Genomic DNA, 54,931 nt, shown 5'->3' on the forward strand with positions numbered 1-54,931 from the left:
TTTTTGTGACAGCGGTAACAGGTAACCGATGAAAGTACGTGCAACCGTCATTTGCGAACAGGATCGACATATCCTCCTGGTGCGCAAACCCAGGTGCCGCTGGAATTTGCCTGGCGGCAAAGTTGAATCTGGAGAAACCCGGGCGGACGCTGCCGTGCGCGAATTGCAGGAAGAAACCGGACTGAATGCCGATGAAGTGCTTTACCTGATGGAACTGCAATACGGCGGAACCCGACATCATGTCTATGAGGCTTCGGTGCTAAACATTGAACAGCTGCGCCCGCAGAACGAAATTACCGATTGCATCTGGTTTCCGTTAGACGCGGTGCACAATCTGAATACCAGCGAGGCTACGTTGCACATCGTTCGGGCGTTTCAACGGCGTTTATAAACATCAACCGGCGAAGGCCCTGCGGCCGGCACTCATTTCTGTACGCAATTCGCCGATAAAGTTGGAAATGTCGCGGATCGTGACGAGATGTTCCGGGGAGACACCGTTGAGCAGTAACTCGACGCGTCCGCTGCCGGGTTCATAGACTTTGATTTGCAGCAGCCCCTGAGTCGTTGAAATGCAGTCGCATTTAAACGTGGGAAAGCCGGATTCGACAATGCGGCAAATGTCGGCAATGGCAAGCATGGCTGGGCGCCTCGCAGGCGTTGAATCGATCGATCCGTAGAGCATAGATGGGCGATGACTGCCCCGCCCCCCGATAAACGCCAACCCGATCACACTTTTCATGCGTCCCGTCAGTTGGCGTCGTGATCCCAGATCCAGTTCCATATGCCCGGCAACTGCACCGACTCAGAACTCTGCTGGACTGTGCGTGCCAGCGCAGCCTTCTCCAATTGAGCGTGATCGTCATAAAACGGCTTTTGCGCCATTCTCACGCCGGCGGCGGCGGCGCTGTCCAGCAGGATTTTCAGGTATTCGCGCATATGCCGCGCGGTATAACGGTTGAGATCATGAAAGGTCACCACTACCGGAATCACCCCATCCACAGCGGGAAACTCACCGAGGGCGATGCGCTCACGCACCTGCGATAGCTGCTGCACCATATTCGCCCTTCGGCGCGGGCTGGCATTGAAGCCCCAGATCTTGCCGTCATTGGCACTCAGATCCGTGAGCAACACGCGCAAGTCATGCTGCTGATAAGCGGCGAAGGTGCGTTTGTCGTAATTCCAGAACGGCGGTCGCAGCAACTTCGGCGGCGCTCCGGTGATGGCGGCAATGTCAGCAGAGCCGTTGATCAGCGATTCGTTGAGTTCCTGCGGGTCGAGCAAGCGATGGTTGGTGTGCCAATGGGTCGCTGTATGAAAAGCGAGGACATGCCCCTCTTCAAACTCGCGCCGCATGATGCCGCGACCGATTTCGCTGTTGCCAGCCCTGGGCGCTCGCGTCTGGACGAAAAATAGCGCCTTGATGCCCGGCTGCACCGGGTTGTCCTTGAGGCTGTCGAGCACCGTCGCTGATGGATTCCAGAAACTCGAGGCGCTGGGGCCGTCATCGAACGTCAGCAGAAAACGCACCGGCGCTTGAGCCTTCAGCCGGGATTCGGTTTGCGCGGTCATTTCAATGGGCGCGGCAATGCAGCCAGTCAGCATCAGGGCGATGACCGCTGCACAAAAAAGTTTAAATCCGGATGTCATGTTTTGCCTTGCGCCCGACCACTGCGTTCATGTTGTCGATTGGCAAAACTCCCTCGCCCTTATCCATCCCTGCGCTCGGCTTTGCGAGCCGAGGTTGGATAAGGTACACAGGGTTTGGTTCCGGCGCTCGCTCAGTGCGCCAGTGCCTGCTTAAACGAGGTCAACTAAGCTGATATTTCCTACAGGAGATTCAGCCGATGTGCGGAAGACTCTCGCAGTACCGGGGCATTCACGATTTCGTCGCAGTGCTGAGCATTCCCGATGCGCTGATCAATCATGTCGGCGATGCGCCGCTGGCTCGCTACAACGCCGCGCCGACCACCGCGCTGGCGGTCCTGCATCAATACGAACAACGCGTGTACGCGGACAACCTGCGCTGGGGCTGGCGTCCGCACAGGGCAAAGGATCGCGCCCCACCGATCAATGCGCGGGTGGAGAAAGTCGCGCACGGGCCGTTTTTCCGCGCGATCTGGCGTCACCGCTTGATCGTGCCGGTCGATAACTGGTTCGAATGGGTCGATGCCGAGGACAAAACCCGACAACCATGGCTGATTCGTCGGGTGGATCAGGGGCCAGTTTTCTGCGCCGCCATTGGGCAATTTCCGACACCGGGTGCGGACGCTCGGGACGACGATGGCTTCGTCATCATCACGGCCGACAGCAAGGGCGGCATGCTCGATATTCACGACCGTCGGCCGGTGGTGCTCAACGCTGAAATGGCGCGCGAATGGCTCGACCCCGCGACGCCCGTGGAACGTGCCGAGCAGATGCTGCTGTTCGAGGGTGAAGACGCGGCGGCGTTTGAGTGGCACAAAGTCGACAAAGCCGTCGGCAACTCACGCAACCAAGGCCCCAAACTGATCGCTGAAGTGGCCTGAAAATTTGCCAGCGCCACACGTTCTCTCTTATGTAGGAGTTGCCAAAGGCTGAGATCTTTTGCTTTTCCAGATCAAAAGACCGCAGCCTTCGAAAGCTCCTACAGGTGGCGCACAGGCTTTACAAATGGTGTATCAATCTTGAGACAAACGTAAATAAAACAGTCGTTTGAGCGAACTAACCGCTTGTCTGACATTTCAATCGTCATACATACATTTACATTCGCTACGGTTAGCATGCGCGCCGCATTTCCGTTTGGTATACCAGTTGACCAAAGAGTCAAGAAACCAGGATTCCCCATAACTTTTACAAGCCTTGCAGAGAAATAAGTTGCGCGACGATTTTGCAATCAAACAGGTCAGTGGCCTGGAGTGTATTCATCTGTCCACGACAGAACGCTTTCAACTCGAATGTTTTATCGGCCATTACATCAAGACCCGAAACCTGAGTTCAGTCCCTGACATTGAACGTATCCTGCGCACCACCCTTGAGGGTTATCCCGGCCATGCTCCGGTGATGGTCAACGAGCTCAGCGCCTGGATCGACCGAACCCTGGGTTATCGGGCGGCACACCCCGATTTCAAGCAGTTGGAAGACCTTTGAAACGTCAAAGCCCCGTTGATTCGGGGCTTTTGCTATTCATCGTTCAAGGTTTTAGCGGGCGTTCCTGATCCCGATCCGACAGCTCTCTGCTGTCGTCATGTTTCCAGGTCTGCTCCTCTCTCCTCTTCTGTTGTTCGACCTCTTCTTCTGATGGCTCATCTTCATCATCCAGATGCGTTTTATCAGTTGCCATGTCCGCCTCGCTTTCAGAAGTAATTGATCACCGATAGAGCATAGCAATTGCGATAAATCGCGCCGTCCGTGAAGCGCCACTGGCGTACCATGGAACCCATCACAAATGCGTCAGGGAGACGACATGCTGTACCGAATCGCAGCCGACGGGCTGGTGCTGTTTCATTTGCTGTTCATTCTATTCGTGCTGTTCGGCGGATTGCTGGTGCTCAAGTGGCCGCGGCTGATGTGGCTGCACTTGCCGGCCGCCGCGTGGGGCTTCGCGGTCGAGGTGTTGCACCTGACCTGCCCCCTGACCTACTGGGAAAACCTGATGCGCCACGCCGCCGGGCAAACCGAGTACGCCGGCGGTTTCATCGAACATTACATCTGGCCGATCATCTACCCGGCCGGGCTCACACCGCAGATCCAACTAGTGCTGGGCAGTGTGGTGCTGCTGATCAACCTGCTGGTGTACGGGCGATTGATCCGCTCGTGGAAACTGCGCCGAGCGAGCCGTATTCCGTTTTAACGCGACGCAGGTTTCAGGGCCTCCAGCCACGCCGGATCAAGGCGTGGCTGGTCGACATCGAGACCCAGCGCTTGCATCCGCTCCTTGTGCTGCTCGACTTCGCGATGCAACTGCGCATGATCGCTAGAGTTGCCATCCAGTTCATGCATTTGCGTCAGCCCCTGGTGATAGAAGCGCAACACTTTCATCGCGATCGGGTCATTATTTTCCACTGCCGCCGTCACCTGATGCATCACGTTGGTAACGCTCATCAAATTGCGCTTGAGCCGCCAGCCATACACCGCCGGCGCCATCCAGCTCTGATTCCAGAAACGCCCGCGCAACAACGCCCCCGTCAGCAAGAACGCCAGAAACACCCCGCCGACATTGAATCGCAGGTTATCGCCGTCAGGCTCGCCGAACAGCGCCACCGCCGCCGTCGAAAACAACATCGCCAGCACCAGGAACAGCACGGCGATGATCAGCGTGCTGCGGCGGGTCTGCTGGCGAAAAGTGGCGGCGTCCATCGGCTGAATCTCGAACATCACAAATGACTTCCTTGAGCGAGAAAAAAAGGTGCAACAGAAAAACGGGCCCGCGCATTATCGCCTCTGCGATGGATTTAGCTATGCTGGGGGCCCTTTTCATCTTTTCATCGTCCAACGGGGACATGGCGGTATAGCGCAGATCGTGCCATCTTCATTCATGGATACACACTATTCGGATGCCATCCGCCTGGTTTTGGGATGACATCGTTTTAAGGATCATTGCATGACCCAACGACACGTAATCAATGCTTCGGTCAGCCCCAAAGGCAGCCTGGAAACCCTTTCTCAACGTGAAGTGCAGCAACTGAGCGAAGCCGGATCCGGCAGCACCTACACCCTGTTCCGCCAGTGCGCCCTGGCCATCCTCAACACCGGCGCTCATGTCGATAATGCCAAGACCATTCTTGAAGCCTACAAGGACTTCGAAATACGCATTCACCAGCAGGATCGCGGTGTGCGCCTCGAGCTGCTGAACGCTCCGGCCGATGCCTTCGTCGATGGCGAAATGATCGCCAGCACCCGGGAAATGCTGTTCAGCGCCCTGCGTGACATCGTCTACACCGAAAACGAACTCGACAGCCAACGCATCGATCTCAGCACTTCCCAAGGCATCAGCGACTACGTCTTTCATCTGCTGCGCAACGCCCGCACCCTGCGCCCGGGTGTCGAGCCGAAAATCGTCGTGTGCTGGGGCGGTCACTCGATCAACACCGAAGAATACAAATACACCAAGAAAGTCGGCCACGAACTGGGCCTGCGCAGCCTCGACATCTGCACCGGCTGCGGCCCCGGCGTGATGAAGGGCCCGATGAAAGGCGCGACCATCGCCCACGCCAAACAGCGTATTCACGGCGGTCGCTACCTCGGTCTGACCGAGCCGGGCATCATCGCTGCCGAAGCGCCAAACCCGATCGTCAATGAGCTGGTGATCCTGCCGGACATCGAAAAACGTCTGGAAGCGTTCGTGCGTGTCGGCCACGGCATCATCATCTTCCCGGGCGGTGCCGGTACGGCGGAAGAGTTCCTCTATCTGCTGGGCATCCTCATGCATCCGGACAACGAAGGCCTGCCGTTCCCGGTCATCCTGACCGGGCCGAAACATGCTGCGCCGTATCTGGAGCAGCTCGACGCGTTCGTCATCGCGACCCTCGGTGAAGCGGCCAAGCAGCACTACGAAATCATCATCGACGACCCGACTGAAGTCGCGCGCCAGATGACCCAGGGCCTGAAAGCCGTGAAGCAGTTCCGCCGCGAGCGTAACGACGCGTTCCACTTCAACTGGCTGCTGAAGATCGATGAGGGTTTCCAGCGTCCGTTCGATCCGACCCACGAAAACATGGCCAACCTGAAACTGCACCGCGACCAGCCACCGCATGAACTCGCGGCCAACCTGCGCCGGGCGTTCTCAGGGATCGTGGCGGGTAACGTCAAAGACAAGGGCATTCGCCTGATCGAGGAACACGGCCCTTACCAGATCCGCGGTGACGCCGCGATCATGCAACCGCTCGACGCACTGCTCAAAGCCTTCGTCGCCCAGCACCGGATGAAACTGCCGGGCGGCGCGGCGTATGTGCCGTGCTATCGAGTGGTGGCGTAAGGTTCAGCCACACAAGCCCCCTGTAGGAGCTGCGGCACGCTGCGATCTTTTGATCTTGTTTTCAAAGGTCAAAATCAAAAGATCGCAGCGTGCCGCAGCTCCTACAGGAATTTGTGTTGGGCAAAGATCTTGTGCTCAACGCAAGACCCTGTGGGAGCTGGCTTGCCAGCGATGACGGCCGAACGTACACCCTCAACCCCGCAGGCCCTCTCAATCCGTCAACCGCGCCGCCAGCGCCTTCGCCTGCAGCGCCACATCCGTCACCGCCGTACTCTCCCACCACATCCCGCGCAACGGCGGGCCCATTGCGAACAAGCGACTCGCTGCTTGCCCGTGTTCGTCCACAACACCTCCGTCAGTCGCTGCCGCTATCCCTAACGCCAACGGCCCCGGTAGTATCAATCCCCGCGCCAACAATTGCTGTGGCAACGGTCGCGCCACTCGACGCCAGTCATATTCGATACCGCTGGAGTTGATCAGCGCGGCGCCATGTAGCACGCAGGTTTGCGCTTCACCCCGCGGACGAATGCGAATACTCACACCACTCTGCGCGCAAGGTTCAAGCCCTTTGAACGAAGCCGCGTGAATCCGCAACCGCCCTTCGCTTTGCAGACGCTCGACCAACTGCGCACTCAGCGGTGGCGAACGGTGGTGATGGCTTTCCCACCAAGGCCGCACATGACGTACGAATTGTCGACGCTGCACATCAGTTGCCTGGCTCCACAGTCGGCCGATGTGTGCTCGCACCGTGTCCAGCGGCGCTTGCCAGTCGATGCCTTGTGCGATGGCGTCGCGGCAATGCCGTCGCAGCTCGCGCAATAACTGTCGGGGGGAACGAATGCCATGGTCTTCAGCAAGGAAATCCACCCACGCCGGCGGTTGCCGACGCACATGGGGCAGCAAGCCGTGACGGGAAAACACTTCGATAGGCCCACGATGCCCGGCCTGTTCCAGCGAAACCACCGCATCGACCATGGTCAGGCCGGAACCAATGATCAGCACGCTCGATTGCGCATCGAGCTGACGCATGGCCGCGACATCCCACGGATCCAGCGCGGCAGCGTTTAGACCGCTGGATTGCTTCTGCGGCGTGCGTGCGGCGGGGAACATGCCGGTTGCGAGCACTGCGTACGCGCCGTGCAATTGCTGGCCATTGTTCAAGGTGAGCTGCACCGAATCCTTATTGATTTGCAGGTCGACGGCTTCTGCGCAGATGTGCTCGACGGTCGATCCCATCTGCGCACCAACATTGCGTGCTTCGGCTAAACGCTGCTGCACATAAACGCCGAACAATCCGCGGGGCGGGAACAGTTCACTGACCGGCACCTGCTGTTCGGCAGACTCGGGCCAGCCACCCGCAGCAATGTGCTCGGCCAACCATTGCGTCAAATCATCCGGGTTATCCGGATCGACGCTCATCCGCGCCGCGTTGCCATTGAGCGTGTGGCCCAACTCGACTGCACTGTAGGCCTCGCCACGGCCGAGTTCCGCGCGCGGCTCGATGACCAGAATCCTGCGCTGGCCTGGCCGACGCAACAACTGCACCGCCAGCATCGTGCCGCTGAGGCCACCGCCAATGATCAGAATGTCTGCGTGCTGGTTCATTCAAATCACCACATTGCGCACAAACCGCGCCGCCACATCCCCATCATTGCGATAAGCGTGGGGCTGATTACTGGCAAACATGAAGAACTCCCCCGTGCTGATCTGCTGCGCATGATCGCCGAGCATCAAGGTCAGGCAACCCTCGAACACATAAATCTGTTCACTCCAGCCATCGGCGTCCGGTTGCGACGGATAGACCTCGCCCGGTTGCAGGCACCATTCCCATTGCTCGACTTCGCGGGTTGCGGTGGCTTTCGACAGCAACACGGCTTTGCTGCCGGGGATGCTCCCGGCCCACGCCACTTCGTTGATACGGCTCGGATCGCGCGCGTCGGGGGCCTGGATCAAATCGCTGAAGGCAACGTCGAGTGCTTCGGCGACGCGGTCGAGGGTGGTCAGGCTGACGTTCTTTTCGCCCGCCTCGATCGCCACCAACATCCGCCGACTCACTCCGGATTTTTCCGCCAGCGCGGTCTGGCTCATGTCGGCAGCGTGCCGCAAGCGCCGAACGTTCTGGCTGACGTGTTGCAGGACGGAGGCGCGTTGGCTGGAATCTTTGTGCACTATATTGCTCACTCGGTGGGGTTGGGCAGTATACTGCGCAACATTTGGCGCATTGTGCGTCGCTCTTTCTCCCGCGCGCAAGGACATGACGTCAGTGAATCGCCCCGACACCTCCCCTCGTTTCTCCCGCTTCAGCAAGGCCGAGTGCGTGCTGGTGCTGATCACCATGATCTGGGGCGGCACCTTTTTGCTGGTGCAGCATGCGATGACCGTCAGCGGCCCGATGTTCTTCGTCGGCCTGCGCTTTGCCGCCGCAGCTGCCATCGTCGCGCTTTTTTCGTGGCGGCACCTGAGTGAGCTGACTCTGTTCGAACTCAAGGCAGGCGCCTTCATTGGCGTCGCAATCATGCTCGGTTACGGCTTGCAGACGGTCGGGTTGCAGACGATTGCGAGCAGTCAGTCGGCGTTTATTACCGCGCTGTATGTGCCATTCGTGCCGCTGCTGCAATGGCTGGTGCTGGGGCGACGACCGGGGTTGATGCCGAGCATTGGCATCATGCTGGCGTTTACCGGATTGATGCTGTTGTCGGGGCCGTCCGGAGCCTCGCTGAATTTCAGCCCCGGTGAAATCGCCACACTGATCAGCGCCGTAGCCATTGCCGCCGAAATCATTCTGATCAGCACCTACGCCGGCCAGGTGGATGTGCGCCGGGTGACCGTGGTGCAACTGGCAACCACATCGGTGTTGTCATTTTTGATGGTGGTGCCGACTGGCGAAGCGCTTCCGGACTTTTCCTGGCTGCTGCTCGCAACGGCTTTGGGCCTGGGCGCGGCGAGTGCGGCCATTCAGGTGGCAATGAACTGGGCGCAGAAGAGTGTTTCACCGACTCGGGCGACACTGATCTATGCCGGTGAGCCGGTATGGGCCGGGATTGTCGGGCGGCTAGCTGGCGAGCGCTTGCCGGCGATTGCTCTGGTGGGCGCAGGGTTGATCGTGGCGGCGGTGATCGTCAGTGAGTTGAAGACCAAGGCTAAGCATTCGGAGGAAGTGCTGGAGGATTTTGACCGCGAGACTGAGCGCTGAGGATCTTGAAGATCAAAAGATCGCAGCCTTCGGCAGCTCCTACGTTGGAATGCGTTTTCCTGTAGGAGCTGCCGCAGGCTGCGATCTTTTTTCGCCCATGAAACAACGCCAAACACAAATATCCAGACTACTTTGTAGGATTCTGAGACATCCTGGCGTTTGGTGATCGGGGAGCTGGCACGTATGATGCTTCACAAACTTCCGCAGATTAGAAGCCTATGTCCCTGATAGTTCTACTGCTTCTGCCATTCATTGGCAGCTGTCTGGCAGCGGTGCTGCCACACAATGCGCGTAATACCGAATCCCTGTTGGCAGGCCTGGTCGCTTTGATCGGCGTCGTCCAGGTGGCGTTGTTGTACCCGCAGATTGCCCATGGCGGCGTCATTCGCGAAGAATTCATGTGGTTACCCAGTCTCGGGCTGAACTTCGTTCTGCGCATGGACGGTTTCGCCTGGCTGTTCTCGATACTGGTCCTCGGGATCGGCTCACTCGTCTCTTTATATGCCCGCTACTACATGTCGCCAAACGACCCGGTGCCGCGATTCTTCGCATTTTTCCTGGCGTTCATGGGCGCCATGCTTGGCCTGGTGATCTCCGGCAACCTCATCCAGATCGTGTTTTTCTGGGAGCTGACCAGCCTCTTCTCTTTCCTGCTGATCGGTTACTGGCACCACCGCTCCGATGCCCGCCGTGGCGCCTACATGGCGCTGATGGTCACCGGGGCCGGCGGACTATGCCTGCTGGCGGGGGTCATGATCCTCGGCCATGTCGTCGGCAGCTACGACCTTGACAAGGTCCTGGCCGCCGGCGATCTGATTCGTGCACATGCCCTCTACCCAATCCTGTTACCCCTCATTCTCATCGGCGCCTTGAGCAAAAGCGCGCAATTCCCCTTCCACTTCTGGCTGCCCCACGCAATGGCGGCGCCCACGCCCGTCTCGGCGTATCTGCACTCGGCGACCATGGTCAAGGCCGGGGTTTTCCTGCTCGCACGCCTGTGGCCATCGCTGTCTGGCAGTGAGGAATGGTTCTACATCGTCAGCGGCGCTGGCGCGTGTACGCTGTTGCTCGGCGCGTACTGCGCAATGTTCCAGAACGACCTCAAAGGTCTGCTCGCCTACTCGACCATCAGCCATCTGGGCTTGATCACGTTGCTGCTGGGCCTGAACAGTCCGCTGGCCGCCGTCGCAGCGGTATTCCATATCCTCAACCACGCCACGTTCAAGGCCTCATTGTTCATGGCTGCGGGAATCATCGACCACGAAAGCGGCACCCGCGACATCCGCAAGCTCAGCGGTCTGATCAAGCTGATTCCGTTTACCGCAACGCTGGCGATGGTTGCCAGCGCCTCGATGGCCGGCGTGCCACTGCTAAACGGCTTCCTGTCGAAAGAGATGTTCTTCGCCGAAACCGTGTTCATCAATGCCACGGCGTGGGTCGAAGCCGCGCTGCCGATTGTCGCAACCATTGCCGGTACATTCAGCGTCGCCTATTCCCTGCGTTTTACCGTCGATGTGTTCTTCGGCCCACCCGCCACCGACCTGCCCCACACCCCGCACGAGCCGCCGCGCTGGATGCGTGCACCGGTCGAGTTGCTGGTGTTTACCTGCCTGATCGTAGGGATTTTCCCGGCACAAGTGGTCGGCCCGCTGCTCGCCGCTGCCGCGCAACCCGTAGTGGGTGGCACCTTGCCGGAATACAGCCTGGCAATCTGGCACGGTCTGAACGCTCCGATGATCATGAGCCTGATCGCCATGTCCGGCGGCATCGTGCTTTACCTGTTGCTGCGTAATCAGTTCAGACACGGCCGCTTCAAATACCCGCCACTGGTGGGACGCTTCAACGGCAAGCGCCTGTTCGAGCGCAGCCTTGTGGTGATGATGCGGATGGCCCGGCGCGTGGAACGCCGACTCGGCACCCGACGCCTGCAAATGCAATTGTTCCTGGTGGTGTTGGCGGCGGTGCTCGCCGGGTTGATCCCGATGCTGCACAGCAGCCTGAGCTGGGGTGACCGGCCGAAGATTCCGGGCTCGATCGTTTTCGTGACCCTGTGGCTGCTGGCGATTGCCTGTGCCCTCGGCGCCGCGTGGCAGGCCAAGTATCACCGTCTCGCTGCCCTGACCATGGTCAGCGTCTGCGGCTTGATGACCTGCGTGACCTTCGTCTGGTTCTCCGCACCGGATCTGGCATTGACGCAGTTGGCTGTGGAAGTGGTCACCACCGTGCTGATACTGCTCGGTCTGCGCTGGCTGCCACGACGGATCGAAGAGGTCTCGCCACTGCCGAGCACCCTGCGCAAGGCACGTATCCGCCGTCTGCGCGACTTGATGCTGTCGATTGCGGTCGGCGCCGGCATGGCGCTGCTTTCCTACGCAATGCTCACGCGGCAGACGCCGAATGACATTTCCTCGTTCTACCTCAGTCGCGCCCTGCCTGAGGGCGGTGGCAGCAATGTGGTCAACGTGATGCTGGTGGACTTCCGTGGTTTCGACACCCTGGGTGAAATCACCGTGCTGGTCGCTGTAGCGCTGACTGTGTTCGCCCTGCTACGCCGCTTCCGCCCACCGAAAGAAAGCCTGCAACTGCCGGCCCAGCAGCGCTTGCTGGCACCGGACGTGGTCACCGACCTGGTCAACCCGCGCTCGGCCAGCGACACCGCGCTCGGCTTCATGATGGTGCCGGCGGTGCTGGTGCGTCTGCTGTTGCCGATTGCGCTGGTGGTGTCGTTCTACCTGTTCATGCGCGGACACAATCAGCCGGGCGGCGGGTTTGTCGCCGGGCTGGTGATGTCGGTGGCGTTCATCCTGCAATACATGGTCGCCGGTACGCAGTGGGTAGAGGCACAAATGAGTCTGCGGCCACTGCGCTGGATGGGCACGGGGTTGCTCTTCGCCACCGCCACCGGGCTTGGTGCGATGGTGGCCGGGTATCCGTTCCTCACCACTCACACCTGGCATTTCTCCTTGCCGCTACTGGGTGACATCCATATCGCCAGCGCGTTGTTCTTCGACATTGGCGTGTACGGCGTGGTGGTTGGCTCGACGCTATTGATCCTCACCGCTCTCGCCCACCAATCGGTGCGTGGTCACAAGAACGCGTCCCTGCCCAAGGCCGTCGCCAGCAAAGGAGCCGTCTGATGGAAGAAGTCATCGCAATCGCCATTGGCATTCTCGCCGCTTCCGGCGTCTGGCTGATCCTGCGCCCACGTACATTCCAGGTGGTCATGGGCCTGTGCCTGCTGTCCTACGCAGTCAACCTGTTCATCTTCAGCATGGGCAGCCTGTTCATCGGCAAGGAGCCGGTGATCAAGGACGGCGTGACCCAGGACTTGCTGCACTACACCGACCCGCTGCCGCAGGCGCTGGTACTGACCGCGATCGTCATCAGCTTCGCCATGACCGCGTTGTTCCTCGTCGTTCTGCTCGCCTCGCGTGGCCTGACCGGCACCGACCACGTCGACGGCCGGGAGCCTAAAGAATGATGGCAATGACTCACCTGATCGCCGCACCGATTCTGCTACCCCTGCTGACCGCCGCGATCATGCTGATGCTCGGCGAGCGGCACCGGCCGCTGAAGGCGAAAATCAACCTGTTCTCCAGCCTCCTCGGCCTGTTCATTTCGGTGATGCTGCTGCAATGGACGCAAACCACCGGCGTGCCGGGCTCGATCGGCGTATACCTGCCGGGCAACTGGCAGGCGCCGTTCGGCATCGTGCTGGTGGTTGATCGCCTGTCGGCGCTGATGCTGGTGCTGACCGGAGTCATCGGCGTGAGCGCCCTGCTCTTCGCGATGGCGCGTTGGGACGGCGCGGGATCGAGCTTCCACGCGTTGTTCCAGATCCAGTTGATGGGTTTGTATGGCGCGTTCCTGACCGCTGACCTGTTCAACCTGTTCGTGTTCTTTGAAGTGCTGCTGGCCGCCTCTTATGGCCTGTTGCTGCATGGCTCGGGCCGGGCACGGGTTTCGTCGGGGCTGCATTACATTTCGATCAATCTGCTCGCCTCGTCGCTGTTTCTGATCGGCGCGGCGTTGATCTACGGCGTCACCGGCACCCTGAACATGGCCGATCTGGCGCTGAAAATTCCGCTGGTTCCGGAAGCCGACCAAGGCTTGCTGCACGCCGGCGCAGGCATTCTCGCGGTAGCGTTCCTGGCCAAGGCCGGCATGTGGCCGCTGAACTTCTGGCTGGTGCCGGCCTACTCTTCGGCCAGCGCACCGGTAGCGGCGATGTTCGCGATCATGACCAAGGTCGGCGTCTACACCCTGCTGCGCCTGTGGACGCTGCTGTTCTCGGCTCAGGCCGGAGCCTCGGCGTTCTTCGGTGGTGACTGGCTGATTTACGGCGGCATGGTGACCATGGCCTGCGCAGCGCTGGCGATTCTTGCCGCGCAACGCCTTGAGCGCATGGCCAGCCTGAGCATTCTGGTGTCGGCGGGGATTCTGCTGTCGGCCGTCGGCTTCGCGCAGCCGAACCTGATCGGTGCGGCGTTGTTTTATCTGGTCAGTTCGACGCTGGCGTTGAGTGCGCTGTTCCTGCTCGCCGAGTTGATTGAGCGTTCGCGCTCGGCCAACGAAATCCCACTGGAAGACGAAAGCGAATTGCTGCCGCGACCACAGGAATCCCTGCAACCGCCCAAAGGCATCAACCTCGACGACGAACAGAAAGCCGTGGTCGGTCAGGTCATCCCGTGGACCATGGCGTTTCTCGGCTTGAGCTTTATCGCCTGCGCCCTGTTGATCATCGGCATGCCACCGCTGTCCGGTTTCATCGGCAAACTCAACCTGATCAGCGCGTTACTCAATCCGCTGGGATTGGGCACCGCCGCGCCGATTTCCAACGCGGCGTGGGCGTTGCTGGCGCTGTTGATCCTGTCCGGGCTGGCAGCATTGATGGCGTTCTCGCGTCTTGGCATCCAGCGCTTCTGGACGCCAGAAGAGCGCCCGTCACCGCTGCTGCGCAAACTCGAATGCGCGCCGATTTTCCTGCTGCTGGGGCTGAGCATCGTCCTGACCTTCAAGGCCGAGCCGCTGCTGCGTTACACCCAGGCCACGGCTGATGCTTTGAATAATCCGCAGCAGTACGTCAATGCCGTGCTCGGCACTCGCGCCGTACCGAGCCCGGAAAGCAAGGCAGCCCTGCTGGAGGTGCAGCCATGAAGCGCGTATTTCCGGCACCGTTGCTGTCCATTGCTCTGTGCGTCCTGTGGTTGACGCTGAACCTGTCGATCAGTCCGGGCAACCTGCTACTCGGCGCGATACTCGGATTCGCTGCGCCGTTGATGATGCGCAAATTGCGTCCCAAGCAAGTGCGTATCCGCCGTCCATGGACAATCGTGCGGCTGTTCCTCCTGGTTGGTCGTGATGTGGTGACGTCCAACTTGATCGTGGCATGGGGCGTACTCAACGCTGGTCGCCGCCCGCCTCGTTCGCGCTTTATCAAAGTGCCGCTGGATCTGCGTGACGCTCACGGCCTCGCGGCACTGTCGATGATCTGCACGGTAGTGCCCGGCACGGTGTGGTCAGAACTGGCGCTGGATCGCAGCATTCTGCTGATACACGTTTGGGATCTGGATGACGAAGCGCAATTCATCGAGCACTTCAAGAGCACTTACGAGCGGCCGCTGATGGAGATTTTCGAATGAGCCCATTACTGTCGAACGCGATCCTGCTGACGCTGTTTCTATTCTGTCTGGCCATGGTGCTGACCCTGATCCGCCTGTTCAAAGGGCCATCGGCGCAAGACCGGGTACTGGCGCTGGACTATCTGTACATCGTTGCGATGCTGATGATGCTGACCCTGGGCATTCGCTATTCCAGTGACACTTACTTTGAGGCGGCGCTGCTGATCGCGCTGTTCGGCTTCGTCGGTTCGTTTGCCCTGGCGAAATTCCTGCTGCGTGGCGAGGTCATCGAATGAACGCGGAACTGTCTCTTTGGGTTGAGATTCCAGTGGCGATCCTGCTGGTGCTCAGCGGCGTGTTTGCCTTGATCGGCGCAATCGGGTTGTTGCGGATGAAGGACTACTTCCAGCGCATGCACCCTCCGGCCCTCGCGTCGACACTGGGAGCGTGGTGTGTGGCGCTGGCCTCGATCATTTGCTTTTCAGCGCTGAAGTCCGGGCCGGTGCTGCATGCCTGGCTGATCCCGATTTTATTGGCGATCACGGTACCGGTGACCACGTTACTACTGGCGCGCGCGGCGTTGTTCCGCAAACGCATGGCCGGGGATGATGTGCCGGCCGAAGTCAGCAGCCGACGAACAGAAAGCGGTAGCTAATCCGTTAAAAGACACAGTCCGCGGCAAACGCATTCCCCTGTAGGAGCTGCCGCAGGCTGCGATCTTTTGATCTGGCCTTCACCTCAAACCCAAGCCACCGCCAGCAACCCGCCCCCCAACACCGCACACAACGGCGAATAAACCCACGTATCCAGCCGCGCAAAACGTGAACCCTTCACTTCCTTGAAAAACCCCACCAGATGCGAATCACCAATCGCCCGGGCAAACATCAGCAGCGCAATCACACTGATCACCCACTGCAACGCCTTGTGATGTACCGGCGCCACGCCCCACCCGACCCGCAGACACACCAGCGCGGCAATCGCCAATAAAACAACCGCCACCACCAAGGTAATCCAGCCCGACGGTTTGAATGCCGGTCGCAACGTCGCGACCAAGCCTTCCTCCGGAACTTGCGGAACGGCCGCCACCGCCGCCCATTGCCCACCCAACGCCCAATACACATGCACCAGGCTGATCACCGCAAACACTGTCACCAGCCATTGAGCCAACACAAAGGTCATGGTTGAAATCCTTGAAAGGGATTTGAACAAATCATCCTAGTCGCATTTTTTTCAAGTGCACGACCGATCAGCGGTACGGTAAAGTGCCGCCCCATGAAATTCTCCCGTTCCGATCGATCACTGCTGGCCTGGATGCTCTATTGCTGCGTCCTGTTCAACGTGTTCGCCTGCAGCATCGGTCACGGGCAAATGGTCGGCATGCAGCTCAACGGCATCGGCGGCCAGTTCTGTACAGTCGACCCGGCGACTCAAGCGCCGCAGGCCTCCAATCCCGGCGAAGAACAACTGCCGACGCTGTCCAAAGCCTTCGGCTGTCCGCTGTGCTCTGTCGGTGGCGGCATGGGCCCGGCGTTCAACTCCAGCCTGACCCTGGCGATCCTTCCAGAACAACACAGCCCGCCGCTGGCGCCCATCGCCAGCGCCGACCTCCCTGCCCGCCTTACCTGGCCATCGGCCAACCCACGCGCCCCACCGCTCGCCTGAGTGTTCCTGCCTTTTTGATTTGTCAGCCCACTGCGCCAACGCGCGGCGTTTGCCTGTGCGCTGACTCCTAGACATGCATTCAGGATTCAATGATGAAACAACTCACTTTGCTGGCGAGCCTGTGCGGCTGCCTGTCCGTTAACGTCTGGGCGCAATCCACCGTGGAACTGGCGCCAATCACCATTGATGGCGAATCCGGCAGCGAACCGGGCCTGAGCCTCGACCAGTCCAGCGGCATGGCTTCGCGGCTCGGCTTGAGCCTGCGCGAGACACCCGCCTCGGTGGCCATCGCCAATCGCAACGACATCGAGCGCCACGGCGCGCAGAACTTCCAGGACGCCGCCAACACCCTGCCCGGCGTCAATGCCAGCGCACCGCCAGGCTTCGGCGGATTCGTCTCCTACCGCGGCTTCACCAGCAGCCAGATCACCCAGATGTTCAACGGCATCAACGTTTCCGGCGGCCTCGCCCGCCCTGTCGATGCGTGGATCTATGACCGGGTGGAGTTGGTCGGCGGCCCGTCGTCGCTGATCAATGGCGCAGGCTCGGTCGGCGGCTCGTTGAACTACGTGACCAAACTGGCGACCCGCGATGAACAGGCTGTTGAAGGCCGGGTCAGTTACGGCACCTACGACACCAGCGAAACCGCGTTCGGCCTCAACCATGCGCTGACCGATCCAGGCAGCGAGGTGCAGCACTACGCGCGCCTGGACGTCAGCCACAACACCAGCAATGGCTACATCGACCGACAGGAGCGCGATGCCTGGAGCGTGGCGTTTTCGTTACTCAGCGATCTCACACCAAACCTGTCGCATACCCTGGCCCTGGAGTATCAGGACGAGCATGAAGACAGTCCCTACTGGGGCACGCCGGTACTCAACCCCAAGGCCGGCGAGTTGAAGATCGATAAACACAACCGCTTCAACAACTACAACGTCGAGGACGGCCGCTACGAACAGCGGACAATCTGGGTGCGGTCGATCATCGACTACCGGATCAACGACACCACCACCCTGCGCAACACGCTGTATCACCTCGACAGCCAACGCGATTACCGCAATCTCGAAACCTACCAATACAACGCCGACAACTCGGCAGTGAATCGTTCGACGGCGTATCAGGTGCGGCACCAAGGCGAGCAGAACGGCAACCAGTTCGAACTGCGCCACGACAACACTTTGTTGGGACTTGATACGACGTGGTCCGGCGGTTTCGAGTACAAGGTCAACCAAACCACCAACTCGCCGCTCAACATAAAAGGCGCGAGCACGGTAAACCCGAACCACTATCGTCCTGGGTATTTCTACGACATTCCCGGCACCAACCCCGAGCTGATCAGTGACAAGACCAACGAGGTCACCACCAAAGCGCTGTTCTTGGAAAACCGCTTGGCGTTGACCGACAAACTGTCGCTGCTCACCGGTCTGCGTTATGACGACATCGATCTCGACGTGACCAACCACCGCGTCGTGACCGCCGCCAATCCCAGGCACCTCAAGCGCAGTTGGGAGCCTGTCACGGGGCGTGCGGGCCTGACTTACCAGTTCACCCCTTCGGCCAACGTCTACGCGCAATACAGCACCGCGGCCGAGCAACCCAATGGCACGCAGGACTTCGACGTATCGACCGGCAAGCAATGGGAAATCGGCAGCAAGTTCGACTACCTGAACGGGCGAGGCTCAGCGACTGTGGCGGCTTACACGATTGAGCGAAAAGACTTCGCCGTCACCGATCCACTCGACCCGACCAGCAGTATTCCTGTGGGTCAGCAGACGTCAAAAGGCATCGGGATTGCCAGCTCCTTGCGCATTACAGACAGACTGCTGGCCGAGGGCAATTTCGCCTGGGTTGACGCGCGGTACGATGACTTCACCGAAAAAAACGCCGCGGGTGCCGTGGTATCGCGCAAGGGCAACACGCCCACCAATGTCCCGGACCGGGTTGGCAATCTCTGGCTGACTTATGATTTTTCGCCGCAATGGCAAGGTGGGGTCGATGCGCGATACGTCGCATCGGTGTTTGCCGACAGCGCCAACACGATGACCGTGCCGTCGTACACGCTGTTCGGCAGCTTCCTCAGTTACAAGGTCGATTCGCACACCACTGTCACCGGTCGGGTGCGTAACTTGACGAATGAAGTGTATGCCGAGTTTGCGCATGTATCGCCGGCGTATTACCTGGGTACACCGCGTACCTTCGAGTTGGCCGTACAAACCAGGTTCTAACCGAAAACGCTACTCACTGTAGGAGCTGCCGCAGGCTGCGATCTTTTGACTGTGTCCTTTCAAAGGCCAGATCAAAAGATCGCAGCCTGCGGCAGCTCCTACAGAATCAGCATCAGCATCAGCATCAGCATCAGCATCAGCATCAGATCAGGATCAGGATCAGGATCAGGATCAGGATCAGGATCAGGATCAGGATCAGGATCAGGATCAGGATCAGGATTTATTGCAGGCTGGCCGAAACCTTATCCGACACATCCTTCGGCAACCACGCCTGCCACACATCCGGATGGGCCTTCATGAACGCTTCAGCCGCCTGACGCGGGGCGGTGTGCTTCTCGCTCATGTCGGCCAACGCCTTGTTCAGCGCATCAATCGGGAAATCGACTTTGCTGAAGAATTCGGCAATCTGCGGATACTGCTTCTGGAACGGCGTAGAAACCCCAATCGACAGTTTCGACGCCAGCGAACGGGTCGGTTTCGGGTTGGGATTATCGGCGTCAGTCAACGTCTTCCAGGCCTCGGCATCAAACGGCGGCTCTTCCAGCTGCACCAGTTTGAACTTGCCCAGCAACGGCGTCGGCGACCAGTAATAGAACAGCACCGGCTTACCCCGACGAATGGAAGAACTGATCTCGGCGTCGAGCGCAGCACCCGAGCCGCTGCGGAAATTGGTGAAGTCGTCCTGCAAACCGTAAGCCGTGAGTTTCTGCTTGTTGACCACTTCTGAAGTCCAGCCAATCGGGCTGTTGAGGAAACGCCCCTTGCTCGGATTTTCCGGGTCCTTGAACACGTCCTTGTATTTTTTCAGATCACTGACACTGCGCAAGTCCGGTGCCAGCGGCTTGATGCCCTTGGCCGGGTCACCCTTGATCACGTATTCCGGCACCCACCAGCCTTCGGTGGCGCCCTTGACCGTATCGCCCAGGCTCACGACCTTGCCTTCAGCCTCGGCCTTGACCCACACCGGGCTACGCCCGGCCCACTCTTCGCCTATGACCTGAATGTCATTGTTGGCCAGCGCGGTTTCCAGCGTAATGGTAGTGCCGGGCAAGGTGTCGGTTGGCAATCCGTAGCCCTTCTCGACGATGATCCGCAAGACATCGGTGATAAGGCTGCCGCTTTCCCAATTCAGGTCGGCGAAATGGATCGGCGCCTGTGCCGCCATCGTCGATTGAGCTGACGTCAGCAAGCCGAATGTCGCCACGCTGGCGGCCAATAACCGTCGAAATCCGTTCATGCATTGCACCTCGTGCTGTTCACAGCAATGGCAGGATGGCCTGACAGAAGACCGCAAGCCTCTGAATACTCAGTCAACTGACTGTAGACGAGGTTCCTGCTTTTTCAGGGCTTGGCCCCAGACGAGGTTAGCTTTCAGACTTTTCCTGCAAGCTTTGCAGCTCGCGTCTGACCATGCTGGCGTACTCCGCTGGACGCAACGCATAGATCTGCGAGGCCACCCATCCCAGCCACGCGCCTTGCAGCTCGGCCTTCAGCGCGAACAATCGCCCGGCCTCATCTCGCGCCTTGTCGATGTTCTGCGAATGAAAATCGGCACGACTCAAACCGCCAATCACTCGCTGGCCTTGAAGGTCACCAGTTCGCCCTTGCGCCATTTCGCGGCTTTGCCAGTGACGGCTTTCAGGGTCTTGGTCAGGCCTTCCTGCAATTGCTCATTGGCGGCGAACACGGTCACCACGCTGTGACCTTCCTTGAACAGGATCGCATGGCCATCAGCGCTATCAACGAAGGCGTAATCGCCAAGCCCATAAACCGTGAGTTTAATTTCACGAAAGCGGATATCCAGCTTGCCACCTTCACGGCTGGGCAAGACTGCTGCACTGAAGTGATCGCCGACCTTGAGCTTGAGCCCCGGCTTGTCATCGACCACCAAGGCACTTTCAGTGTCGATCTCGGCAACGTAAATGCCTTCTGCGCCTTGCTCGGTGATGTAAACAAAACGCGATTGGAACAGCTTGACCAGCTTTGCACGCAAATCACCCAGCACGAACAAAGCATGCATATCGAGATTACTGACTGCCAAAGAAACATCCCCACATCTGAAAAACCGCACACGGGAAACGCGCACGGCAAAAAACGGCCAGGCCGATGGCACTGCCAATTGACTCAAATAAAAACCCGAACCGAGCAGAGCGCTCGTTCAACGCGAGGTTTGTAAGACTACTGGATTGTCACTCGCGAAACCCACTCCAATGTCGCCAAAGCCTGAAGGAAAAATCCTCGCCCGCCATGAGAGAAAGTTGACTACGAACTTTAGGGAAAATTCTCACGAAAAAAAGCTCTTTTCCGACATATCGCTTGCGAAAAATTGCTTTAGATAAGCGCTGTCGTCAACAGGTACTGGCGATTCTAGAGCAGCGATGCTCATTAAGACTACCCACAACGGCCTGTAAATATCGGCCAACTGATGAAAAGGACTTCATATGTGCACTCTGACTCATTTCGCCATGACCGCTGACGCCCGACTCAAATCGCCTGTGATCCTGCATATCACCGGTATGGAAGATCTGCCGGAATCCGTATCAAACGGCCAGACACCACGCTTTCAGGTGGTACCTGCAGGTAACGCCTTCTTTCACATCAAAGAAAAGTCGACAGGCCGTGTAAGAGGTTTCCGCGAGAATCATAACGAGGCTTGCGCACTCGCCCGCTCACTGGAATTACAAATCGAACTCCTGGCCAGCGGCTGCCTCAGATAGAGAGAGTGTCGACTACGCCATCCCGGCGGGCGCAAAAGGAGCACACGATGGATCTGGAAACATACAATCTGAAAACCCTGTTCGATCAGTTGGGTCTGCCTTCAGAGGACACGCAAATCGACGACTTCATCGAACAGCATCCGCTGGACGCCAACACCAAATTGGTTGACGCGCATTTCTGGACGGAAGCTCAAAAACAGACACTTGAAGAGTGGATTGGCAAAGACGACGACAGGGCAATTGTCTTCGATGAACTGAACGTACGCCTGCACGACGGCAAGTGACCCGATCAGTGCAGGCTGTCGCCAACCTCCGCCTTCAACTGCGCGAGCCACGCAGCCCTGCACTCCTCGGCCTCATCGCGACTGGCAAACGCGGTGCCTCGGCGCTCACCGTTGAGCAAAACCACCCAGCAAACGCTTTGCCCCATCGCGCGCAAACCGGGGGGCACGCCACTGCCGATCATCACGGCAACATCAACCCTGCATTGCATGCGGACCTCCGAAATTCATTAGCTACCTAACTAAGCGGGCATGTTAATGATTTCGCCACAGCGGAAACAGCAACCCTCGTGCACAGATTCATTGCACCAAACGTAACAATCGATCAGCGCGGACTTTCCGGTTTATAGCCCAAACGCAGACCGCCCCAGTGTCGGCCCTTTATCGTGATCGGCACTGACAGGTCGTGCATCAGTTCGCCGGTGTCACGCGTGTAGGTCTGCAACAACACCGGTTGCTGATGGCTGCCACAGCGAATCCCGGTGCGGTCGGCGAACTTGCGTTTAGTCCGGTTGTTGACCGCATCGACCTGCGCATCGCCAGTCAGTGCCAGGCTGAACACCTGATTGTGCGTCGGCACATACCCCTGCTGCGTGCAGGCAATGGCGAACACCAGACCTTCGTGACGCGGCAACAACGGTTCCTGAATTGCCGGCAGAACCTGATCGGTATAACGGTCGAATCGGGTTTGATACTTGGTCGGTTGAGTATTCGCGATTGCCTGATACTGGCGGTCGAACAGATCTTCGAGACTGATCCGTCCTTGCTCGACATCCGCCTCGAAACGCGCCGCAATCTGACTCGCCCCTTCGCGCGCCAGATCATAGATGCGCTGGTGATAGTCATCCAGACCGACTTCGGCCAGACGTTCGCTGATGGTTTCTGCCTGACCTTCCATCTGCACCGCCGCTTCGGCGAGGCGGCGGGTCTGTTGATCGCTGATCGCCAGATCGCTGCGCATCTGCTCGATGGCCTTGAACAGACTGTCGAGCTGCTCGCGATTGGTCTCGGCACCACGGGCGATTTCACCGACCTGGGTTTCTACCCCGGCCGCCAGCCGCGCGATGTTCTCCAGGTGCTGGCCGGTGTGCTCGACCTGTTCGACGCCGGTGTGCAAGTCGCTGGACAACTCACGAATCTGCTCCACCACTTGTGCGGTGCGCCGCTGAATGTCGGCGACCATCTCGCCCACTTCGCCAGTCGCCGACGCCGTCCGCGCCGCCAATCCGCGCACCTCATCAGCCACGACCGCAAACCCGCGACCATGCTCGCCAGCCCGCGCCGCTTCAATCGCCGCGTTCAACGCCAACAGATTGGTCTGGCTGGCTATCGACTGGATCACCAAAGTCACACGCTGAATGTCATCGCTGCGCAGGCTCAAGGCTTCGATCAATTCACGACTGGCATTGGCGCGCTGACTGAGCTGATGCATGCGCGAAATCGAATCGATCAATTCAGTACGCCCCGCCGCACTGCTGTGATGTGCCTCGCTGGCAGCTGCGAGTGCATCGCGGCTGAGCTGCGAAGTCGCGTGTTCGGTGGCGATCATCACCTCGGCGTTGCTGACAATCCGTGCCGCGGCATCGAGTTGCGATTCGAGTTTGCTCGCCAGCTCCTTGACCGAAAACGCTACGCCGGCCGCCGACAAGGCGTTATGGCTGGTGGTGTAGGAAAGGTCGCGAGTCAGTTCGGACATGGCGCTGCCAGTGTCGGCAGGCTGTGCATCGGGGACGGTTCGGGAGCGCAGGCGCGGCAGCCAGACAATCAGCACCGCCAAGGGCATGCCAACGTAAAGCGACCACTCACCCAGCGTCATGCCGGCCAACAACAGCATCAGGGCGATGCTTTGCAGGGTCGGTGCGATCCAGCGGTTTTTCGGCAAAAGCACTGGTGCAGGCAAAGCCCCAACCAGAGATCCATCTCTCGTCATATCAACACCCCACGCTTGTTCTCATTATTGTGACTGCATTAAACGCCACTACAACGCCATTATCCATGGTCCGTTAGTCGTGGTGTCTTGCAGCAGGTCAATGGAACAGCCCGGAATATCGCGGACGAGCAAAAACAAAGATCGCAGCCCCTGCAACCCCATGTAGGAGCTGCCGAAGGCTGCGATCTTTTCAGAACGACCCGCAATCGGCGGGTCGCCTCAGGAATCAGGCCTGACGCTGGTGCTTATCGATCTGCTCGTGACGCTCTTGAGCTTCGATGCAGTACTTGGTGGTCGGGCTGATCAGCAGGCGCTTCAGGCCAATGGCCTCGCCGCTGTCATCGCACCAGCCAAAACTGTCTTCCTTGATGCGCTCAAGGGCTTGTTCCAGTTGCGGCAGCATGCGCTGGTCGCGATCGATCGCGTTGACCAGCCAGGTGCGCTCTTCTTCAACCGAAGCCGCGTCCGCCGGATCAGCCGGGGTGTCCAGGCTCTCGATGGCGATACGGTTTTGCTCAATGCGCTCGTGGGTTTCGACTTTCATGTTCTGCAACAGCTCTGCGAAGAAAGCGTGTTGCTCAGCATTCATGTAGTCATCTGCCGGCATGGCCAGCAACTTGTCCTTTGTCATTGATATCTCTATAAAAAAACGTGCATTAAGGCGAAATAGGGAGCGTTCCGGCGAACCGTGTCCGGTCGACGAAAAGGCATCGTTTATTGCAAATGCCACCCGGCACTCAATTTACGAGGGGCGGCAGTCTAAGGCCCGTTTCGGGCATCAGCAACTCTAAATACTGGGAATTTGTCCGACAAGGCCCGGAAAAGGCTCTGACACAGGCTTCATTGCGGTTATCGGAGTGCGTTTATAGCAAGAAATTCAGTCGAGCGGCTGTATATAGAAGACAAACGGCTAACCAAGCTGCGTTTGATCGCGATTTTTTCGCCTGCCAGTGCATCGTTTCAGCCAAGCAGACCCGGTAAACCACCACTAACATCAGCCAAACCTCGCCACAGCGTTATCGATCAGCCAGAAGGATGACTTATGCCCCGCCCCGATCTGCCGGCCACCGACGAGCCTACCCTCGCCAGCCCCCCGATCACTGCCGAGCGTCTGCTGCAACTGATCACCGAAGAATACGAAACCCTGCCGCGCCAGCTTAAGCGCATTGCCAGCTACATGAGCCAGCAGAGCGACCGGATCATGGTCGACCGCATCAGCGACATCGCCCGCGAATGCGAAGTCCACCCGTCCGCCATCGTGCGCTTCTCCCAGCGTTTCGGCTTCAGCGGCTTCAGCGAAATGCAGGCGCTGTTCCGCACCGCCTACACCCACAAAGCCTCGCCGGTGCAGAACTACCAGCAACGCATCCGCAACATGATCGCCAACCAGTCGCAGAAAGCCAGCGACGGCGACCTTGCCCGCGAATGCATCGACGCGACCCTCAGCGGCATCGAACGCCTGGGTCGCGAACTCGACGACATTGCCTTCGAAAAAGCCGTCGACCTGATCGTCAACGCCGACAACATCTATGTCGTCGGCGTGCGCCGCTCCTTCGCCGTTGCCGACTATCTCGTTTACAACTTGCAACACACTCAGAAACGCATCCACCTCGTCTCCGGCCTCGGTGGCAGCTACCGCGAACAAATGCGCAGCGTCCGCGAAGGCGATCTGGTCATCGCCATCAGCTTCACCCCCTACGCCAAGGAAACCCGACACTGCCTGCGCCACGCCCGCGAACAACAGGCCAACACCCTGATCCTCACTGACAGCCACCTCTCGCCACTGGCCAAACGCGCGAACAGCGTGTTGTTGGTCAATGAAGGAAGTGCGCTGGCCTTTCGTTCGTTGAGTGCGACGTTGTGTTTGTGCCAGGCATTGTTCGTGGCCGTAGCCTATCGACTGGAATTGAATGTCGATGAGATTCACGAACAAGCCGGATTCGACGACTGACAATTCCTTCAACCTCGGCTAGGTTATGCCTACCCCACCGGTTTGACTTGAAGGAACGCGTCATGAAACTGATCGGCATGCTGGACTCCCCTTACGTGCGCCGCGTGGCGATCTCCGCCAAACGCCTGGGGATCGACCTCGAACACGAGTCAGTCTCGGTGTTCCGCCACTTCGAGCAATTCCAGCAGATCAACCCGGTGGTCAAGGCGCCCACCCTGATCCTCGACGACGGCGTCGTCCTCATGGACTCGACCCTCATCCTCGACTACCTCGAAACCGTCGCCGGCAACAGCCTGCTGCCGAAAGACCTGAGCCAACGCGCCCACGCCCTGCGCCTGATCGGCCTCAGCCTCGCCGCCTGCGAAAAAGCCGTGCAGCTCTACTACGAACGCAACCTGCGCCCGGCTGACATCCAATATCAACCGTGGATCGAACGCGTCGAAGGCCAACTCGCCGCCGCCTTCACTGCCCTAGAACACGAACTCGAAAAAACCGGCTTACCCACCGACGGCACGCTCACCCAGGCCGGCATCAGCCTCGCCGTCGCCTGGAGCTTCACCGACCTCGTCGTCCCCGACCAGATCGATGTGGCGCGCTACCCGCGTATCGCCCAATACACTGCCTACGCTGAAACGCTTGAAGCGTTCATCAGCACGCCGATGTCTTGATCATGAGCGCACCTGAAACCGCTGCACCGGCACTGAAAGAGATCTTTAACACTGAGCGTTTGCAACACATCGCCACAGAAATGAGCGCCGTGTATCCGGCGTTCAAGGCCAAGGCTTTTTTGAAACACGCCAATGACGGACTCGCCGACCTGTCCGTCATGCAACGCATGGCCCGCGTCAGCGAAAGCCTGCACGCTGTGCTGCCGCTGGACTACGAAGATTCCCTCGATGTGCTGCGCGAACTCGCACCACGACTTAACAGTGGATTCGTCAGCATGTGCCTGCCGCACTACGTCGCCAGCTACGGCGGGCACTCATTCCATACCTCAATGGAAGCCCTCAAGTACTTCACCACCTTCGGCTCCTCCGAATTCGCCATCCGCCACTTCCTGCGCAGCGACCTGGAACGCTCCCTCGAACAAATGCACGACTGGACCCAAGACGAAAACCACCACGTCCGCCGCCTCGCCAGCGAAGGCAGCCGCCCTCGCCTGCCGTGGTCGTTTCGGCTGGAAGCGGTGCAGGCTGATCCGCAGTTGGCCGCAGGGATACTGGATCGGTTGAAAGCGGATGAGAGTCTGTACGTGCGCAAGTCCGTGGCGAATCACTTGAATGACGTGACGAAGGTGCATCCCGAGTGGGTGCTCGACACGATTGAAGGCTGGTCGCTGGAGAATAAACACACGGCCTGGATTGCTAAACATGCGTTGCGGAGTTTGATCAAGCAGGGGGATTTGCGTGCGTTGACGGTGATTGGGGCCGGGCGGAAACCTGAGGTCGAGTTGCTGGATGTGAAGGTTGAGCCGGCGGTGGTGAGACTTGGGGAAGCGATTACATTGTCGTTTACGGTGAAGTCTACGGTGGCTGAAGAGCAGCGGTTGGTGATTGATTATGCGATTGACTATGTGAAGGCAAATGGCGGGGTTTCGGGGAAGGTTTTCAAGTTGAAGACGGTGGTGTTGCCGGGGTTTGGTACTGTGGTAGTGGGACGGCGCCAGGTGATTCAGGATTTTACGACGCGCAAGCATTTTGTTGGGGGGCATGGGGTGAGAGTGATGGTTAATGGGGAGGTGTTGGCAGCTACCGCGTTTAACATCATTGGGGGATGACGCCATAAATAGATTGCGTGGGTCTGGAAAGGGTTGAACAGGTGCGAGATCGAGGGTGGGCCAGTTTTAGCCCATATTAAGCCGTCACTCACGAAGGACTGCTTTCGGCCAAAAGCAGTCATTTGAGCGAGTTTAGAAAACGACACCATTCAAAGTAACTCTATTGCTTGTGTTTCATGCAGAATATTTTTTGATTTAATGCAAATATCGCAATGAGTATGGTGAGGATATTCATGGTAGCTAGAAAGCCAGAAAACCTCTCAGGACTATCAGGCTTTATCGTGACAGAGTTGCAAATATTCTGATTAGAAACCGCGTTCCAGATTGCTAAATACGTCAAGATTGTGACAGTCGCAAAAAACAGCATCGCGTAGCTGTTACGTTTCATCCAACGACGCTTTTTCTCAAAAAGTGATTTGATGTAAGAATCTCTATCGAGCTTACATTCAGACTGATCAAGTATATTGGGGAGGGCGAAAGCAATAATTCCAGTGTTCACAAGCATAATAATAGTGCGCAGACCAAACTGTTCGTAAAAGCACCAGATTCGGTGGGGCGTTGCTAGGCTCGAAAGTTGATTAGACATAAAGCTAAGGTATGAGGTGATTAATTCAAGCATATACGCGACCTCTAAATAAACTCGAAATTATCTGCGGTCCAGTAGTTCCAATTCGCCTCCGTGAAATTACTGAGCTTATTAGTAGTCATAAACTCTCTAGGAATTATGTATTCTGAATCAGTTTCATCTTTTATTTGCTTGACCGTTCTGGCATCCAAAAGAGGGAGATCCATGAGGGTTTTGTACATGGCTTTGTTTTTTTTGTTGGACAATTTTTGGTTATGTGAGGCGAGTTTTTTTCTACACCCGATAGCGTAATCTAACACTTTCATACAAAGTTCAGCACCCGCTTCCACTCCATTTTTGTTCGTCGCAACTGCACCGCCAAGAAAGAGGCTGACTTTCGGCCCATAAAGCTCGTAGTACAAATGCAGAAGCCCCGTGGATATACCACCAGAGATGGTGGGTATGAAGTGTGACTTATGAATGTGGCTAGTATAGCGATTTATAGATTCTGCTAGCAGTGTTATATCCTCTGTTGCATTGTAATGTCTCTTATTCCCCGGTAGGGCAACAAAGCCACCAGGGTACATTATGTCAATGCCACAGTGGGACAGGTACTTATCAAAAAAAACATCCGGTATGCGTTGGGAGAGTGCTTTTTTGATTAGCGGATAGGATGTGATAATTATTTGTGCGTTAACCTCTTTTACTTTTTTTATTTTGGATATTGCGTCAAGCCCGGCATCTATTTTTACAGTTATAGGATGATTTGATACAGCCTTTGACAACTTCTCTATCGCCCGCTCCAGATTGCCTGAGTAATTACTCAGGTTTACTGAATATGAAGAAATATTGCCTCTCGGCTTGTGAAATTCTGCGACCTGACTAGCGAGGTCGATATGCCAATCGAGGTCGTGCTCATTTAGAAGCATTTTTCTTGTATCAGGTTCAATTATATTGAAACCAAGTCTAGCTGCGTCTATGCATTGATTTTTGAAGTCCTCATTAGATAACCCAAGCCTGGGTTTTACTGAAAACCCTAGAAGTGGAGTGAAATGATCTAATTTGAACCTGTTTCGAATAGAGTATGGCTGGGTACGTTTTAGCGCTAAGCCATGTTCAAGCTCTTGCCATTGAACGTCATTAATAAAAATTCGCTTAATTGATGAATTTGACAGACTGAACATATCTCCCACGATGGAGTCAACGAGGTGTGTGTCTCCACCAGAGTCAATAGGAAAGTAGCGCGAAGGAATGCTTAGTTCAAAAAAATACTCTTTGTCTCTGATGTGAGTAAATTTGTTTTCTAGACGGCGCGGATCTAAAGTATTTTGGATGTCGATGCTTAAACGGTCGATGATTTTTTTTGAGTAACTGTCAAAACTACCAGCGAGAATGTTTTGTCGAATTGACAAAAATATGCTCTCAATTGTATTGTTTGATTCATCGGAGAGTTCAATTAATCCATTGATTGTTATGCGTGACATGTCAGATCGTCCGGGTTAAATAAAGCTGTGACTTCAAATGCAATGTACGAATTACTAGGGGTTTTCAATATGCTGTTCGCTTTCTCTGTAGCGTCCACCAAAGAAGAGGCTGTAGGTATAACGCTTTGGAAGTTGCCGATTTTTGTAAGTACGGATTCAATCGAGGTTCCTGTAATTACTTTGTTAATGATACCCCAAAGCTTTTTATTTGTATTATAGCCCAGCCTCAGCTCTACTGGCCTGCCTGAGTATATATGGCGCTCTGTGAATTGCCCCCTTGCACGTCGCAACTCCCAAGTTTTTTATTATTGGCAAACCATAAAAAAGGGTCTTGGGATAGAGGCACGAACAGGCGAGCGTTTTCGACGCATGATGTGTTTGTGATTTTATTCCAGTAGTAAAGTTTTACGCAGGGCTTACGTTTAGGGAAGAGGTCACCATCAGAAATATAATGTGCTGTGCTCTGATTCCTAAGCTTGATCTTTGTGAAGCCTGCGTAATCTAGAAAGTCACTTGACAGTGACTCTTGAACTCCACATGTTCGAATGACTTCTACATGCTGCACTGGAAAGGGCATCACTGCTGGAATTGCTTTCAGTGTCTCCAGCATCAAATGGGTTCCAATGTGATGCCCGCTATACTTTTGCACTTTTGCTATTCGACTAACCCAAATCAATTTTAACTGTTTCTGTAGAGCATTATGCGTTTCGTAAGGCGTGCTCCCCCAGTTCTCCGGGTTTATATCTAAATCGTCGCATAGTGACGTATTAATATAATATCGGCCCTTGGGGTTGCCAAATTTTAGAGTGTCGAGAATACAGCATGCGATAATTTCGTCGCGTTCCTTAAGAGCAAAAAAAATCCCCCTATTAGGTGGTGATAGATAGTGAACTTGTGATATTAGGGCAGAGCACGCCTTCTTATCCTTTTCAGATACAACAATTGAAAATGTGAGGGGTGGGAGTTTTGGAATGCTGATTGCTTTGCAGTAGTATGGATATACCTGAACTAGCGATTCATTAACTTTAATGCATAAAACCTTGTCTGCATCCAAAGTAAAAACGGCATCGGAATAGGATAGCGCGGACTTGTAAAATTTTGACAAGCCGAAAGGTATATGGATTTCGGCTTTGTTGGGAAGTCGCAAAATGCGCTGACTGCATATGATTTTCATCCTCCGAATCCTTTTTGAGAACTAATTTTTATAGGTGGTGAATTGATATTTTAATGTCTGACACTGATCTGCTTCTCTGCGAAATTAAAGACTAAAATCGCTAATTTGAATCATGCGACTTCAACGATTTTAGCGATTCGCTGAGTTAGTTCGAGAATCTCTACAGATAGAAGGAAATATTCATCTGTAACCTGCTCTTGGCTTTTGTTGGCTAAGAAGAATAGCTTATCGGCCGATTCACAGATCGCACATGGCAGATCGGCTTTGGGATCAATTCCGTTGACACTAATCCAGCGGTCGATTGCACCACGAGATAGACCATAAAGCTCCTCATTCCAAAAAACGCTATTAACATGGTTAAGGATTACACGCTGGGCATCAATTCGGTTGTTGAGTTCAGTCATGGCGAATGCGTGCTCCGTAGTGCTTCCATCCAGCGTGGAACAATTGCGACTGCTTTGGTCGCAGTAAAAATTTCTTCACTCGAGAGGTTTGTTCCATATCCCCGTGTTGATAGTAATCGTGCACGTGTCAAGATGGAGAATGATTTAGGATCAATATCGAGGCTTGGATGAACCATCAGAGGAGAATTTCTAGAAAATATGGGGTGCCCAAGCGAAAGCGAATGACAGGTAGCGAAATTTCGAATGGCTAAGAAAATGCAAGAGAGGTGAAAGGTCGCACTGTTCGAAGACTGGCTCAGTTCTTGGTAAGAGCGGTCGAAAAGCTTTCGGAATTTGGCGCAGTCTTCGTCACCACCGATATAGCGGGTAGGCTTCCCGAGATCGCTCAGAAAATCTGTACCGTCCGGAGAGAAAAGCAGTCTCGACTCTAAATGAAGGTGCCAGGCGAATGGATTACCTTCTGTCCACAAAGCCTGAATTCGCTCATATTGATACACCGAATATTTTTCGTGATCAATCTGCTTTGCTGATCCGTCGACGCAGGCCAGCAGGTCGATATCCGACCCCAGGTCAATCTCGCCTCGGCAGATGGAGCCGAAAGCGTAAATGTGCATATTCATCGCCGTCCAAACCGTTTTACGAGGATAGCGGTGAGAAAGGCGAATCCAACCAAGCGCGTTGCAGCAACAATTGAGGAGAACCAGATCGGGTAAGGGTGCGGGGTAGCTATCCCAAAGAACACTCCCGGAGACGCCACGAGGCTTTTTAGATAGTCTGTCAGATCCCAGGGGTTGCCGAACTGATAAGTATCATAGAACGCTATTAGAAGATGAATCATTACAATTGACCGCAACAGCTTAAGTGTATTTTCGCCATTACCCCAAATTGCATCTAGCAACCGAAACTCAAGCCATTTGATGAGCTGTGGCACCTTCTTCCAGCCTGGATACTTATCTCGATAATATGTTTCCCTGGATGCCCACGATTTTTTGAGATAACTCGCTGTAGCCTCCAACTCCAGCAAAATTGCCTTATTTACAGCTTTTGCATCGCCGATTTGTTGGAAATTCATTCGAAGCGACCTGGCAAAGCGCATTTTCAGGTTTTCCTTACGCGGCGCCTCGCATTCGAGGATGTCGTCGTCGATTTGACAACGCTCGAAGAGCGCGTACTCAAAATTGCATCCCGAAAATGAAGACTGATGAAAGTTACAGCCAACAAACCTGCAGCCCGTAAAGTCGCATGAATCGAAGTTACATTTATTAAAATAGCAAGCGTCGAAGACGCTGTGCTGGAATGACACCTTCCGTAGCGTCTGCTTCTTAGCGTTTAGCCTCACATACACTTTGAATGCGTAGTCTTTAGGCTCATTCTCGACATTTCTGCTGACATATAGATCAGCTATAACCTCCCGGTTACCGGGTAGTAGTGCATCTCGAGGCTTCCTCTGCACGATATCGGCCACCGCGCTTGCAGTTGGCTCCTCAACGCATGGGATGTCTTCGGGTGGGATCTCGTCCATCATGCTCAGCTTGTGCTGCCCTTAGCGCTCCATTGTTGAAAGTATAGTGACCTAAATGGTCGACGCTTCAAAGCTCCTTAGAAATCCTGTAAGCATCAACGTTCGTGGCAAACCAAATTCCTGATGGCGCAGCTTTGATTAGCAAAAAAACTCGTTGCGTGATGGTGACGTTCAATAGAACGCTTTTGGCGGATTACAGCCATTCGTAACAGGCCACAATCGGCCAAGCACTCATGACGTCGTCCGGTAAACATCAAAACCCAGCTTGCTCTCGATAGTGAGCGGACAGGACTGAACGCCCCCTAACCTCTTATCAGTGCTCACCCGCGTTTACATTCGAGGCTTTCACCCAAGCCACGGATCATTTCCATCAATGCCTTCACCCGCAGTGGCAAATTTCCGGCCGGGTATACCGCGTGCATCTGTGGGCTCTCGCCGCTGCTGGAGGTGAGTTTGTACTCCGGACAAACCCGGCACAGGCGCCCTGCTTCCACTTCGGTCTCCGCCATCCAGTCCGCCAAGCGGGCGATCCCGACGCCTGCCAGGGCTGCCTGGAATACCGCAAGGCCGGAGCTGAAACGAAATTTGGGGTGAACCCGAAAGCTGATGGCTTGCTCCTCACTGCGAAAATTCCACTCCTTGAGAATCCGTGGCGCCGTATGCAGGATCAGCGAGTGCGACTCCAGTGCTTCGATGGAGTCGGGCATGCCGTTGCGCTCCAGGTAGTCGGGGCTGGCATACAGATAACGTGAGTAACTCCAGAGCGCAAAGCCGATCAATTCGCTGGATTGTGGAAACGCGCCGCGAATCGAGAAGTCCAGCTTGCTCTTGGCCGGATCGATGATCTCATCGGTGAAAATCACATCGATGTTTACGTCTGGATAACGCTCGCAGTATTGCGCGATCAACCGGGGCAATACCCCGTTTGCGAGATACTCGGGGGCGGAAAAACGGATCCAGCCGGAGGCCAGGCCGCTGAGACCGGCCAGGTCTTCATCCACCTCACGTTGCAGATCGAGCATTTTGTACGCGTGAGGCAATAAGCATTCACCCGCTTCGGTCAAGCTCACGGCATTGGACGAGCGATTGAACAACTTGAGCCCGACACTTTCCTCCAGGGCTTGAACGGCGCGGGTCAGTGCGCTAGGGGAGCGCCCCAGAGTCCGTGCCGCGGCGACGAAGCTGCGCTTGCGAGCCACGGTCGCGAAGGCTTCAAGTTCCCCCAACATATTCAGTGCCACTCTCCACCTCATTGCATTTTTCACAACGCGGCATTGCAACACAAAAAAGTCCCTTCCGTTAACCTTCCCGTTCAACCCACAAGGATTGGGCAAACAGGAGCGCACGGACGTGTCGAAGCTGGATAAAGAAATCGGGAAAGCCGCAGCTTGTGTTGATGAAGTCATTCATGAATGGCTGGAAAAGAAATCAGTGACTTCGATCCGACGGGAGATACCGCAAATTCATCTGTCGCTCGAAGAACAACATACACTTCAGGCCGGTCTGGCATCGCTGGACGTGACCGATAGCGCCTCGGGTATCCGCCACATGCCGGTCCTGGGGCAGTTGCTGGAAAGTGTCCTGTGCGCCGAGAAAATCCAGCAGCTACGCAATTTTCCACAGTCCCGTGAAGTGGCGATGATCGTCAGGGGGCTGCCGCTGGACCCGCAACTGCCCGCCACGCCCTATGACCTGGAGCCGGGTATCGAGAACTTGTCGACTCTGGCCGGAGCTATTTTGTCCGTGCTGCAAACGCTGCAAACCCGTCCGCTGGCGTACGAGGGTGAAAGCAGCGATACCGTGTTCCGTCACGTTTCGCCCAAGCAAAAGCGAGAGACCGAAAAGAGCTCCTATGGCTCGCGCGCGGATCTGGACATGCATGTCGATAACCCTCACCTGCCTTTGACCTGCGAACCCGTCTCGCAGTTGTCGGCCTGTCCGGAGTACCTGTCCCTGACCGGCCTGCGCTGCGAGCTCGACGTACCGACGCGCATCGTCGCCATTGACGAGGTGCTGGCCATTCTGCCGGCCTGGGTCGAAGAAGAATTGGCACGGCCGAAATTCACCGTTCGCCGACCGGCCTCCTTCGGCAAACAGGGCAATGTGCTGGAAAACGTCCCCTTGCTGTACAGATGCGCAACCGATGGCCTGTATTGCCGCTACAACAAAGCGAGTGTCGAAACGACCTGCGCCAGTGCGCAGTTTGCCCTCCAACTGTTCGCCGCCGCCGCCAATCATCCCGATGTCGTGCACCACATACTGCTGCAACCAGGCGACATGCTGATCTTCAAGAACCAGCAAACCCTGCATGCCCGGGATGGTTTTACACCCCGCTACGACGGCCGTGATCGCTGGATGTTGCGCGTCTTCGGGGTCAATGATCCGGCACGCGTGATGCCGCTGGACCCTCATCAACCCTTTATAGTCAGAGCCTGATTCATGGTCGATATTGTCATCCTTTGCGTGTTCGCCTTCGCCGCCGGCCTGATCGATGCGGCGGTGGGCGGCGGCGGACTGATCCAGATTCCCGCGCTGTTCAACGTGCTGCCCACCGCTCAACCCGCGGCGCTGCTGGGTACCAATAAGGTCGCGGCCGCCTGCGGCACCGCATTCGCGGCCCGGTCCTTCGTGCGCAAGGTGGTGATCGACTGGGGTCTTGTGATCCCCGCCGCCTGCGCGGCTTTTGTCATGGCCTTCTTCGGAGCCGCCACGGTGTCGTTCGTACCCCAGTCGATGATCCGGCCGGCGGTGCTGGTGTTGATTGTATTGATGGCGATCTACACCTTCTGGAAAAAGGATTTCGGTACCCTGCACAAACCCATGCACATCGGTACCAAGGAAAAACTGCTGGCGATCGTCATCGGCGGTGCCATCGGTTTCTACGATGGTCTGTTCGGTCCTGGCACTGGCAGCTTCCTGATCTTCCTGTTTATCCGCTGCTTCGCCTTCGACTTTCTTCATGCCTCGGCATCGGCCAAGCTAGTGAACATCGCGACCAACGTAGCGGCACTGATGTTCTTCATTCCGACGGGTAACGTGCTCTACCTGATCGCAATCCCCATGGCGGCATTCAACATCCTGGGCGCGCTCACCGGCACCTGGCTGGCGGTTCATAAAGGCGTGCCCTTTGTCCGGGCTCTGTTCCTGGTGTTGCTGGTGATTCTGATCAGCAAACTGTCCTACGACCTGTTCCTGTAAACCAGAGGAAAACTACATGCATCCCATGTTCGATCGCCTCGTGGCACTACTCGATGCCCGCTCAGCCTCCTACCGGGTGTTGATGCACGATGCCGAGGGCCAGTCGGCGCGCGTCGCCGAAATCCGTGGCACCGAGCCCGGCCAAGGCGCGAAGGCCATGCTTTGCTCCCTCAAGGGTCAGGCCGAACCCTATGCACTGGTGATACTGCCGGGCGACCAGAAGCTGGACATGAAGAAAGTCGGAGCGGCCCTGGGCGGGAAAAAAGCCGAACTGGTGAAGGCCGAAACCGCCATGGAACTGACCGGGTGCCGGATCGGCGCCATCCCTCCTTTTGTTTTCGATGAGCGGATTCAATTGATCGTCGATCCGGCCTTGACCACACGCTACGCTGAAATAGCCTTCAACGCGGGGCGGCTGGATGCGTCGATGGTGCTCGATACGAAAGATTATCTGGCGATTGCCATGCCTCGATTGCTGGATATCAGCCAGGCTTGAGCAGATGTTTTCAGGGACGGATTTATTTTCATAGTTCTTAAAAAACGGATCTTGAAAAATGGATCAGTCTCCTGGGCTGTAGCCATCGGCGAGAAGCGGCTTTTCGGGGACGAGGGCAATCGGCATCGGTTTTGCCTGATAGCGGATCTGAAGATTGGCATCCGGCCAAGAACAATGTGCATGGCAGCGTGATGCTTAGCTGTATTGGTCCTCCGCTTACCAACTTCCGTAAGGGATGCCGAACTTCTCGATATAACGCTTGGACTTTTCACTGACCGGGTATGCGTAACGCCCTTGGTTCTTGCCCTGACCAGGGCCTAACGGTTCGATTTCAGCTTGGGCCTTTGCCACTTTGATCGGGCGATGGCACCTTCATGTAATGAGGCTCGGTAAACGCGAGTTCCCAAGACTCGGATTTGGGATCGGTTTTGCCTGATAGCGGATCTGCGGATTGGCAACCTGCCAGAAACAATATGCATAGCAGCGTGATGCGTAGCTTCATTGGTTTACCGCTTACCAACTTCCGTAAGGGATGCCGAATTTCTCGATATAACGCTTGGATTTTTCACTGACCGGATAAGCGTATCGCCCTTGGGTTTTCCCCTGACTTGGCCCTAAGGGTTCGATTTCTGCCTGAGCCTTCGCCACTTCGATCGGATGGTGACAGGAGTCTCTTACCCAGACCTGAACGACGCCACCGGGTGCCAAGCCCAGATAAACCGAAGAGATATAGGTAGCTGTTTGCTCCGGATATTTGGGGCAGCGTTGGTTAACCGAAGTCAGCATCAACTGCCTGGCCTCCTCGGGTATATCTATCCAAACTCGATAGGTCTGAGGCTCTACGATGGATTGCCAGCGAACGAAGATACGTTTGGGGAGATCAGCGCCCACCACCGCTTTGGCGGAGCTGCCCAAGCCGTGCCAGCCTCGCGCAGATTCTGTTCCGTCTTCTGGCTGCCCGCCCGAGGCGGATCCGCCGCCAGTGCGTAGGAGCGTATTTCCTTTGATGTCTTCGACGGAGGTGTCCTCAACCCAGACTTTCATATAGCGAGGCTCGGTAAAGCCGAGTTCCCACCATGGGGATTTGGGGTCGTTTTTTGCTGATAGCGGATCGCTTGACTGACAACCAGCAACTGCCAGTACAAAAAGCAAAATTATGAGTCGTTTCATCGGTGATGGGTTACCAACTCCCGAACGGAATGCCGTACTTCTCGATATAGCGCTTAGCTTTTTCACTCACAGGGTAGGCATACTGCCCGCCGTTTTTACCCTGCTCCGGTCCTAATGGCTCCAACTCAGCTTGGGCACGGGCGACTTTAACCGGGCGCCGGCATAAATCTCTTACCCACACCTGTACGACCCCACCTGGGGCAAGTCCTAAGTAGACCGATGCCATGAACCGTGCCGTTTTCTGAGGTGTCTCGGGGCAGCGTTGGTGTTTGGATGTCTCCATCACCTGTCTTGCTTCTTCTGGGATATCGACCCAAGCCCGGTAGGTTTTTTGCTCTGGTATGGATTGCCAACGTACGAAAATACGCTTTGGTAGACCCGCACCAATCACTGGTTTCCCGGTACCGCCAACGCCGATCCATCCACGGGCGGACTCTTTCTCGTCATTAGGTTCGGCACCACTCGCATTACCTCCTCCCGCACGCAAGAAGGTTTTGCCATTGATGTCTTCCACCGAGCTGTCTTCAACCCACACATTCATGAAATTAGGCTTGATGAACGCCAGTTCCCACCAAGGGTATTTGGGGTCGCTTTCACCCGGGTTGGCGTTTGTAACCTGACAGCCCGTGAGGAGTAAAACGCCCAGAAGGGCTACAGCTATTTTCATTACCAGAGTTTCCAGTCAGCTACGTGAGGATGTTGTACGCGAATGCGATCCTCGGTAGGTGCGTTGATGTAAACAGCCTCCAGACCGCTACCATCCCTTCGACCTAGTGGATGATTCCAATTGGCAGAGGTGTGGATGTATTTCAATTTCAGCAACTGCTCTTCTTCTGGAGTAGTGCTGAAGTCGCCGGCGAGGAATTTGTCACACATGCCTTGCAGCTCTTGCGGCACGGCATACTCGCTTCGCTTTGGTATGTCAGTAAAAGGAACACCCTTTTCCTTCGCCAGTTGATACATCACCCTGAGATAAACCGTTGAAAGCTTTCCACTGACCGGACGCTTGAGTTGCAGCCCGGCGTAAACGCGTTTTTGCTTAGGCCCCAGCCTGTCTTGCAAATCGGTTGGTAAGTCGAATGCCTCAGGTGTAACGACTTCCAATAAATGAGCCGGCCACCCTTTGGCTACCCATTGGCTTTTTACTCTGGCTGCGTCCCGATAAATTGAGGTGGTTGTGACATCAGTATTGATCCACACATCAAGCGCTTGCATTGGGCTGACCAACACGCACTCTTCAGTTTCGTCGAGGTAGCTTCCGCCGATATCCGAGTGGACGCCGGGACATGTGTATTCCGGATAGTCGGGTTTTACTCGACTGAGAGCGAAGTTTGCCCGGCATTCATCGCGGGCAACCAAGTGGACGACGTCGCGGAAGAAGCGCCGATCAAGGTAAAGCCGGATACCTGGGGCGATGGGACTCTTAACTCGACCAAAATTGATGAAGCCAGCGATCGAGGGCACTGTATCGAACAGCCCGATAAAGCCCATGTTAATGCTACTTCCGTACTGCTCGTTGAAGGTACGACTGAAATTGTTAGCGTAAGTGGTCAGTAAATCCCTTAAAGGTCCCTGCTTGCCTCTCACAATTTCATTTGAAAAATGGCGAGCCGCTGCTGCCCCTCGACTAAACCCAAAGGTGTCAAAGGTGATGGAGGCTATTTCACTGTTTGGATTTTCTTGAAGGGCGTCTTCAACAACTTGCTTGATAAAGGTAAATGACGTCTGAACGCGCCCGGCGACTCCCGTCTCTCCGCGTCCCGTACCTTGGCCGACCACGCTATCTTTTTCATTCGCCAGGGTGCCGATGCCTTCGATATATAAAGGGCGGGACACCTGTTTTATCGAGCCCTCGCCTTCGGCAATGGGGGATTCGTAATACAGGTCGGCGAGTTTTTTTATATTGGTTGCGTCGGCGCCATAGCTGCTGTCTGGGTCCCCCATATAAGGCTGACAACTCGCAGGAATATCCTTCGGCGCAATCGGATGCTGCGCACCACACAGCAACCCAGCTGCCGTGTTGTTCGCATTATTTCCAGTGCCATCAAAGAACACGCCAATCCGCAGCGCGATGCCGATTTTCTCAGGCTCGGGTGCGGGTTCTTTCCCGTGTTTTTCGTATTCAGCCCAGCGCTGGGCGTGGATATCGACGGGTTTGGCTTCTTCGTAGCGATAGTTTTTCGGGGGGTTGGGGACGTAGCCGCTCAATCCTTGATTCCTTGCTCTGATCCTTGAGAACGGCCCGAAGGGTGACAGCCGAGGCTTGGGGGCGCAAGGCGTGGCCGTGTGCCAGCGCGGTTGAGGCAGTGTGATGTGACGAGGGTTTCCCCTCGTCTTGGTGGAGGGTTATTTCGTGATTACGACGTTGTCCAGCGCTTGGTTTACGGCCAGTTCGCCGAGCATTACGACCTGCGCGATTCCCAGCGCAGTTTTGCGGTGGGAGATGTCCAGCATGGCGGCGAAGTTGTTGAGCATTTCGCTGGCCGAACCGAGGGTTTCGCTGGCGTTGGCTAGCAGCGATTCGGTGTCGTACTTCGGGTTGGCGAAGTACATGCGGTCAGGCTCGTTGGTGCTGGCCATGATTTGGTCGGCAGGCTTGAGGTAGTGGTCGAGGGCGCGTTCGGCGGCTTCGTGAAATTTCCTGGAATCGGGGGATTCGTAGGGGGATGTGGGGTCGGTTTCTGGCGGGTTGGGTGTTGGTTTGAACATGGATGAAGCTCCTACGTCAAAAAAGGGAGCCATCACTCTCGCTACCAAACGAGGGTGGCGGCCATGCGCAGGTTGGTAGACCGGGACGTAGAAAACCGGCGCGCCCGAAGACGCCCTGTGCATGACCACCATAAAGCCTTGTCGAACAGACACTGTGAATCATGATGCTTATGCAATCTACGAAAACTCAGGGCTACCAAACCCGATCACTGTTTTTCAGCGACCGACAAACGATAGAACCCGCGACCTAGACGCACAAGCCGGCGGATTCTGGCTTAGTCGTAGCCGATGGCGCAAGACGTTGTAGGGCTTTGGTGGTTACTTGGGGCTTCGTTTAAACAGTGTCGGAATTGTCTGTTTATTTTGGTCTGGGATTCAGGTAGTGACAGAGCTGGCGCCATCGCTGGCAAGCCAGCTCCCACAAGGTTTTGTGGTTGGTTTGGGATTTTTGGTGGCTGGTCTGACATCTTCGCGAGCAGGCTCACTCCTACAGGGGTAGTGCCTGGCTTTGGACTGATGTTGGCTGGGCTGGCGTTATCGCTGGCAAGCCAGCTCCCACAGGAGTTGTGGGTTGCTCAGGATTTGTGGCGTGTCATCTGGATCAGGGCTGTTCGGCCGCCATCAGGTGCGGGGCGCTCTTCAATGGCGAACGGGGTGAAGCCGAGCTTCGGATACAGAAGCAATCCGGTGGTATTTTCGTTGAAGCACGACAACTGCACTTCGTTGGCCAGGTACTTTTCGAAACCCAGTGCAGTCATGGTTTCGATGATGTAACGGGCCACACCTCGGCCGCGGGCGCTCGGTGCGACGATGACGTTGCCGATGCAGCAGATGCCGTTGTGTTCGGCGCGGTAGAAATTGGCGAAGCCGACAACTACACCATCATCTTCGAAAACCGTGGAATCGAAGCGCTGGCTGATTGCGCTGTGCAGTTGTTCTTGCGTCAGCGGGTAGTTTGCTTTCGGGAACATGAAGAACAGTTCCTGAATGCCCTGCGGAAAACTGCAGACGGTTTTGACATCTTCGGCCAGTACGGGCCGGTGAGTGAAGTTCATCGCGCCCTGCCCTCACTTTTTACCGCTGGCCAGATGATGCGCAACCAACGCATTGGCATGCCCGTGGCCCATGCCGTGTTCTTCCTTGAGCCACGCCACCAGTTCCATGTGTTTCTTGTCGCTGACGCCGGCGAGCAGGGTCAGCCAGTGGTCGATGGGCTGGCCGTACTTTTTCTCGATGGAGGGGAAGTAAGACGCCGGGCCTTTCACTTTGTTGTCTTCGTTCATGCTAGACGCTCCGTGGGCTCGCGACGGAGGGTCGGCGGACGCTCCTTGTCGGCAAGGCCTAAGCGTGGACGCGAAGTGCGGATCCGGCAACTGCCTTGCTCTACCAGACGCTGAAAAAACTGTAGGAGTGAGCCTGCTCGCGATCGCGGTGGTTCAGTCAACATCGATGCTGGCCGAACAGGCGCTATCGCGAGCAGGCTCACTCCTACAGGGGGTTAGCGGGAACCTGTGCGCCCCGGCAGCATCCGCACCAGCGTGTTATCGCGCACCCAGTAATGGTGAAACAACCCTGCCACCGCATGCAGGCCGATCAGCCAGTAGCCGGTGCTACCGATCAGTTCATGCCAGTACTTCAGGCGTTTGGCGACGTCCGGGTCGATGGCGACCGGGGCCGGTACGTGGAAGCCGAAGTACGGGATCGGTTTGTCGCCGGCGGCGAGCATCAGCCAGGCGAGGATCGGGGTGGCGATCATCAGGCCGTAGAGGGCGAGGTGCGTGAGGTGCGCGAGGCCGGTTTGCCACGCTGGGGGTTTGGGGGTGATCGGTGGGCGTGGGGTCAGGCGACCGAGCAGGCGGATCCATACCAGGGCGAAGATGCTGGCGCCGAACAGGCCGTGAAAGCCCATCAGCAGGCCGCGCGCTTCGCTGCCCTTGGGCATGTAGCCCTTGATTTCGACGCAGGCGTAGACGCCGACGAACAGCACCAGCATCAGCCAGTGCATCGTGATTGAGAGTTTTCCATAACGGCTTGCGGCGTTGTCGCGAGTCATAAGATGCGCCTCGTGATTGTCGTGGATGACGGTCGATGGGGTCGACGGTCACGTTCCTTTGGCCGGGCGAACCGACGGTGTCACCCTGCCCGGTCAGTCTTAAGACAGTCTGAAGATCGGCCCGTGGATTAACCTTTTTTCACCTTCAGACTTCGTTAAGAAATGGCTTGGATACTTCGCTCAAATCTTTGAGGGAGGCGTTCTGCCCATGCCCGATTTCGACTGGAACATCCCCCTGCCCCTGCACTTCGGCCAAACCGAAGCGCCGCAGATGATGCTGACGAATGCTTTGCCCGACGACGCACAACGAACGGCGTTCGAAGCGTTCATTCAGCAACGCTTTCGCAAGGCCCACGGCGCCGACATCCGCCACTTCATGCCCGAGCTGTTCGGCGTGCACAACGCCGCAGGTGAGCTGTGCGCGGTGGCCGGTGTACGTCGCGCCCATTTGGAGCCGCTGTTTCTTGAGCGCTATCTGGATGAGCCGATCGAACCACTGATCAGCGCGGCGGCGGATCGCCCGGTGACGCGCAACGGCATTGTCGAAGTCGGCAACCTAGCCGCCAGCGACACCGGCAGTGCGCGCCTGAGCATCATCGCCATCACCTATTTACTGGCCATGGGCGGTCTGGAGTGGGTGACGTTCACCGGCAATATCGGGTTGGTCAACAGCTTCCATCGTCTCGGCCTGAATCCAGTGACATTGTGCGCCGCAGACCCGGAGCGACTGGGTGACGAGCGTCAACATTGGGGCAGTTATTACGAAAGCAAACCTTGGGTTCACGTCGGCAACATCCGCGCCGGGTTTATCCATTTGCGCAATATCGGACTGTTCAACCGGCTGGGATTGCCGACTTCGATTGAAGGAGCTTTCCATGTCGCTTGAACTGCAACGCTTTCAGGAAACCCTGCGCAGCCATGCCGGGCGCAATGACAACGCGGTCGCGCTGTGGGGCGATACGCTGAAAATCGATTACACGACCCTGTACGCCGAGGTGCTGTATCGCCAGGAGCGTTTGCGCGATGAACATGTGCGAGTGGTCGCACTGGTGCTGGATAACGGCGTCGACGCGATGCTCTGGGATTTGGCGGTGCTGTTCGAAGGCCTGACCTGTGTGACGCTGCCGCCGTTTTTCAGCCCGGCGCAACGCGCCCATTGTCTGGAGCTGAGTCAGGCTGAACGGGTGATTGCCGAGCCAGAGCTGGAGGCCGAGTTGCTCGGCGCCGGTTATGTGAAGAACGGCGAGTTCTGGTGCCGCACATTCAGTGGACCGAGCCGCATGCCCGCCGGCACCGCAAAACTGACGTTTACCTCCGGCACCACCGGCACGCCGAAAGGCGTGTGTTTGAGTGCCGATAGTTTTTTGCGTGTGGCCCGTGAGCTGGATCAGGCCAGTGAACCGACTGATCCACAACATCATCTGGCCCTGCTGCCGCTGGCGATTCTGCTGGAAAACCTCGGTTGTTATGCGGCGCTGTATGCCGGTGAGATGTTGAGCCTGCCGAGCCAGAAAACCCTCGGCATTCAGGGCGCCTGCGGCGTCGATGTGCCGCGTCTGCTGGGCTATCTGGCCAGCCGTGCACCGGAGAGTCTGATTCTGGTGCCGCAGCTGTTGCTGATGCTGGTCAGCGCCGCCGAACAAAAAGCCTTCAATCCACAAAAACTGCGTTTTGCCGCCGTCGGCGGCGCGCGGGTTTCCGAGGATCTGCTGCACCGTGCGCAACGTGTCGGCCTGCCGGTTTACGAAGGTTATGGCTTGTCCGAATGTGCATCGGTGGTGTGCCTCAATCGCCCCGGTGCCCGGCGTCCAGGCAGCGTCGGCAGGCCCCTGCCGCATGTCGAAGTGCGGCTGGCCGAAGACGGCGAAGTGCTGATCAAGGGTTCGCCGCTGCTGGGTTACCTGGGGGATGCGCCGTATGCCGAAGAATGGTGGCCGAGCGGCGATCTGGGTGAGTTCGACCCGGAAGGTTTCCTCTTTCTCAAGGGTCGCAAGAAGCATCAGTTCGTCACCAGTTTCGGGCGCAACGTCAACCCGGAATGGGTCGAGTCGGAGCTGACCCAGCGCCGCCGCATCGCCCAGGCCTTCGTCTACGGCGAAGCGATGCCGCACAACCACGCCCTGCTCTGGCCGCATCGCGCCGATTGCAGCGACGCTGATCTGGCTGCGGCCGTCGCCGAAGCGAACGAAGCTTTGCCCGATTACGCCCAGGTACACCGCTGGACGCGTCTATCCCAACCCTTCACCGCCGCCAATGGCCTGCTTACCGCCAATGGCCGCCCGCGCCGCGAAGCCATCGTCGCGCAGTACCACGCCCAATTGACCGAATCCGTTATCTGCGAGGCATCCGCATCATGAGTTTTTTCGACACCCTGCAAGAAGCCACACAACGGGAACGCCACGAGCTGTTCAACCTGCCGATCATCGTTGATGCGCTGCAAGGCAAGGTCAGCCTTGAGAGCTATCGGGAATTTCTCGCCCAGGCCTATTACCACGTGCGCCACACGGTGCCGTTGATGATGGCTTGCGGCGCGCGTTTGCCGACACGCCTGGAGTGGTTGCGCAAAGCGGTGTGCGAGTACATCGAGGATGAATACGGCCATGAACAGTGGGTGCTCAACGACATTGCCGCCTGTGGCGGTGATCGTGATGCGGTGCGTGATGGTCAACCGTCGCTGTCGATCGAGTTGATGGTCAGCTTCCTGTACGACCTGATCGCCCGGGGCAATCCGGTGGGGCTGTTCGGCATGGTCAATGTGCTTGAGGGCACCAGCATTGCCTTGGCCACCCACGCGGCGGGCAGCATTCGCGAGCGTTTGGGGTTGCCGGAAACGGCGTTCAGCTACCTCAGTTCTCACGGTTCGCTGGACATCGAGCACATGCAGACCTACCGCCGACTGATGAACCAGCTCGAGGACGCGCAAGACCAGGCCGCCGTGATCCACGCCTCGAAAGTCGTGTATCGCCTGTACACCGATATGTTCCGTGGCTTGCCGCGTGAAGTGCAGGCTCAACATGCAGCTGCATGAAGCGCGTGTTGTCCTGACCGGCGCCAGTGGCGGTATCGGCATGGCCATCGCCAGTGCCTTGTGCGCCGCCGGTGCGCGGGTGCTGGCCGTGGCCCGGCATCAGGAAGCGCTGCTGCCGTTGCTTGAGCGTTATCCGCAAAATCTGTATTGGATCGGCGCCGACCTGACCTTCCTCAGCGACCGGCACAAAGTGCTGGTCGCCGCCGAAGCCATCGGCGGCATCAACCTGCTGATCAACGCGGCCGGGGTCAACCACTTCGCCATGCTCGAACAGCTCGATGACAGCGACATCAACGCCATGCTGGCGGTGAATGTCAGTGCGCCGATCTGCCTGACGAAACTGCTGTTACCGCTGCTCAAGCAGGCGGACAGCGCCATGGTGGTCAATGTTGGCTCCACTTATGGCTCGATCGGCTATGCCGGTTATGCCAGTTACTGCGCGAGCAAGTTTGCCTTGCGCGGTTTCTCCGAAGCGCTGCGCCGGGAGCTGGCTGACACGCGGGTCAGCGTTCTTTACGTCGCGCCGCGTGCCACCCGCACGTCGATGAACAGCACGGCCGCGCAAGCCTTGAACGATGCACTCAAGGCCAACGTCGATGATCCGCAAACCGTGGCGGCGGCGGTGATGCACGCAATCGCCGGCGATCGCCGCGATTTGTATCTGGGCTGGCCGGAGCGGTTCTTCGTACGCCTGAACAATTTACTGCCGCATCTGGTGGATCGTGGCCTGCGCAAGCAGTTGCCGCTGATCCGACGCTTCAGCGAAAAAACCGACAACGAGACCCTCAAACCATGAAAAAAGCCTTCGCCTGCCTGCTGCTCGGTGCCCTCAGCCAATCCGTCTGGGCGCTGGACGCCGCCGATCAACAACGCCTCACTGGCATCCAGCAGAGCTGGGCGCATATCCAATATGAAGTGGCGGAAAAACAGCGCGCCGCCGCCTTCGAACAGCTATCAACCGAGGCGACTGCCTTTACCACGCAACGCCCCGCCGTGGCCGAAGCGTGGATCTGGAAGGGCATCGTCACCAGCAGTTGGGCCGGTGCCGAGGGTGGGCTCGGCGCCTTGGGCAAAGCCAAGGACGCCAAGGCTGACCTGGAAAAATCCCTGACCCTGGATCCCAAAGCCTTGAATGGCTCGGCCTACACCAGCCTCGCCGCGCTGTACGACCGAGTGCCAGGCTGGCCGATCGGTTTTGGTGACAGCGACAAGGCCGAGCAATTGCTCAAGCAGGCGTTGCAACTGAACCCTAACGGCATCGACAGCCTGTACTTCTGGGGTGATCACCTCTACCGTGAAAAACGCTACGCTGAAGCCAAGGCAGCGCTGCAAAAAGCCCTGCAAGCCGCACCGCGCCCAGGCCGGGAAAGCGCCGACGCCGGGCGTCGCAAAGAGATCGCCGCCCTGCTGGTGGACGTCAACAAGAAACTCGACTGAAGGAATGCGCGTGCGTTTATTACTGATTGAGGATGACGTCGCGCTCGGTGAAGGCATTCATCAGGCGCTGGGGCGTGAGGGTTACACCGTCGACTGGCTCAAGGACGGCGCCAGCGCATTGCATGCACTGCTCAGTGAAACTTTCGACCTGGCGGTACTCGATCTTGGTCTGCCGCGCATGGACGGCATCGAAGTGCTGCGCCGTTTGCGCGACAGCGGTTCGAATCTGCCGGTGCTGATTCTTACCGCCCGCGATGCCACCGAAGACCGCATCGCCGGGCTCGATGCCGGGGCCGACGATTATCTGGTCAAACCGTTCGATCTGGCAGAACTCAAGGCGCGTTTGCGCGCTCTGTTGCGGCGCAGTGCGGGGCGCGCTCAGGCGCTGATCGAACACGCCGGCATCAGCCTCAACCCCGGCACCCAGCAGGTCAGCTATCAGGGCCAACCAGTGGCGCTGACACCCAAGGAATATCAGTTGCTGCACGAATTGCTCTCGCCGCCGGGCCGGGTGATGACCCGCGATCAGCTGATCCAGTTGCTCTACGGCTGGAATGAGGAAGCGGAAAGTAACACTCTGGAAGTGCATATCCATCACCTGCGCAAGAAATTCTCCACCGACCTGATCCGCACCATCCGTGGTGTGGGTTATCTGGTGGAGGAGCGCCGATGACTTCAATCCGACGCCGCACGCTGACGCTGATCATCGGCCTGTTGCTGACCGGCTTGGCAGTGCTCAGCACATTCAACGTGCATGACAGTAACCACGAAATCGCTGAAGTCTACGATGCTCAACTGGCGCAGAACGCGCGTCTGTTGCAAGGCGTGATGCGCATGCCGATGGCGAGTACCGAGCACGCGCAATTGTATCAAGCGTTCAATCAGGCCTTGGGCGAAGCCAAGCCACGGGTTGATGGTCATCCTTACGAAAGCAAGATCGCCTTTCAGGTATGGAACCCCAAAGGTGAAGTGTTGGTACACACTGCTAGCGCGCCTTCCTTCACCGCACCGCCGACCCGACCGGGCTTCAGCGACGTGGTGGATTTGAAAGGCCGGCAATGGCGGGCGTTCATGCTGGAAGACAAGCAGAACGGCCTGCGCATCTGGGTTGGCGAACGCGATGATGTGCGCACCGATCTGGTCGACCGCATCGTGCGGCACACCCTGTGGCCGAACATGCTCGGCAGTCTGATTCTGGCGGCGATGATCTGGCTGGCCATCGGCTGGGGCCTCAAGCCACTGGCGAACATGGCCGCCACCCTGCGCGCCCGTCACAGTGGTTCGCTGGAGCCACTGCAGCTCACGCCGCTCCCCAGCGAACTGGAGCCGATGCAAGCAGCCCTTAACCGCATGCTCGCGCAGATCCAGGAAGTGCTCGGCCGCGAACGCCGCTTCATCGCTGACGCCGCCCACGAAATGCGCACCCCGCTGGCGGTGCTGCGCGTGCATGCGCAAAACCTGCTGGAGGCCGGCACCGAGCAGGAGCGCCGCGAATCCCTGGAATTTCTGATCTCCGGCGTCGACCGCACCAGCCGTCTGGTCAACCAGTTGCTGACCATGGCACGCCTCGAACCGAAATCCGACCCGCCGCCGCTGCAACGCATCGACCTAAGCGAAACCGTGCGCAACAGCCTCGTGCAACTGACGCCGTGGCTGCTGAGCAAACAGCTGGAACTGACCTTCGAGGACAGCGCCGAACCGTTCCACGTCATGGCCAGCGCCACTGCCATCGATATCGCCCTGAACAACCTGATCACCAATGCCGCCAACTTCTCACCGGAACACGGCGTGATCACCGTCACGCTGACTGAGGACAACGGCTTCTGCCATTTGCGTGTCGAAGATCAAGGGCCAGGCATTGATGAGGAGGATCGAGAGCGATTGTTCGAACGTTTCTACAGCCGTGGCAATCCTCAGGGTGCGGGATTGGGGCTGGCCATCGTCAACACCATCGCAACGCGGTTGGGTGGACGGATTACGTTGGTCAATCGAGCTGAGGGCGGCCTGCGCGCGACGTTGTCGGTACCGCATGGACAATGATCGGCCTGGCCCGGCCCGCTTATCCTGAGCGTCAGCTGTGCAGGACCGCGGTGGCCGATGAGACCACCAGCAACACCGCCAGCCCCCGGTTCATCCAGCGCAACTGCGCCGGATTACTAAGCCATCGCGCAGCGCCCCGCCCCAGCAACGCCCAGATCGCGAGGCACGGCAACGACACCAGAAAGAACACCAGACACAGCGCATTCAGCCCCTGCCCCTGAGCGGTGAACACACTGATCACGGCAATCGCCATGAACCACGATTTTGGGTTGACCCATTGCAACAACGCCGCGCCAATCAGGCCCATCTCGGCTTTTTCTTCCCCTGCAGCGGCGCCGATGTCGGTGACCGGCGCACTGAAAATCTGCCACGCCAGCCACAGCATCCAGCACAACCCGAGGCCGCTGATGATCGGGCGTACGCCGGGCAGCATCAGCGTGCTGGCGCCGGCGCCCGCGACCCATACGAGTGAAGCGGCGCCCATGCCGGCGCCGAGGATGATCGGCAGGCACGGTCGCCAGCCACGTCGGGCGCTGGTGCTGAGGACGATCAGGTTGGTCGGGCCCGGGGTGATGGAGGCGACGAAGGCGAAGAGGATGAACGCAAGCATGGCATGGCCCTTTAGGAAGTCAGGGCCTACTTTGGCAATTGGCTGAGCGGCAGTCTTGAACGTTTGTTCAGCGGCGGATGATGCCTGTGGCGCGCTGTTGATAGGCGCCGGGGGTGATGCCGTAGGCGCGCACGAACCAGCGGCCGAGGTGGCTTTGGTCAGAGAAGCCAAGTCTGCTGGCGACGTCCACCGGTTGCACGCCGGCGGCGAGCATCTGGCGGCCACGGCTGAGGCGCAGCTGAATCAGCCAGGCGTGCGGTGCCAAACCATAAGCGGCCTTGAACGCCCGGGTCAGGCGGAAGCGGTCGGTGCCGCAGACTTGCGCGAGGGTGTGCAGGCTGATGTCTTGTTCGTGATAGGCCATGAGGTAATCCCGGGCCTGTCTGGCGATCAGCGGTGCCCGGTTGGCGGCGGATACCTGCGGGCGCTTGTACAAATGCGAAGCCAGGCGTTCGAGCAACGTGTCCAGCGCCACGTCACGGACCATTTGCACGTCTTGTTGATGCAGCGCGTTGAACGCAAACAACGTTGCCCGAGCCAGTTCCGGGTCGTCATTCAATACGCTGCCAATGCCCGGCAAACCGCTGCCGTAACTGCCCAGGTGCAAACCGTCCAGCGCCTGTTCCAGCCACGAAGGTTGCAGGTACAGCATGCGATAGGTGAAACCCTCAGGACTCGGCGCATCGCCGTCATGGATGTCGCCCGGTTCGAGCATGAAGACCTTGCCCGGCGTGCTGTCATGCCGAGCTCTGCGGCTGTTGAAGCGCTGTACGCCTTGCTCGGTGAAGCCGATCAGGTAGGTTTCGTGCCAGTGCGGATCGTACGCGTGCGCGTGCCCGGCGAAATGCGCGTGCAGGGTTTCGATGCCGGTGTCGCGGTCGTGGCTGAGGTTGATCCAGTTGCTCATGGCTTGCATACAGTGATGGGCTGCACGCAGTAATCCACAATCGGCTGCGTGCGGCTAGAAGGTTTGTGCAACGTTCGTCGGGTTGCCCCTCAAATCGAACGCTGGTTGACCCGCGCCATCAGTTGCTCGGCGCTTTCTTTGCGTTCGGAGTAGCGATCAACCAGAAATTCCTGACGGTCGCGCAGCAGCACGGTGAATTTCACCAGCTCTTCCATCACATCGACGACGCGGTCATAGAACGGCGATGGTTTCATCCGCCCCGCTTCGTCGAATTCCATCCAGGCCTTGGGCACCGAGGATTGGTTGGGGATGGTGAACATGCGCATCCAGCGCCCCAGCACGCGCAATTGATTGACCACGTTGAACGACTGCGAGCCGCCGCACACCTGCATCACTGCCAGGGTTTTGCCCTGAGTCGGGCGAACCGCGCCAAGCTCCAGCGGCACCCAGTCGATCTGCGCCTTGAACACCGCCGACATCGCGCCATGGCGTTCCGGCGAGCACCAGACCTGGCCTTCCGACCACAGCACCAGTTCGCGCAGTTCCTGCACTTTCGGATGGTCGACCGGGACGTCGTCAGGCAGTGGCAAACCGGACGGATTGAAGATGCGCGTCTCGGCGCCGAAATGTTCGAGCAGGCGCGCAGCCTCCTCTACCAGCAAGCGGCTGAACGAGCGCTCGCGGGTCGATCCGTAGAGCAACAGAATGCGTGGTTTGTGTTCGCCCGAGGCTGAGGTTGGCAAGCCGTCGAACAGGGTGGGATCAAGATTGGGCAAGTGGTCGGACATTGTCAGTCCTCCTTAAAGCGTACCGATTCGGTCGAGTTCGAGTTTGAGTTCGTCGCGGCTGAGGCGGTTGAAGGGCAGTTCGAGGAAGGCTTTGCAGCGTTGCTCGATGCGCGCCAACGTGGCGTGGAAAGCAGCGTCGATCGCCGCTTCGTCACCGCTCACTTCGGACGGATCTTCCAGCCCCCAATGGGCCTTCAGTGCCGGGCCGAAATACACCGGGCAGCTTTCGCCAGCGGCTTTGTCGCAGACCGTGATGACGATGTCCGGCGGATTGCTTTCGAACGCATCGTTACCCTTGCTGTACAAGCCGTCGATGGCAATGCCGGCCTGCTGCAAGGTCGAAAGGCTGCGCGGCAACACCTGGCCTTTGGGGAAACTCCCGGAACTCAGCGCTTCGAAACCCGACGGCGCCAGGTGGTTGAACATTGCTTCGGAGAGGATGCTGCGGCAACTGTTGGCCGTGCACATGAACAGGATTCGCATGGGTTGCTCCAGCAGATATTAATGATTTAGCAGCACGCCGCTTCGCGGACAGGACGTCCATCCATCTTGTGCAGACGCGAGGCGTTATCCTTGAGCCAGTCGACATTGGCTCTGCACGTCACTTGCAGGATTTCGCGAACCCAATCCGGCAGATGCGGATTGAGGCGGTAATAGACCCATTGGCCTTGGCGGCGATCGAGCAGCAAACCGTTGCTGCGTAGTTGCGCCAGGTGACGGCTGATCTTTGGCTGGCTGTCGTCGAGGGCGCACATCAGCTCGCAGACACACAACTCACCCTGATCGGCAATCAACAGGGTGGCGCGGACGCGGGTCTCATCGGCCAGGCTTTTGAAGACTTCGGTGGGGGTGATCATGGGACCGGACTCGCACATATGGAAAACCGAATATACGGATATCCATATATTAATCAACCCATGATGTGAGTCATCGGATCAAAAGATCGCAGCCTTCGGCAGCTCCTACAGAGATCGGGGTAGGAGCTGCCGAAGGCTGCGATCTTTTGATCTTAAAGGTTCAGCAACAACCCCTGCTCCGCCTCACACAACCCCACCACATAATCCCAAACCACCCGCAACCGCACCGACTTGTGCAACTCGCGCCGCGTGCTGATCCAGTAACTGCGCTCGATGCCTTCATCTGGCAGCAATGGCACCAGATCCGGGTCGGACGCCGCCATATAACAAGGCAATACCGCAATGCCCAACCCCGAACGCGCCGCTTCCTGCTGAGCGATGACGCTGGTGCTATGGAACACCACGCGAGGGCTGCGGCAGAAGCTGTTGAGGAACATCAACTCCTGACTGAACAGCAGATCATCGACGTAGCCAATCCACGCATGTCGCCCGATGTCTTCGCGGCTGTGCAATGGCGGCGCGTTATCGAGGTACTTCTGGCTGGCGTAGAGCGCAAGTCGATAGTCGGTGAGTTTGCGGGTGACCAGCATGTCCGCCGCCGGGCGCTCCAGATGAATGCTGATTTCCGCCTCGCGATTGAGGATGCTGACGAAGCGCGGCACCGCGACCAGTTCCACTTCCAGGCCCGGATAACGCTCGAACAGACCGATCATGCGACTGGCGAGGAACTTGACGCCGAGACCTTCGGTGACACCGACGCGAATCTTGCCCAGTGGTGCGGTGGATTGGGTGATTTCCTCCTGAGCCAGCAACGCGACGTTTTCCATGGCTTCGGCGTGCTTGAGCAGCGCCTCCCCGGCCGGGGTCATTTCGTAGCCTTGGGCGTGCTGAACGAACAGCGCAGTGCCAAGGCTTTTTTCGATGGCCTCGATGTGACGGGCGACCGTAGCGTGGGTGGTGTTCAGACGGCGGGCCGCGGTGAGCAAGCGTCCACTGCGTTGCAACTCGAGAAAAAACCGCAGGTCGTTCCAGTCGAACATGGCGTGTCCTTGTCAGCGAGGGTCATCAAGGCTGTTCGAAAACGCACAGCGGCTGCGCAAAAACTAACATTCTTTTAACGAAAGCTAACAACTAGAGTGTTCGACAATAAAAACAAAAAGCGAGGTCAGGGAATGCAGACTTCCCTCGATGAATACGACTACATCGTGGTCGGCGCAGGCCCCGCCGGGTGTTTGCTGGCCAATCGGCTGTCGGCTGATCCACATCAGCGCGTGTTGCTGCTCGAAGCTGGCGGACGCGACAACTATGCGTGGATTCATATCCCCGTCGGTTACCTGTTTTGCATTGGCAACCCGCGCACCGATTGGTGCTTCAAGACTGAAGTGCAACCCGGTCTGCAAGGTCGCAGCCTGAGCTATCCGCGCGGCAAAGTGCTTGGCGGCTGTTCTTCCATCAACGGCATGATCTACATGCGCGGCCAGGCCAACGACTACGACGGCTGGGCGGCGGAAGGCAATCCGGGCTGGGCCTGGAACGACGTGCTGCCGCTATTCAAAAAGAGCGAAAACCACTTTGCCGGCAGCGCTGAATTTCATGGCGCCAAGGGTGAATGGCGGGTCGAACAACAGCGTTTGTCGTGGCCGATTCTGGATGCCTTTCGCAGCGCCGCTGAACAAAGTGGGATTGCCTCTGTTGAGGATTTCAATCAGGGCGACAACGAGGGTTGCGGTTACTTTCAGGTCAATCAGAAGGCCGGCGTGCGCTGGAACGCGGCCAAAGCCTTTCTCAAACCGATACGTGACCGGGCGAATCTGACGGTGCTGACCGGGGTTGAGGTCGATCGTGTTTTGCTCAAGGACGGTCGCGCCTCTTCTGTCAGTGCGCGTCATGAAGGCCTGGTCAAACAGTTCAAGGCGCGCAAAGAGATTGTGTTGTGCGCCGGTTCAGTCGGCTCGCCGAGCATTCTGCAGCGCTCCGGGATTGGCCCGCGACCGCTGCTGGAACGCCTCGGCATCGGCGTGATTCATGAGTTGCCGGGGGTTGGCGGTAATCTGCAGGATCACCTGCAACTGCGCCTGATCTACAAACTGGAAAACGCCCGCACCCTCAACCAGATCGCCGGCAGTGTGTGGGGCAAGATGGGCATGGGCCTGCGTTATCTGTATGACCGCAGCGGGCCGTTGTCGATGGCGCCGAGTCAGTTGGGCGCGTTTGCCCGCTCGGGGCAGGAGCAGACGTCGGCAAACCTTGAATACCACGTGCAGCCGCTGTCGCTGGAGCGTTTTGGCGAGCCGTTGCACAGCTTCCCGGCCTTCACCGCGTCGGTGTGCGATTTGCGTCCGCAGAGTCGTGGCCGCATCGAAATCCGTTCCGTAAATCCGCAGGAAGCGCCGCTGATTCAGCCCAATTACCTCAGCCACCCCGAAGACCTGCGCGTGGTCGCCGACGCCATCCGCCTGACCCGCCGCATCGTCAGCGCCCCTGCCCTGCAAGCGTTCAAACCGGTCGAGTATTTGCCGGGTGACAGCCTGCAAAGCCAAGAGCAACTGCACGAAGCGGCGGCGCGGATCGGCACGACGATTTTCCATCCGGTCGGCACCTGCCGCATGGGCAATGACGGCGATGCGGTGGTCGATGCGCAGTTGCGCGTACACGGCGTGCCCGGTTTGCGCATTGCCGACGCCTCGATCATGCCGAGGATCATCTCGGGCAACACCTGTTCGCCTACGCTGATGATTGCCGAGAAGGCCGCGCAGCTGATCCTCAACCCGGAAAAAAGGAGCCAAACTCAAAAACCCGAACTCACCGAAACCCTGTAGGAGCTGCCGCAGGCTGCGATCTTGTGACCTTGCTTTTGATTGTGAAAAACAAAATCAAAAGATCGCAGCCTGCGGCAGCTCCTACAGGGAACCGCGTTAATTCAAGGCATCGCGCAGCACCCGGACACGCAACACCAGTGGAACAACAAAAACAATCACTGTGAGGGAACTGATATGTCAGAACACGCTCAGCCGCTGGACGCCGCGTACAACGCGGACACCAGCCCGGATACACGAAAAGTCATCTTCGCTTCATCACTGGGGACGGTGTTCGAGTGGTATGACTTCTTCCTCTACGGCGCCCTCGCGGCGGTGATCAGCAAACAGTTTTTCGCCGGGGTCAACGACACCACGGCGTTC

64 protein-coding genes (1 of these 64 only partly in view) are annotated in these 54,931 nt (G+C 57.5%); 31 read left to right on the forward strand and 33 right to left on the reverse strand.

The features are described from left to right. The first annotated feature begins 28 nt into the window (after positions 1–28). Positions 29–391, forward strand: coding sequence for an NUDIX hydrolase (locus tag ICA15_RS08155; RefSeq protein WP_150615361.1), 363 nt, complete (start codon positions 29–31; stop codon positions 389–391). Between the two features lie 3 nt (positions 392–394). On the opposite strand, the gene ICA15_RS08160 is transcribed toward ICA15_RS08155, so the two are convergent. After that, entirely contained in the window at positions 395–637 is a 243-nt protein-coding gene (locus ICA15_RS08160) for a DUF1652 domain-containing protein (RefSeq protein ID WP_210552945.1), read from the reverse strand. Positions 638–747: 110 nt separating this feature from the next. After that, positions 748–1,647 (reverse strand): polysaccharide deacetylase family protein, encoded by a 900-nt coding sequence (locus ICA15_RS08165; protein WP_210552946.1) that lies wholly within the window; start codon positions 1,645–1,647, stop codon positions 748–750. A gap of 197 nt (positions 1,648–1,844) precedes the next feature. Here ICA15_RS08165 and ICA15_RS08170 point away from each other — a divergent pair, with 197 nt between their 5' ends. Then, a complete protein-coding gene (locus ICA15_RS08170) occupies positions 1,845–2,525 on the forward strand; it encodes an SOS response-associated peptidase (protein ID WP_210552947.1) in 681 nt (226 codons plus the stop codon). Positions 2,526–2,853: 328 nt separating this feature from the next. Then, complete coding sequence (locus ICA15_RS08175; protein ID WP_210552948.1) at positions 2,854–3,126, forward strand: hypothetical protein; 273 nt, start codon at positions 2,854–2,856, stop codon at positions 3,124–3,126. A 43-nt stretch (positions 3,127–3,169) separates the two neighbouring features. Here ICA15_RS08175 and ICA15_RS08180 read toward each other — a convergent pair whose 3' ends face one another. Continuing rightward, entirely contained in the window at positions 3,170–3,319 is a 150-nt protein-coding gene (locus ICA15_RS08180) for a hypothetical protein (protein ID WP_191626427.1), read from the reverse strand. A 123-nt stretch (positions 3,320–3,442) separates the two neighbouring features. Here ICA15_RS08180 and ICA15_RS08185 point away from each other — a divergent pair, with 123 nt between their 5' ends. Beyond that, positions 3,443–3,829 (forward strand): DUF2784 domain-containing protein, encoded by a 387-nt coding sequence (locus ICA15_RS08185; RefSeq protein WP_150615356.1) that lies wholly within the window; start codon positions 3,443–3,445, stop codon positions 3,827–3,829. Here the strand turns inward: ICA15_RS08185 and ICA15_RS08190 are convergent. Beyond that, positions 3,826–4,353 carry a DUF3087 domain-containing protein gene (locus tag ICA15_RS08190; RefSeq protein ID WP_210552949.1) on the reverse strand — a complete coding sequence of 176 codons (528 nt, stop codon included), beginning with the start codon at positions 4,351–4,353 and terminating at the stop codon, positions 3,826–3,828. The genes ICA15_RS08185 and ICA15_RS08190 overlap by 4 nt on opposite strands. 226 nt (positions 4,354–4,579) lie before the next feature. Here ICA15_RS08190 and ppnN point away from each other — a divergent pair, with 226 nt between their 5' ends. Then, entirely contained in the window at positions 4,580–5,953 is a 1,374-nt protein-coding gene (ppnN, locus tag ICA15_RS08195; protein ID WP_042559566.1) for a nucleotide 5'-monophosphate nucleosidase PpnN, read from the forward strand. 210 nt (positions 5,954–6,163) lie between these two features. Here the strand turns inward: ppnN and ICA15_RS08200 are convergent, their stop codons facing one another. Continuing rightward, a complete protein-coding gene (locus tag ICA15_RS08200) occupies positions 6,164–7,558 on the reverse strand; it encodes an FAD/NAD(P)-binding protein (RefSeq protein WP_210552950.1) in 1,395 nt (464 codons plus the stop codon). Next, complete coding sequence (locus ICA15_RS08205) at positions 7,559–8,122, reverse strand: helix-turn-helix domain-containing protein (protein WP_210552951.1); 564 nt, start codon at positions 8,120–8,122, stop codon at positions 7,559–7,561. It abuts the gene before it with no gap. Positions 8,123–8,207: 85 nt separating this feature from the next. Between ICA15_RS08205 and ICA15_RS08210 the strand changes: the two genes are divergently transcribed. The 7 genes from ICA15_RS08210 (at position 8,208) to ICA15_RS08240 (ending at position 15,422) form a co-directional block, all read left to right on the forward strand. Then, positions 8,208–9,146 (forward strand): DMT family transporter, encoded by a 939-nt coding sequence (locus ICA15_RS08210; protein WP_210552952.1) that lies wholly within the window; start codon positions 8,208–8,210, stop codon positions 9,144–9,146. A gap of 218 nt (positions 9,147–9,364) precedes the next feature. After that, the gene (locus ICA15_RS08215) at positions 9,365–12,283 is read left to right on the forward strand and encodes a monovalent cation/H+ antiporter subunit A (protein ID WP_210552953.1); all 2,919 of its coding nucleotides are present in this window, start codon (positions 9,365–9,367) and stop codon (positions 12,281–12,283) included. Then, on the forward strand, positions 12,283–12,627 hold the full coding sequence (locus tag ICA15_RS08220) for a Na+/H+ antiporter subunit C (RefSeq protein WP_016775082.1): 345 nt from the start codon (positions 12,283–12,285) through the stop codon (positions 12,625–12,627). Before ICA15_RS08215 ends, ICA15_RS08220 begins: the two co-directional genes overlap by 1 nt. Further along, positions 12,624–14,303 (forward strand): monovalent cation/H+ antiporter subunit D, encoded by a 1,680-nt coding sequence (locus tag ICA15_RS08225; RefSeq protein WP_150615350.1) that lies wholly within the window; start codon positions 12,624–12,626, stop codon positions 14,301–14,303. Before ICA15_RS08220 ends, ICA15_RS08225 begins: the two co-directional genes overlap by 4 nt. Then, positions 14,300–14,788, forward strand: a complete 489-nt coding sequence (locus ICA15_RS08230) for a Na+/H+ antiporter subunit E (protein WP_150615349.1) — start codon at positions 14,300–14,302, stop codon at positions 14,786–14,788. Before ICA15_RS08225 ends, ICA15_RS08230 begins: the two co-directional genes overlap by 4 nt. Further along, a complete protein-coding gene (locus tag ICA15_RS08235) occupies positions 14,785–15,063 on the forward strand; it encodes a K+/H+ antiporter subunit F (RefSeq protein ID WP_150602808.1) in 279 nt (92 codons plus the stop codon). Before ICA15_RS08230 ends, ICA15_RS08235 begins: the two co-directional genes overlap by 4 nt. After that, positions 15,060–15,422 (forward strand): Na+/H+ antiporter subunit G, encoded by a 363-nt coding sequence (locus ICA15_RS08240; protein WP_064587971.1) that lies wholly within the window; start codon positions 15,060–15,062, stop codon positions 15,420–15,422. The genes ICA15_RS08235 and ICA15_RS08240 overlap by 4 nt, the downstream gene beginning before the upstream one ends. 83 nt (positions 15,423–15,505) lie before the next feature. Here the strand turns inward: ICA15_RS08240 and ICA15_RS08245 are convergent, their stop codons facing one another. Then, positions 15,506–15,946 carry a DUF3995 domain-containing protein gene (locus tag ICA15_RS08245; RefSeq protein WP_150602809.1) on the reverse strand — a complete coding sequence of 147 codons (441 nt, stop codon included), beginning with the start codon at positions 15,944–15,946 and terminating at the stop codon, positions 15,506–15,508. 93 nt (positions 15,947–16,039) lie between these two features. Here ICA15_RS08245 and ICA15_RS08250 point away from each other — a divergent pair, with 93 nt between their 5' ends. After that, positions 16,040–16,429 carry a DUF2946 domain-containing protein gene (locus tag ICA15_RS08250; RefSeq protein ID WP_210552954.1) on the forward strand — a complete coding sequence of 130 codons (390 nt, stop codon included), beginning with the start codon at positions 16,040–16,042 and terminating at the stop codon, positions 16,427–16,429. A gap of 92 nt (positions 16,430–16,521) precedes the next feature. Next, positions 16,522–18,654: a TonB-dependent receptor gene (locus tag ICA15_RS08255; protein ID WP_210552955.1), complete on the forward strand. Its 2,133-nt coding sequence runs from the start codon at positions 16,522–16,524 to the stop codon at positions 18,652–18,654. A 220-nt stretch (positions 18,655–18,874) separates the two neighbouring features. Here the strand turns inward: ICA15_RS08255 and ICA15_RS08260 are convergent, their stop codons facing one another. The 3 genes from ICA15_RS08260 to ICA15_RS08270 all read right to left on the reverse strand — a co-directional run bounded on the left by ICA15_RS08260 (position 18,875) and on the right by ICA15_RS08270 (position 20,695). Continuing rightward, a complete protein-coding gene (locus ICA15_RS08260; protein ID WP_210552956.1) occupies positions 18,875–19,891 on the reverse strand; it encodes an ABC transporter substrate-binding protein in 1,017 nt (338 codons plus the stop codon). 127 nt (positions 19,892–20,018) lie between these two features. Further along, positions 20,019–20,216, reverse strand: coding sequence for a hypothetical protein (locus tag ICA15_RS08265; RefSeq protein WP_210552957.1), 198 nt, complete (start codon positions 20,214–20,216; stop codon positions 20,019–20,021). A gap of 8 nt (positions 20,217–20,224) precedes the next feature. Beyond that, a complete protein-coding gene (locus tag ICA15_RS08270; protein ID WP_318010472.1) occupies positions 20,225–20,695 on the reverse strand; it encodes a hypothetical protein in 471 nt (156 codons plus the stop codon). Between the two features lie 400 nt (positions 20,696–21,095). On the opposite strand from ICA15_RS08270, the gene ICA15_RS08275 reads away from it, so the two are divergent. Further along, positions 21,096–21,371, forward strand: a complete 276-nt coding sequence (locus tag ICA15_RS08275; protein WP_150615345.1) for a hypothetical protein — start codon at positions 21,096–21,098, stop codon at positions 21,369–21,371. Positions 21,372–21,418: 47 nt separating this feature from the next. Then, the gene (locus ICA15_RS08280; protein WP_210552958.1) at positions 21,419–21,655 is read left to right on the forward strand and encodes a DUF2789 family protein; all 237 of its coding nucleotides are present in this window, start codon (positions 21,419–21,421) and stop codon (positions 21,653–21,655) included. 5 nt (positions 21,656–21,660) lie between these two features. On the opposite strand, the gene ICA15_RS08285 is transcribed toward ICA15_RS08280, so the two are convergent. The 3 genes from ICA15_RS08285 to ICA15_RS08295 all read right to left on the reverse strand — a co-directional run bounded on the left by ICA15_RS08285 (position 21,661) and on the right by ICA15_RS08295 (position 24,213). Further along, positions 21,661–21,864 carry a hypothetical protein gene (locus ICA15_RS08285; RefSeq protein WP_210552959.1) on the reverse strand — a complete coding sequence of 68 codons (204 nt, stop codon included), beginning with the start codon at positions 21,862–21,864 and terminating at the stop codon, positions 21,661–21,663. A 113-nt stretch (positions 21,865–21,977) separates the two neighbouring features. Then, positions 21,978–23,582 (reverse strand): methyl-accepting chemotaxis protein, encoded by a 1,605-nt coding sequence (locus ICA15_RS08290; RefSeq protein ID WP_210552960.1) that lies wholly within the window; start codon positions 23,580–23,582, stop codon positions 21,978–21,980. A gap of 226 nt (positions 23,583–23,808) precedes the next feature. Continuing rightward, positions 23,809–24,213 carry a TraR/DksA family transcriptional regulator gene (locus ICA15_RS08295; protein ID WP_047301757.1) on the reverse strand — a complete coding sequence of 135 codons (405 nt, stop codon included), beginning with the start codon at positions 24,211–24,213 and terminating at the stop codon, positions 23,809–23,811. A 411-nt stretch (positions 24,214–24,624) separates the two neighbouring features. On the opposite strand from ICA15_RS08295, the gene ICA15_RS08300 reads away from it, so the two are divergent. From ICA15_RS08300 to ICA15_RS08310, 3 genes are all read left to right on the forward strand, one after another. Then, positions 24,625–25,533 (forward strand): MurR/RpiR family transcriptional regulator, encoded by a 909-nt coding sequence (locus tag ICA15_RS08300; protein WP_210552961.1) that lies wholly within the window; start codon positions 24,625–24,627, stop codon positions 25,531–25,533. A gap of 62 nt (positions 25,534–25,595) precedes the next feature. Then, a complete protein-coding gene (locus ICA15_RS08305; RefSeq protein ID WP_210552962.1) occupies positions 25,596–26,201 on the forward strand; it encodes a glutathione S-transferase in 606 nt (201 codons plus the stop codon). 2 nt (positions 26,202–26,203) lie between these two features. Beyond that, positions 26,204–27,310, forward strand: coding sequence for a DNA alkylation repair protein (locus ICA15_RS08310; protein WP_210552963.1), 1,107 nt, complete (start codon positions 26,204–26,206; stop codon positions 27,308–27,310). Positions 27,311–27,470: 160 nt separating this feature from the next. Here the strand turns inward: ICA15_RS08310 and ICA15_RS08315 are convergent, their stop codons facing one another. From ICA15_RS08315 to ICA15_RS08345, 7 genes are all read right to left on the reverse strand, one after another. Next, positions 27,471–27,929, reverse strand: a complete 459-nt coding sequence (locus ICA15_RS08315; protein WP_210552964.1) for a hypothetical protein — start codon at positions 27,927–27,929, stop codon at positions 27,471–27,473. Positions 27,930–27,940: 11 nt separating this feature from the next. Next, positions 27,941–29,359 carry a RuBisCO large subunit C-terminal-like domain-containing protein gene (locus tag ICA15_RS08320; RefSeq protein ID WP_210552965.1) on the reverse strand — a complete coding sequence of 473 codons (1,419 nt, stop codon included), beginning with the start codon at positions 29,357–29,359 and terminating at the stop codon, positions 27,941–27,943. A gap of 232 nt (positions 29,360–29,591) precedes the next feature. Beyond that, a complete protein-coding gene (locus tag ICA15_RS08325; RefSeq protein ID WP_210552966.1) occupies positions 29,592–30,533 on the reverse strand; it encodes a hypothetical protein in 942 nt (313 codons plus the stop codon). A 110-nt stretch (positions 30,534–30,643) separates the two neighbouring features. After that, positions 30,644–30,937 (reverse strand): hypothetical protein, encoded by a 294-nt coding sequence (locus tag ICA15_RS08330; protein ID WP_210552967.1) that lies wholly within the window; start codon positions 30,935–30,937, stop codon positions 30,644–30,646. Further along, the gene (locus ICA15_RS08335; RefSeq protein ID WP_210552968.1) at positions 30,934–31,557 is read right to left on the reverse strand and encodes a nucleotidyltransferase domain-containing protein; all 624 of its coding nucleotides are present in this window, start codon (positions 31,555–31,557) and stop codon (positions 30,934–30,936) included. Before ICA15_RS08335 ends, ICA15_RS08330 begins: the two co-directional genes overlap by 4 nt. Next, on the reverse strand, positions 31,554–32,462 hold the full coding sequence (locus ICA15_RS08340) for a pentapeptide repeat-containing protein (RefSeq protein WP_210552969.1): 909 nt from the start codon (positions 32,460–32,462) through the stop codon (positions 31,554–31,556). Before ICA15_RS08340 ends, ICA15_RS08335 begins: the two co-directional genes overlap by 4 nt. A gap of 317 nt (positions 32,463–32,779) precedes the next feature. Further along, positions 32,780–33,700, reverse strand: a complete 921-nt coding sequence (locus tag ICA15_RS08345) for a LysR family transcriptional regulator (RefSeq protein WP_210552970.1) — start codon at positions 33,698–33,700, stop codon at positions 32,780–32,782. Positions 33,701–33,809: 109 nt separating this feature from the next. Between ICA15_RS08345 and ICA15_RS08350 the strand changes: the two genes are divergently transcribed. From ICA15_RS08350 to ICA15_RS08360, 3 genes are read left to right on the forward strand one after another with little or no spacing between them, the layout of a single operon-like run. Continuing rightward, entirely contained in the window at positions 33,810–34,895 is a 1,086-nt protein-coding gene (locus ICA15_RS08350; protein ID WP_210552971.1) for a TauD/TfdA family dioxygenase, read from the forward strand. A gap of 3 nt (positions 34,896–34,898) precedes the next feature. Continuing rightward, positions 34,899–35,657 (forward strand): sulfite exporter TauE/SafE family protein, encoded by a 759-nt coding sequence (locus tag ICA15_RS08355; protein ID WP_210552972.1) that lies wholly within the window; start codon positions 34,899–34,901, stop codon positions 35,655–35,657. A 16-nt stretch (positions 35,658–35,673) separates the two neighbouring features. Beyond that, positions 35,674–36,153 (forward strand): YbaK/prolyl-tRNA synthetase associated domain-containing protein, encoded by a 480-nt coding sequence (locus ICA15_RS08360; RefSeq protein WP_150602826.1) that lies wholly within the window; start codon positions 35,674–35,676, stop codon positions 36,151–36,153. Positions 36,154–36,666: 513 nt separating this feature from the next. Here the strand turns inward: ICA15_RS08360 and ICA15_RS08370 are convergent. The 7 genes from ICA15_RS08370 to ICA15_RS08400 form a co-directional block, all read right to left on the reverse strand. Further along, positions 36,667–37,323: a DUF2931 family protein gene (locus ICA15_RS08370; RefSeq protein WP_210552973.1), complete on the reverse strand. Its 657-nt coding sequence runs from the start codon at positions 37,321–37,323 to the stop codon at positions 36,667–36,669. Positions 37,324–37,333: 10 nt separating this feature from the next. Then, on the reverse strand, positions 37,334–37,990 hold the full coding sequence (locus ICA15_RS08375) for a DUF2931 family protein (RefSeq protein WP_210552974.1): 657 nt from the start codon (positions 37,988–37,990) through the stop codon (positions 37,334–37,336). Beyond that, positions 37,990–39,531, reverse strand: a complete 1,542-nt coding sequence (locus ICA15_RS08380) for a T6SS phospholipase effector Tle1-like catalytic domain-containing protein (RefSeq protein ID WP_210552975.1) — start codon at positions 39,529–39,531, stop codon at positions 37,990–37,992. Before ICA15_RS08380 ends, ICA15_RS08375 begins: the two co-directional genes overlap by 1 nt. A 138-nt stretch (positions 39,532–39,669) precedes the next feature. Next, positions 39,670–40,032, reverse strand: a complete 363-nt coding sequence (locus ICA15_RS08385) for a DUF6124 family protein (protein WP_042559596.1) — start codon at positions 40,030–40,032, stop codon at positions 39,670–39,672. A gap of 575 nt (positions 40,033–40,607) precedes the next feature. Next, positions 40,608–41,087 carry a GNAT family N-acetyltransferase gene (locus ICA15_RS08390; protein WP_210552976.1) on the reverse strand — a complete coding sequence of 160 codons (480 nt, stop codon included), beginning with the start codon at positions 41,085–41,087 and terminating at the stop codon, positions 40,608–40,610. A gap of 12 nt (positions 41,088–41,099) precedes the next feature. Beyond that, on the reverse strand, positions 41,100–41,315 hold the full coding sequence (locus tag ICA15_RS08395; protein ID WP_210552977.1) for a DUF4287 domain-containing protein: 216 nt from the start codon (positions 41,313–41,315) through the stop codon (positions 41,100–41,102). Positions 41,316–41,530: 215 nt separating this feature from the next. Next, the gene (locus ICA15_RS08400; RefSeq protein WP_210552978.1) at positions 41,531–42,085 is read right to left on the reverse strand and encodes a cytochrome b; all 555 of its coding nucleotides are present in this window, start codon (positions 42,083–42,085) and stop codon (positions 41,531–41,533) included. Positions 42,086–42,293: 208 nt separating this feature from the next. Between ICA15_RS08400 and ICA15_RS08405 the strand changes: the two genes are divergently transcribed. The 7 genes from ICA15_RS08405 to ICA15_RS08435 are packed head-to-tail and all read left to right on the forward strand — an operon-like array spanning position 42,294 to position 48,590. Beyond that, positions 42,294–42,971: a thermostable hemolysin gene (locus tag ICA15_RS08405; RefSeq protein ID WP_150615325.1), complete on the forward strand. Its 678-nt coding sequence runs from the start codon at positions 42,294–42,296 to the stop codon at positions 42,969–42,971. Next, positions 42,961–44,442, forward strand: a complete 1,482-nt coding sequence (locus ICA15_RS08410) for an AMP-binding protein (protein ID WP_210552979.1) — start codon at positions 42,961–42,963, stop codon at positions 44,440–44,442. Before ICA15_RS08405 ends, ICA15_RS08410 begins: the two co-directional genes overlap by 11 nt. Beyond that, positions 44,439–45,113 (forward strand): TenA family transcriptional regulator, encoded by a 675-nt coding sequence (locus ICA15_RS08415; RefSeq protein ID WP_210552980.1) that lies wholly within the window; start codon positions 44,439–44,441, stop codon positions 45,111–45,113. Before ICA15_RS08410 ends, ICA15_RS08415 begins: the two co-directional genes overlap by 4 nt. Continuing rightward, entirely contained in the window at positions 45,100–45,909 is an 810-nt protein-coding gene (locus tag ICA15_RS08420; RefSeq protein WP_210552981.1) for an SDR family oxidoreductase, read from the forward strand. Before ICA15_RS08415 ends, ICA15_RS08420 begins: the two co-directional genes overlap by 14 nt. After that, on the forward strand, positions 45,906–46,550 hold the full coding sequence (locus ICA15_RS08425; RefSeq protein ID WP_210552982.1) for a tetratricopeptide repeat protein: 645 nt from the start codon (positions 45,906–45,908) through the stop codon (positions 46,548–46,550). Before ICA15_RS08420 ends, ICA15_RS08425 begins: the two co-directional genes overlap by 4 nt. Positions 46,551–46,560: 10 nt before the next feature. Next, positions 46,561–47,223 (forward strand): response regulator, encoded by a 663-nt coding sequence (locus tag ICA15_RS08430; RefSeq protein WP_150602839.1) that lies wholly within the window; start codon positions 46,561–46,563, stop codon positions 47,221–47,223. Beyond that, entirely contained in the window at positions 47,220–48,590 is a 1,371-nt protein-coding gene (locus ICA15_RS08435) for an ATP-binding protein (protein WP_210552983.1), read from the forward strand. The genes ICA15_RS08430 and ICA15_RS08435 overlap by 4 nt, the downstream gene beginning before the upstream one ends. A gap of 31 nt (positions 48,591–48,621) precedes the next feature. On the opposite strand, the gene ICA15_RS08440 is transcribed toward ICA15_RS08435, so the two are convergent. From ICA15_RS08440 to ICA15_RS08465, 6 genes are all read right to left on the reverse strand, one after another. Then, positions 48,622–49,200 (reverse strand): LysE family translocator, encoded by a 579-nt coding sequence (locus ICA15_RS08440; protein WP_210552984.1) that lies wholly within the window; start codon positions 49,198–49,200, stop codon positions 48,622–48,624. A 67-nt stretch (positions 49,201–49,267) separates the two neighbouring features. Then, on the reverse strand, positions 49,268–50,107 hold the full coding sequence (locus ICA15_RS08445) for an AraC family transcriptional regulator (protein ID WP_210552985.1): 840 nt from the start codon (positions 50,105–50,107) through the stop codon (positions 49,268–49,270). An 89-nt stretch (positions 50,108–50,196) separates the two neighbouring features. Then, complete coding sequence (arsH, locus tag ICA15_RS08450) at positions 50,197–50,895, reverse strand: arsenical resistance protein ArsH (protein ID WP_210552986.1); 699 nt, start codon at positions 50,893–50,895, stop codon at positions 50,197–50,199. A 12-nt stretch (positions 50,896–50,907) separates the two neighbouring features. Beyond that, entirely contained in the window at positions 50,908–51,378 is a 471-nt protein-coding gene (locus ICA15_RS08455) for an arsenate reductase ArsC (RefSeq protein ID WP_210552987.1), read from the reverse strand. Positions 51,379–51,404: 26 nt separating this feature from the next. Further along, the gene (locus ICA15_RS08460) at positions 51,405–51,752 is read right to left on the reverse strand and encodes a metalloregulator ArsR/SmtB family transcription factor (protein ID WP_210552988.1); all 348 of its coding nucleotides are present in this window, start codon (positions 51,750–51,752) and stop codon (positions 51,405–51,407) included. Positions 51,753–51,904: 152 nt separating this feature from the next. Further along, on the reverse strand, positions 51,905–52,792 hold the full coding sequence (locus ICA15_RS08465; protein ID WP_210552989.1) for a LysR family transcriptional regulator: 888 nt from the start codon (positions 52,790–52,792) through the stop codon (positions 51,905–51,907). A gap of 132 nt (positions 52,793–52,924) precedes the next feature. Here ICA15_RS08465 and ICA15_RS08470 point away from each other — a divergent pair, with 132 nt between their 5' ends. Further along, positions 52,925–54,571 (forward strand): GMC family oxidoreductase, encoded by a 1,647-nt coding sequence (locus ICA15_RS08470; RefSeq protein WP_224450868.1) that lies wholly within the window; start codon positions 52,925–52,927, stop codon positions 54,569–54,571. A 174-nt stretch (positions 54,572–54,745) separates the two neighbouring features. Continuing rightward, positions 54,746–54,931 carry the 5' end (the start) of an MFS transporter gene (locus tag ICA15_RS08475; RefSeq protein WP_150615314.1) on the forward strand. The gene runs 1,437 nt beyond the window's last position, so the window shows 186 of its 1,623 coding nt (coding positions 1–186); it begins with the start codon at positions 54,746–54,748; the stop codon falls past the right edge of the window.

Origin of the sequence: Pseudomonas sp. P116 (assembly GCF_020149425.1) — a bacterium.
Taxonomy (GTDB): Bacteria; Pseudomonadota; Gammaproteobacteria; order Pseudomonadales; family Pseudomonadaceae; genus Aquipseudomonas; species Aquipseudomonas anatoliensis.

Bases quoted from the DNA above. Each gene is read 5' to 3' on its own strand.
- ICA15_RS08220 (WP_016775082.1), top strand. From the start codon at position 12,283: ATGGAAGAAGTCATCGCAATCGCCATTGGCATTCTCGCCGCTTCCGGC.
- ICA15_RS08470 (WP_224450868.1), top strand. From the start codon at position 52,925: ATGCAGACTTCCCTCGATGAATACGACTACATCGTGGTCGGCGCAGGC.
- ICA15_RS08305 (WP_210552962.1), top strand. From the start codon at position 25,596: ATGAAACTGATCGGCATGCTGGACTCCCCTTACGTGCGCCGCGTGGCG.
- ICA15_RS08250 (WP_210552954.1), top strand. From the start codon at position 16,040: ATGAAATTCTCCCGTTCCGATCGATCACTGCTGGCCTGGATGCTCTAT.
- ICA15_RS08275 (WP_150615345.1), top strand. From the start codon at position 21,096: ATGTGCACTCTGACTCATTTCGCCATGACCGCTGACGCCCGACTCAAA.
- ICA15_RS08190 (WP_210552949.1), bottom strand. From the start codon at position 4,353: ATGTTCGAGATTCAGCCGATGGACGCCGCCACTTTTCGCCAGCAGACC.
- ICA15_RS08170 (WP_210552947.1), top strand. From the start codon at position 1,845: ATGTGCGGAAGACTCTCGCAGTACCGGGGCATTCACGATTTCGTCGCA.
- ppnN (WP_042559566.1), top strand. From the start codon at position 4,580: ATGACCCAACGACACGTAATCAATGCTTCGGTCAGCCCCAAAGGCAGC.
- ICA15_RS08465 (WP_210552989.1), bottom strand. From the start codon at position 52,792: ATGTTCGACTGGAACGACCTGCGGTTTTTTCTCGAGTTGCAACGCAGT.
- ICA15_RS08260 (WP_210552956.1), bottom strand. From the start codon at position 19,891: ATGAACGGATTTCGACGGTTATTGGCCGCCAGCGTGGCGACATTCGGC.
- ICA15_RS08395 (WP_210552977.1), bottom strand. From the start codon at position 41,315: ATGAACGAAGACAACAAAGTGAAAGGCCCGGCGTCTTACTTCCCCTCC.
- ICA15_RS08310 (WP_210552963.1), top strand. From the start codon at position 26,204: ATGAGCGCACCTGAAACCGCTGCACCGGCACTGAAAGAGATCTTTAAC.
- ICA15_RS08200 (WP_210552950.1), bottom strand. From the start codon at position 7,558: ATGAACCAGCACGCAGACATTCTGATCATTGGCGGTGGCCTCAGCGGC.
- ICA15_RS08440 (WP_210552984.1), bottom strand. From the start codon at position 49,200: ATGCTTGCGTTCATCCTCTTCGCCTTCGTCGCCTCCATCACCCCGGGC.
- ICA15_RS08400 (WP_210552978.1), bottom strand. From the start codon at position 42,085: ATGACTCGCGACAACGCCGCAAGCCGTTATGGAAAACTCTCAATCACG.
- ICA15_RS08410 (WP_210552979.1), top strand. From the start codon at position 42,961: ATGTCGCTTGAACTGCAACGCTTTCAGGAAACCCTGCGCAGCCATGCC.
- ICA15_RS08330 (WP_210552967.1), bottom strand. From the start codon at position 30,937: ATGACTGAACTCAACAACCGAATTGATGCCCAGCGTGTAATCCTTAAC.
- arsH (WP_210552986.1), bottom strand. From the start codon at position 50,895: ATGTCCGACCACTTGCCCAATCTTGATCCCACCCTGTTCGACGGCTTG.
- ICA15_RS08280 (WP_210552958.1), top strand. From the start codon at position 21,419: ATGGATCTGGAAACATACAATCTGAAAACCCTGTTCGATCAGTTGGGT.
- ICA15_RS08290 (WP_210552960.1), bottom strand. From the start codon at position 23,582: ATGACGAGAGATGGATCTCTGGTTGGGGCTTTGCCTGCACCAGTGCTT.
- ICA15_RS08235 (WP_150602808.1), top strand. From the start codon at position 14,785: ATGAGCCCATTACTGTCGAACGCGATCCTGCTGACGCTGTTTCTATTC.
- ICA15_RS08245 (WP_150602809.1), bottom strand. From the start codon at position 15,946: ATGACCTTTGTGTTGGCTCAATGGCTGGTGACAGTGTTTGCGGTGATC.
- ICA15_RS08415 (WP_210552980.1), top strand. From the start codon at position 44,439: ATGAGTTTTTTCGACACCCTGCAAGAAGCCACACAACGGGAACGCCAC.
- ICA15_RS08405 (WP_150615325.1), top strand. From the start codon at position 42,294: ATGCCCGATTTCGACTGGAACATCCCCCTGCCCCTGCACTTCGGCCAA.
- ICA15_RS08460 (WP_210552988.1), bottom strand. From the start codon at position 51,752: ATGATCACCCCCACCGAAGTCTTCAAAAGCCTGGCCGATGAGACCCGC.
- ICA15_RS08315 (WP_210552964.1), bottom strand. From the start codon at position 27,929: ATGCTTGAATTAATCACCTCATACCTTAGCTTTATGTCTAATCAACTT.
- ICA15_RS08425 (WP_210552982.1), top strand. From the start codon at position 45,906: ATGAAAAAAGCCTTCGCCTGCCTGCTGCTCGGTGCCCTCAGCCAATCC.
- ICA15_RS08285 (WP_210552959.1), bottom strand. From the start codon at position 21,864: ATGCAATGCAGGGTTGATGTTGCCGTGATGATCGGCAGTGGCGTGCCC.
- ICA15_RS08295 (WP_047301757.1), bottom strand. From the start codon at position 24,213: ATGACAAAGGACAAGTTGCTGGCCATGCCGGCAGATGACTACATGAAT.
- ICA15_RS08445 (WP_210552985.1), bottom strand. From the start codon at position 50,107: ATGAGCAACTGGATCAACCTCAGCCACGACCGCGACACCGGCATCGAA.
- ICA15_RS08455 (WP_210552987.1), bottom strand. From the start codon at position 51,378: ATGCGAATCCTGTTCATGTGCACGGCCAACAGTTGCCGCAGCATCCTC.
- ICA15_RS08185 (WP_150615356.1), top strand. From the start codon at position 3,443: ATGCTGTACCGAATCGCAGCCGACGGGCTGGTGCTGTTTCATTTGCTG.
- ICA15_RS08255 (WP_210552955.1), top strand. From the start codon at position 16,522: ATGAAACAACTCACTTTGCTGGCGAGCCTGTGCGGCTGCCTGTCCGTT.
- ICA15_RS08160 (WP_210552945.1), bottom strand. From the start codon at position 637: ATGCTTGCCATTGCCGACATTTGCCGCATTGTCGAATCCGGCTTTCCC.
- ICA15_RS08370 (WP_210552973.1), bottom strand. From the start codon at position 37,323: ATGAAACGACTCATAATTTTGCTTTTTGTACTGGCAGTTGCTGGTTGT.
- ICA15_RS08360 (WP_150602826.1), top strand. From the start codon at position 35,674: ATGCATCCCATGTTCGATCGCCTCGTGGCACTACTCGATGCCCGCTCA.
- ICA15_RS08210 (WP_210552952.1), top strand. From the start codon at position 8,208: ATGACGTCAGTGAATCGCCCCGACACCTCCCCTCGTTTCTCCCGCTTC.
- ICA15_RS08335 (WP_210552968.1), bottom strand. From the start codon at position 31,557: ATGAATATGCACATTTACGCTTTCGGCTCCATCTGCCGAGGCGAGATT.
- ICA15_RS08355 (WP_210552972.1), top strand. From the start codon at position 34,899: ATGGTCGATATTGTCATCCTTTGCGTGTTCGCCTTCGCCGCCGGCCTG.
- ICA15_RS08340 (WP_210552969.1), bottom strand. From the start codon at position 32,462: ATGATGGACGAGATCCCACCCGAAGACATCCCATGCGTTGAGGAGCCA.
- ICA15_RS08165 (WP_210552946.1), bottom strand. From the start codon at position 1,647: ATGACATCCGGATTTAAACTTTTTTGTGCAGCGGTCATCGCCCTGATG.
- ICA15_RS08225 (WP_150615350.1), top strand. From the start codon at position 12,624: ATGATGGCAATGACTCACCTGATCGCCGCACCGATTCTGCTACCCCTG.
- ICA15_RS08385 (WP_042559596.1), bottom strand. From the start codon at position 40,032: ATGTTCAAACCAACACCCAACCCGCCAGAAACCGACCCCACATCCCCC.
- ICA15_RS08180 (WP_191626427.1), bottom strand. From the start codon at position 3,319: ATGGCAACTGATAAAACGCATCTGGATGATGAAGATGAGCCATCAGAA.
- ICA15_RS08325 (WP_210552966.1), bottom strand. From the start codon at position 30,533: ATGAAAATCATATGCAGTCAGCGCATTTTGCGACTTCCCAACAAAGCC.
- ICA15_RS08155 (WP_150615361.1), top strand. From the start codon at position 29: ATGAAAGTACGTGCAACCGTCATTTGCGAACAGGATCGACATATCCTC.
- ICA15_RS08300 (WP_210552961.1), top strand. From the start codon at position 24,625: ATGCCCCGCCCCGATCTGCCGGCCACCGACGAGCCTACCCTCGCCAGC.
- ICA15_RS08390 (WP_210552976.1), bottom strand. From the start codon at position 41,087: ATGAACTTCACTCACCGGCCCGTACTGGCCGAAGATGTCAAAACCGTC.
- ICA15_RS08230 (WP_150615349.1), top strand. From the start codon at position 14,300: ATGAAGCGCGTATTTCCGGCACCGTTGCTGTCCATTGCTCTGTGCGTC.
- ICA15_RS08375 (WP_210552974.1), bottom strand. From the start codon at position 37,990: ATGAAAATAGCTGTAGCCCTTCTGGGCGTTTTACTCCTCACGGGCTGT.
- ICA15_RS08435 (WP_210552983.1), top strand. From the start codon at position 47,220: ATGACTTCAATCCGACGCCGCACGCTGACGCTGATCATCGGCCTGTTG.
- ICA15_RS08215 (WP_210552953.1), top strand. From the start codon at position 9,365: ATGTCCCTGATAGTTCTACTGCTTCTGCCATTCATTGGCAGCTGTCTG.
- ICA15_RS08320 (WP_210552965.1), bottom strand. From the start codon at position 29,359: ATGTCACGCATAACAATCAATGGATTAATTGAACTCTCCGATGAATCA.
- ICA15_RS08420 (WP_210552981.1), top strand. From the start codon at position 45,100: ATGCAGCTGCATGAAGCGCGTGTTGTCCTGACCGGCGCCAGTGGCGGT.
- ICA15_RS08240 (WP_064587971.1), top strand. From the start codon at position 15,060: ATGAACGCGGAACTGTCTCTTTGGGTTGAGATTCCAGTGGCGATCCTG.